A 45,025-nucleotide genomic window follows, 5' to 3' on the forward strand; every position below is an offset into this window, starting at 1 on the left:
ACCCGAAAGGGTTCCAGAGTTCGAATCTCTGCGCTTCCGCCAACCAATTTAAGGGGATGCCGAAAGGCGTCCCCTTTCCTTTTGGGGCTGTTGGAATATTGTTCAACTTTACCCTCCGAAATTTCAGTCGTGTCCCGTCAGAAGTGGTGCATCCAGTGAGGGATTTACCTTCACTTATCGAGCATAAATCAGCACCTGACTTTCCATTTTGTGACCTGAAAAAGTTGTTTGTCGCGACTCGACCCCTCATAGTCAGAGATGCTTTTCGCTTTGATGTCATGGAAGTTACAACCAAAGACTACCCCGGCTTTTTTCTCGGCGGCTCGTTCCACCCGTTGTTGAGCGTTTTCGCCGTGACCTTTCCGCCTTTGCTGGTGGGCACGACAAAATATCCATTGGTACCAAACATGTTGCATGCTAACTGAATCGCAGCAGCGACGAAGAAGATCGCCGCACCGTAACGACTGCTGACGTTGTGAAAGAGCTGGCTGCTGTTAACTGGAACTGGTCGCTAAAACAGGCGAACGAATGGATGGAGGCCTGCCTGACGACGTTTAAAGACATATCGACCGAGGAGGGTGAAAGCCGTACCCTGGTGATGTACAACCTGAACGGAGGAGCCGATTATGGGCTTCCTGTCTCCCGCCACCGATTTTATCGAGCGCCGCGTAACTCTCGATGGGATATGCGCTATTGGTATGAACAGCCGCATCGTTGAGACTTCTACCGGCTACGCGGTGATCGATATCAGTTTAATGCCTAGCATCGGTGTCACGATTCTATTCTCACTGTACGGCAATACACAGTTCGGCTTCATCACTAAAAGCGCGATCATTACAGACGATGGCGAGGCGCTAGAAGGGACTTCTCTGGATAATGTGCAAGTAGTTGGTGTCGTAACCCATACCATTCACAGCATGGATAGCATCACGAATCAACGGCCAGTCATTTAATGCCCCCATAAACTACTCTGCCTATGAAGAGCAACTTAAGTCCTGAAACATGACTTCAATTACGGATGGGTTTTCGTTACTCATAGTTACAAATAGAAAAACCCCAGACCGTGGGATCTGGGGTTCTCTCAGAGTGCACGTGCATTTCACGTGTATATTTTTGTCTTTTCTCGGTCTGCATACTGTCTGGTCAGTGTCCGTAAGTGACTGTATTTATTGCCTCTGTCCGGTTGCAGTCCTATCAAAAGTGGTGGAGCTGGCGGGAGTTGAACCCGCGTCCGAAATTCCTACATCCTCGGTACTACATGCTTAGTCCAGTCTTTACATTCGCCTGGCAGCTGCGGACGGACACGCCACTACCAGACTAGCCTGATTAGTTTTAACGCTTCAACCCCAGGCAGGGTATCCACGCGATCTCTTTTAGGTTTGACCTCTCTTGATCCCCGTCCTAAGAGCGGAGGCTAGGGAGAGAGGGCTCTAAGCAGGTTATTAAGCTGCTAAAGCGTAGTTTTCGTCGTTTGCGACTATTTTTTTGCGGCTTTTTACGAGGCCAACCGCCCCTCGGCATGCACCTTGGGTTTCGCGAATCCCGTCGAATCCAGAATCAGCCCCAAAAGTGTAACGCTAAGTATAACAGAGTTTACCCATGCGTGACCAGTCCATATCGCTTCGCATGGGGATTGCTGCTTTTTTGCGCTTTTCGTTGGGTGGCGCTGAAGTTGCATAAAAACGAGAGAGTCCTCACAAAATGATGAACTGGCTAAATATAACACTCGCCAAATACCCCTCTGCCTTCCAGGTAAATAAAAGCGCATTCAAAATAGGATATATTTTTACGCTTCTTTAAAAATGCGTTTATTAATTCATTTTTGATGATTTCCATTGGCATTAATAACGGTTGTGGCCTTCTTTGAAATTCCCTTTATTTAGCAATAAATTAATTGAGCTAGACCATCTTTTTTAGTTCTGCAAGCCCTCTTTTTTTTATGATTTTTTTGCCAAACCGCACCGCGTTGCTTATACATTTTGTTAAGGTTTTGTACATATAAACCGCTTCGCTTTTCACTAAATCATTGTTTTTATGGTTTTTTACAAGTATTTCAACTCGTTTCGAGTAAATACACCTCCCCGCTGCCGCCCTGTCTGGTAAGGGGTAACCCATAAGTGTCCATTAATGAACACTTATGCAGGGCTGTGTGCTTCCCCAGTCAGAGGAAATGAAGAATGGCCGTTCAAAATAGTCTTTCGCCAACCGTCGATATTCTTAATCAGGATACGGGAAATGTGATTACCCATTATTCACAGAATGCTGACCGGGTGGTCAATTTATCCCAGACCAGCATTGTGCGAATAAATGCTTCTCCCGAAACGGTTAATTCTTACGAACGGCAGGGGAATGACCTGATTGTCCATATGAAAGACGGGACAACGGTTCGCTACCAGAATTTTTTCCATCTTGATGCGGAAGGCCAGCACAGCGAACTCATCTTTGAAGATGACAAGGGCGTGCATCATGCGCTGTTTCCGTTCGCCTCTGAACCCGGCCCGGCGGTCGCCGAGGCGATCACCCCGACGCTGGCTGACACTTCGCTCGGCGCGCTTACCGGCGCAGAAGGGCTGACCACGCTCCAGGCGCTGGGCGGTATCGCGGCGATCGGCGCTATCTCGGGCGTGGCGATTGCGGCCAGCAACAGCAGCGACGGTGGCGGCAACAACGACAACAATAACGGCGGCGGCGATAACGGCGGCGGCGATAACGGCGGTGGGGACAATGGCGGCGGTGATAACGGCGGCGGCGAAACTCCGGACCCGGCGGAAATCGCGCTCGATCCGCTTACCGATGACAACATATTAAACAGCAGCGAAGTGTTGCAAAATCAGGTGCTAAGCGGCGTGGTGGATGCCGCCAATGCGGGCCGCACCATCACGGTTACGCTCAACGGCAACACCTACACCGGCGTTATCGGCGCCGATGGCAGCTGGAGCGTGACGCTGCCCGCGAGCGCGCTGCAAACCCTGCCGCAGGGGCTCAATACCATCACCGTGACGCTGATTGACGTCAACGGCAACACGGTGAACCAGACGGTGGATATCAACGTCGATACCGTGGCGCCCGGCTTACAGCTGATCCCGTTTACGGATGGCGTGCTGGGCGGCGAACAGGCTGCCACGACGCAAATTCTGCGCGGCTCTACCGGCGTAGCGGAAGAAGGGCAAACCGTTACCGTCACGCTGAATGGCAAAACCTATACCGCGACGGTCGGTGCGGACGGCAACTGGCAGGCCGCCATTCCGTCTGCGGATCTCCTGGCGTTGCAGAACGGGCAGGAGTATGTGCTCAATGTGAGCATCACCGATCTCGCGGGCAACACCACCACCAGTGAAACGCGCTTTACGGTCAACTTTGACCGGCCGGTGCTGGCGGTGAATGATTTCACGGGGGATAACGTACTCGACGGCTCAGAACTCGCGGTCGATCAAATCCTGAGCGGCACCACGCAGAATATCGCTTCTGGCACCGTCGTTACGGTAACGCTCAATGGCCAGAACTATTTCGCCACCGTCGGCGGCGACGGCACCTGGCAGGTGACTATCCCGAGCGGCGATCTCCAGGCGCTCGCCAACGGCACCGCGACGCTCACCGTTAGCGTGCCTGACGGCGCCGGCGCGCCGCTGACCGTTACCGATACCCTGACCGTCGATCGCACGGTTCCGTCGGTTTCAATCGCCATTCTCTCGACCGATGACTACCTCAACGCGGCGGAAGCCACCCAGCCGCTGGAAATTCGCGGCGTTACTACCGTGACCGGGCCGGGCGCGCAGGTAACGGTGACGTTTAACGATAAAACCTACACCGCCGTGCTGGACAGCGCAGGCAACTGGAGCGTGCTCATTCCGGCGGCGGATCTGGCGACGCTGCCGGATGGCCCGCGCACCGTGACGGCGACCGTCACGTCCGGGCAGACCACCGCCACGGCGGATCGCGTGATAAACGTCGAGATTAACGATCTGCCTGATCCCACCATCGTCACGCCGTTCGGCGACGGCGTGCTGAGCGCGGCGGATCTGCAGCAGAACCAGACGCTCACCGGCAACACGGGCGTCAGCGGCAGCGGCCAGACGGTCACCGTACAGCTCGGCAGCCAGACGTTTACCACCACGGCAGGGGCTGACGGCGGCTGGAGCGTAACCATTCCTGCCTCGCAGCTGCAAACGCTGCCGCCTGGGCAGACGCCCATCGTGGTTACGGTCACAGACGGTGCAGGCAACAGCGCCAGCACCAGTTCAAGTGTGACTGTCGACAGCACGCCGCCCGCGCTCTCGCTCTATGCGCTGACCGACGACGGCAAGCTGAATGCCCAGGAGCTGGCCACCGATCAGGTGCTCTCTGGCAACAGCTCTGAAGCGGGGCAGACCGTCACCGTTACTCTCAACGGCCAGACATACACCACCACCACCGGCAGCGACGGCAACTGGCAAATCACGCTGCCTGCCGCCGATCTTGGTAATCTTGCGCCTGGCGCCAATGCGATTGTGGTCACCACCACCGACGCGGCGGGCAACACCGCGCAAGTCACTGATTCGCTGAACGTAAAAACCACCCAACCGTCCGTTACCGTCACGCCGTTCACGGGCGATAACGCGCTCGATGCGGCGGAGATCAAAACCGCGCAGCCGTTGCAGGGCAGCGTGACCAATGCCGAACCGGGCAGCGTGGTGACGGTGGCTATCGGCGCGTGGAGCACCACGGCGACGGTGGATGCGGCGGGCAACTGGCGCGTGGATGTGCCTGCGGTGGTGCTCCAGGGGCTGGCTAATGGCGATAACGCCATTCAGGTGAGCGTCACCGATACCTGGAACCAGACGACGACGATACAGGCGCCCATCACGGTGGATACCGCGGCGTCCGGCGTCGCCATCAGTATTATTTCCGATGATGATTTTATTAACCGTGCCGAGGCGGATTCGCCGTTAACCATTCGCGGCACCAGCGCCGGGCTCCCGGCCAATACCGACATCACCGTCACGCTCAACGGCATCAACTACACCGCGACGGTCGACGCCAGCGGCAACTGGCAGACCACCGTACCGGCGGCCGATTTGCAGGGGCTGGCGGACGGCACCTATGAAGTCACCGCCACCGCGCAGCAGGGCGGCGTCAGCGACAGCCATACGCTGACCGTTATTATCAACAACCTCCCGGATACCACCATCGATCCGCTGTTTACTGACGGCACTTTAAGCCAGGCGGAAGCGGGCGTGGATCAGGTTCTGACCGGTAAAACGGGCGTTACCGGCGCAGGCCAGGCGGTGACGGTCACCCTTAACGGTCAGGCGTATCAGGGCACGGTGGACGCGAACGGCAACTGGTCAGTGACGCTGCCTTCCGGCGCGCTGGATGCCCTCACCGGTAATGATTCGCCGGTGCCGCTGCAAATCGTCGTGCGCGATGCGGCGGGCAACAGCCAGACCACCACCACCGATTTTACCGTCGATGTTGAAGCGCCGACGCTGACGATTAATCCTTTCGCGCAGGATGACGCGCTGAACATCACCGAAGCAAGCCAGGCGCAGGCGTTCTCCGGGGTCGCGACAGGCGCGGCGCAGGGCGACGCTATCGCCGTCACGCTGAACGGGAAAACCTATACCACGACGGTGACCGGCGCGAACGGCGAATGGTCAGTAAATATTCCGGCGGCGGATCTCCAGGCGCTGCCGAACGGCCAGGCGCAGTTTAACGTGACGGTGACGGATGCCGCAGGCAACACCTCAACCGCCACGCGCCCGATTACCGTCGCGGTCGATCCGGCGCGCGCGCCGCTGCTGACCATCGATCCGGTCGGAGGCGACGGCGTGATTGACGCAGGCGAGCGCGCGAGCGGCGTGACGCTGAGCGGCACCGCCACCAACGTTACTGCAGGCCAAACCGTCACTATCACGCTTGGCAATGACACCTTCACCGGCGTGGTGGATTCCGCTGGCCGCTGGGAGGTAAATCTGCCAGCCGACGCCTTAACGGGCCTGGCCAACGGCACTTACACCATCACGGCAGCGGTGAGCGATGCGGCGGGCAACAGCGTCAGTCTCGATCGCGGTTTTAGCGTCGACACCGATATCAGCGCGCTGACGGTCGCGCCAGTGACCGGCGATAACCGCGTCTCGCTTGACGATATCGCAGGCGGTCTGGTGCTGAGCGGCAGCAGCGTGAACTTCGCGCCGCAAACCACGCTCACGATTACGCTTAACGGCAAGCAATACACCGCTACCACCGGCGCCGACGGCAGCTGGAGCGTCACCGTACCGCGCGCCGACGCGCTGGATATCAGCGACGGCAAAGCGACGCTGACTGTCTCTGGGGCTGATGAAAACGGCGCGGTCGTCTCCGGCAACCAGAGCTTTACCATCATCACCACCGACCTGCCGGAAGTGACGCTGAATACGCCGTTTACCGACGGCATCATCAGCGCCGCTGAAGTGAGCGCAGGCGGCGCGCTGAGCGGCTCTACCGGCGTGAGCGGCGCAGGACAAACCGTCACCGTGCAGTTTAACGGCGAGACCTATAACGCCGTCGTGGACAGCAGCGGCAACTGGGCCGTCACGCTGCCGCCTGCGGCGCTGCAAGGGCTGACAGACGGCGAGACGCCGCTGGTCGTTACCGCGACCGACGCTGCGGGCAACCAGAACACGTCGCAAAGCACTATCACGGTCGATCTCTCCGCGCCGGTGCTGACCGTGAACGACATCACCGCCGATAACATCGTCAATGCCACGGAAGCGGCGCAGCCGCTCACCATCAGCGGCAGCGCGACGCCATACGATCCGCAAAACCCGCAAACCGTGCAGGTACAGATAGGCGGGCAGAGCTACAGCGCGCTGGTGCAGAGCGACGGCACCTGGAGCGTGACGCTGCCTGCGGGCGCGCTCACCACGCTGCCGGATGGCCCGGTCAGCGTTATCGCGACCGTCAGCGACGCGGCGGGCAATACGTCGAGCGAAAGAGTCTCGCTGACGCTGGATGCCTCGCCGGTGAATGCGCCGCTGGTGGCGGTCAACACCGTAGCGAGCGATAACTTTATCAACGCCACAGAGGCGCAGTCGCCGCTGCAAATTACCGGCACCACCACCCGCGTGGAGGCGGGACAGACCGTGAGCGTCACCCTGAACGGGCAGACGTACACGGGCGAGGTGCAGCCGAACGGCACCTGGAGCGTGACGGTACCCAACGCGGCGCTGGCGCAGGTCGCCGACGGTCAGCAGATTATCGGCGTGACGGTGACGGACGCCTCAGGCAACCAGGCGTTTGTCCAGTATCCGGTCACTTTTGCGGCTCAGCCGGGCTCGCAGCCGCAGCTGACGCTAAACGCCATTGCGGGCGATGACATCATCAACAGCCAGGAGAGCGGCCAGGATCTGACCATCACCGGCACCTCGCTGAATCTCGCGCCGGGCACGATAGTCAGCGTGGTGTTCAATAACGTCACCTATACCGGCACCACCGGGGCTAACGGCCAGTGGAGCGTGACGGTGCCAGCCTCGGCGCTCTCCGCTCTGCCGGATGACGCCTATACCGTCACGGCCACCGCCCGCGACGCGGCGCAAAACACCGCCACCGACAGCAGTTCTGTGTCTGTCGATACCACCGTGCCCGCGAACGGCCTCAACCCTGGCAGCTTCCTGGACGACGGCATTCTGAACGTCAGCGAATCGCTGACCGAGCAGACGCTTGGCGGCACCACAACGGCGGGCTCGACGGTTGAACTGGTTATCGGCGGGCAGACCCTCTCTACGGTGGCGGGCAATGACGGCACCTGGAGTATCACCATTCCGGCGGCGCAGTTGCAGGCGCTGGATAACGGGCCGCAGCAACTGACGCTCAACGTCACCGCGCCGAACGGCAATACCAGCACGCTGCCGCTGCCGGTCACGGTCGGTAACGACACCGTACCGACTGTCGCCATCGGCACCGTCTTCACCGACGGGCTGATTAACCTGGCCGAAATTCAGAGCGGCGGGGTGATTAGCGGGACTTCGACCGGCCTTGCGCAAGGCACGCCGATTGTGGTCACTATTGGCGATGTCAGGCTGGACGGCACCATTGGCGCGGGCGGCGCATGGCAGATTAACGTCGGCGCGGATGCGCTGGATGCGCTGCAAAACGGCCAGTACGCGCTGAACGTCACCGCGCAGGATCAGTATGGCAACCCGGCGACGGCGGGCGTGGCGGTGGATGTGCTGCGTACCCTGCCGACCGCGGCCGTACCGGACCCGCTCTTTGGCGACAGCAGCATCAATCAGAGTGAAGCCGCGCTCGGCCAGCAGCTCACCGGTAACACCGGGCTGACTGGCGCGGGCCAGACGGTGCAGATCACTATCGACGGCGGCCAGCCGATTACCGGCACCGTAGATAACAACGGCAACTGGACCGTGGCGCTGACGCCTGCGCAGATAGACGCGCTGGCGGAGGGCGATCACACCCTTTCTGTCACCGTGTCTGACCGCGCGGGCAACAGCGTGACCAGCCCGGATACCGCCTTTACCGTTTATGCCGATCCGCTCCCGACGCCGGTTGTGACAGTACCGTTTACGGATGGCGTTCTGAATGTCGCCGAAGCGGACGCGGGCGGCACGCTCAGCGGCACCACGGGTCTGCCGGCGGGGCGCGTCGATACCGTGATGGTGAGCCTCAATAACGGCACGATGGTGCAAGCCACGGTGGATGCCGACGGCAACTGGTCGCTGCCGCTCACGCCTGCGCAGTTGCAAGCGCTGCCGGATGGCACCATCCCTGTCACCGTGGTCGTCACCGATACGGCGGGCAACACCAATACCGGCACCTCCAGCTTTGAAGCGCGCATTAACGCCGTGCCGGACGCCACCATCAATACGCCGTTCATCGACGGCGCGCTCAATAACGCCGAGGCGGGCGTGGCCCAGACGATTACCGGCAGCACCGGCGTCAGCGGCGCGGGCCAGACGGTGGAGATTGTGCTGAACGGTAATACGTACACCGGCACGGTGCTTGAGAATGGCGACTGGTCGGTGACGCTCCCGTCCACGGCGTTTTCGGGCCTGACGTCGGGCAGTACGCAAAACTTCACGGTGAACGTCAGCGACGCCTACGACAACGTTGACAGCCAGCCGGGCTCGTTCCAGGTTCAGACGCAACTGCCGACGCCTGTGGCGACCACGCTGTTTGGCGACAACGACATTCTGAACATCAGCGAAGCCAACGGAGCGCTGACGCTTGCCGGCACGACGGGCATTACGGGCAATAACCAGTATGTGACGGTAACTATCGACGTTAACGGCACCACCTATGTGGCGAATGTTGATAACGCAGGCAACTGGACGCTGCCGCTCCCGGCGGGCGCGCTCTCCGGGCTGACGCCGGGCGAACACACGCTAACCATTGTGGCGCAGGATAACTTCGGTAATAGCCAGGATATTGACGTGACATTCCAGGCCGCGCTGACGCCGCCGCAGGTGGCGCTCACCCAGCCGCTGTTTGGCGATGGCTACGTCAATATCACCGAGGCGGGGGCCGCCAGCGCCATTAGCGGCACGCTGACCAGCGATCTCCCGGCGGGCAGCCAGATAACCGTTACCCTTGGCAATCAGACCTTCGGGCCTGACCGTGTGACCGTGACCGGCAACACCTGGACGCTGAATCTCACGGCTGCTGACTGGGCAAGCGTACCCAACGGCCTCCAGTCAGTGAATGTGAGCCTGGTGGATGGCGCGGGCAATACCGCCGCCACCAGCGCGCCGCTCTATGTGTCGCTTGCCGCGCCGACGCTCGCCATCGACGCGCCGTTTGGCGGCGACGGCCTGAGCGGGGCGGAGAGCCAGCAGACCCAGACCATCACGGGTACGGTGACCAACGTCGAGCCGGGGCAGACCATCACGGTCACGCTCGCAGGCCAGACCTTCACTACCACGGTACAGAACGGCAATACCTGGTCGCTTCAGCTCTCACCGGCGCAGCTGGCGACGCTTACGAACGGCACCGAGCAGATCACCGCTACGGTGACTGATAAAGCAGGCAACGTCGCGACCGCGCCTGCGGTGAATGTAGAGATCGACACCACGCCGCCCGCCGTCGCTGTCGCCATCAACCCGGTGGCGGGCGATAACATCATTAACGCGGGCGAGCTTGGCGATGCGGTGACCATTTCCGGCACCACGCTTGGCGGCGTGACGGAAGTGACCGTGCAGATTAATGGCGCGACCGTCGGCACGGCGACCGTTCAGCCGGACGGCAGCTGGTCGCTGGATGTGCCCGCCACGCAGTTCCCGGATCAGGGCAACTACACCATTGTTGCGACGACCGACGGCGCCACACCTGCCGCCACCAACGTAACGGTGACGCTGGATACCGTACCGCCGGATGTCACTATCAGCGCTGTTGCGGGCGATAATATTATCGATGCCACCGAAGCCAGTCAGCCGCTGGTGCTGAGCGGCACCGCCAGCACCTCTGAAGCGGGGCGTCAGGTTACCGTCACGTTCAACGGGCAAACTTACTATGCCGTGGTGGGTAACGATGGCGCGTGGAACGTCACCGTGCCGCAAAGCGCGCTCAACGGGCTGTCTGACGGGAGTTACCCGGTCACCGCGACGCTGACCGATGCGGCGGGCAACACCGACACCGCCACCCGTAACGTCACGCTGGATACCACCGGGCCGCTGCTGACCGTAGACGCCGCAGGCGTGCCTGCGGTGCTTAACACGGTGAATGCGGCGGGGGGCCTGCTGTTGCAGGGCACCGGCGAGCCGGGCCAGACCGTCACGCTGCGTCTCGGCCCGTTGACCGAAACCGCCACTGTGGATGAGAACGGCAACTGGAAATACACCTTCCCGCAGCTGGATCTCAATACGCTGACCGACGGCGCGCAGGTCATCAACATCTCCTCCACCGACGCGCAGGGCAATACGTCCACCAATAACGTCGCGCTGAACGTGGCGCTGAATCAGGGCCTCGGCATCCTGGTGAACGATCTGTTCGGCGGCGACGGCATCCTGAACGTGGCGGAATCGCTGGTGACGCAGACGCTGACCGGTCAGCTGAGCGGCGACTACCGCGGCGCGACGGTGACTGCAACGCTCGTCGGCACCGATGTAAACATTCCGCTGAACGCGCTGGTGGCTGGCGACGGACGCATTTCGGTCGATTTCCCGCCAAGCCTCTGGCAGGGCATTGTCGATAACACCCTTCAGGTGCAGCTCAACGTCACCGATGCCTTTGGCAACGTGCGTAACGAAATTATCGACATCAACCTCGCGCTGACCGATGTCCCGGTGGTAAGCCAGGTGCTGGTCGGCACCGATAACCTGATTAACTTTGCCGAGAGCACCGTTAACCAGACCATCAGCGGCGTCGTCAGCAATGCGGAAAATGTCTCGTCGATTATTGTTAACTTCGCGGGCCAGCGCCTGACGGCGGTGGTGGATGAGGCCGGGCGCTGGACGGCGACGCTGCCGTCCACGCTGCTCGGCGCGCTGCCGGATGGTCAGGCCGCGCTGCAGGTGGTGGTGACCGATAATGCGGGTAACGTCAATACTACCGGCGCGACCTTTAACGTCGCGATTAATAACCTGCCGACCATTAATATCGGCTCGCTGTTCGGCGACGGCACGCTGAGCATTCCTGAACTGTTGCAGGGCGTGCTGAGCGGCACCACGACGGGCCTCGCCGGGCAGACAATCACCATTCAGATCGGCAACACGCCAGCGTTTACGGCGACGGTCGGCCCGAACGGCGTCTGGAGCGTCAACCTGCCGGAAGCCGTACAAACCGCGCTGACAGGGTTAGCGACCGGAAACCAGACGGTGACCGTGACCGCGTCTGACGCCAGTGGCAATACCGCCTCCGCGACGGGCTCGCTGACGCTGGATCTGGTGGCGCCTGCGCTTACCTCGCTCTCGGTCTTCGGCGACGGGCTGCTGAATGCCACTGAGGCGCTGGTCAGCCAGACCATTTCGGGCGTGGTGACTAACGCGACGGCGGGCTCCAGCGTCAGCGTGGCGCTCGGTTCACGCACCTTTACCGGCACGGTAGGCACCGGCGGGCGCTTTACTATTCAGCTTAACCCGACCGATCTCGCCTCGCTGGCGGAAGGCTCACTGACGCCGCGCGTCACTATCACGACGCCGGACGGCAATACCACAACGGTTAACGGCGCGCCGGTGGTGGTGGGCATTACCTCGCTGCCGACGGTCGCCATTAATACGCTTTTCGGCGGCGACGGCTGGCTGAACGCGACGGAAGCGAACGCCGGGCAGCTCATTACCGGCACCAGCAATCTCGCGAGCGGTACGGTCACGCTTAACGTGGGCGGCAGCACCTTTACGGGGGCCATTAATAACGGCGCCTGGTCGGTGAACGTCCCGGCCGCGACGCTGAAAGGCCTTCAGGACGGCACGCTGACGGTCAGCGCCAGCGTTACCGACCCGGTGGGCAACGTGGCGACCGGATCGCAGGTGGTGAGCGCGATTGTCCAGGCGCTGCCGCAGGTGGCGGTCAATCCTGTCTTTGGCGATAGCAACCTGAGCCTGAGCGATTTGCTCAGCCCGCAGCTTATCAGCGGGACCGCCACCAATCTGGCGGCGGGCAGCGCGCTGACGGTTAAACTGGGCGCGCTGACGTTTAACACTACGGTGCGCGCCGACGGCACCTGGCAAGTCTCGGTGCCGACTACCTCTCTTCAGGGGCTGACCGACGGCCCGCTCAGCGTTACCGTGACGGCCCGCGATGCGGCAGGCAACACCGCCAGCGCCAGCGGCGGGCTGACGGTGAACATCGGCGCGCTGCCGACGCTCGCCATCACCTCGCTGTTTGGCGATAACGGCCTTAACGCCACCGATATCCTGAGCGCCCAGACCATTACCGGGACCAGCACCAACGCCGTGGGCTCGCAGGTCACGGTGTCGCTCGGCGGTAAAAACTACGTCACGACCGTCGGTAGCGACGGCACCTGGCAGTTGTCGGTGCCGAAAACCGATCTCAGTGGGCTGCTCGACGGCTCGCTGACGGTCAACGCCAGCGTCACCAACCCGGCGGGCAACAGCACCAGCACCAGCGGTCTGCTGAATGTGGTCACTCACTCGCTGCCGACCGTGTCGCTCACCTCGCTGTTCGGCAACGACGGTTACCTCAACGTCAGCGAAGCGGGCAGCGGCCAGACCATCAGCGGGAAAATCAGCGGCGCGGCGGATGGCGCGACGGTGAAAGTGACGCTCGGCACTAACACCTATAACGCCACTGTCGCGAGCGACGGCACCTGGACGCTGCCGGTCACCAGCACCATCTTGCAGGGGCTGAACAGCGGCGCGCTGAAAGTGGGCGTGTCGGTGACGGACAAAGTGGGCAACGTCAACAGCACCAGCAGCGACGTAACGGTGAAACTCACGACCCCGACGCTGACGTTTACGCCGCTGGCAAGCCTTAACCCGCTCACGCTGCTCTCGACCGGGCTGACGCTGCGCGGCGGCTCCGCCAACCTGGCGCCGGGCTCGGTGGTGCATCTCTCGCTGCTGAACGGAACGGTCAACACCACGGCGCTGACCGACAGCAACGGCAACTGGTCCGCGAACCTCGGTCTGGGGCTGAATATTCTGCAACTGCTGTCGCTCTCCAGCGTCCTGAATATTTACGCTACCGATGTGGCGGGCAACACCGGCTACCTTAACGTGGGTCTCGGCGGACAGATTATCTCCACCACGCCGCCAGCCACGTTCGCCGCCGCGAGTGTCGAGCATGAAGCCGCGCTGTTCGCCCTTGCCGATGAGAGCAGCCAGACCGCGACGCAGACCGACAGTCAGCAAACCGCCGCGACGGCGAAAATCGCCGCTGTCGCCGCGATCACAGAAACGAATAATGAGGACAGCACTACCCCGGCGGACGACAGCGCCAGCGTGACGGGTGGCTATACTATTGGCGGGATCAGCATCGATCTCGCCGACGGCACCAGCTATAGCGGCGAATCGGTGCAGGGCAGCAGCGGCAGCGACACGATTCACCTCGCCACGCTCGGCTTTGCGTCGCTCGACGGCGGCGCGGGGACCGACACGCTGGTTATCGATGGCGTCAATATCAAACTCGACCTGACCGCGCTGAGCGGACAGATCCAGCACATCGAGATCTTCGACCTCGGTAAGTCCGGCACCAACAGCCTGACGCTGGATCTGCACCAGGCGCTGACCTTAACCGACAAGCCGGAAGACGATCTGCTCGTCAAAGGCGTGAACGGGGATCAGGTCAATCTGGTGAAAGGCGGCAGCGATATCTGGGAAGTGAGCGGACAGCGGGAAGTGGACGGCCTGCAGTTCGACGTCTGGCATAACAGTTCGCAAAGCAACACTCTGGGAGATGTTCTGATCCAGCACGGACTGCACGTCAATATGGTCTAACGCCACGGTGCCTCAGGGATGAGGCGCCTGCGTCATTTTAACAATATCACCGGCCGCGCAGACGGCGTCATCAAGGTGGAACAGGATGCACAACAACACAATGCGCTACAGGCGGCTGGCATTGCTGCTGACCACGGTCTTTTTAAGTTTTCCCGCCGTTTCACAAGAGGAGATAGCCTGGCAGACGGCCCCAAGCGAGCAGATCCAGGCGCAGCTCACCATAAAAGAAGCCATTCTTCGCGCCTTTGCGCGTAACCCCAAAATCGCACAGGCCGCGGCGCAAATCCGCGTCGGCAAGGCCAATCTGGAAGAGGCGCAGAGCGCCTGGTTTCCGCAAGTCTCCTTACAGGGCAATGTCGGGCGCAACCATCGCACCGACTCCTCAGGCTCCCTCAACAGTAACGCCGCAGGCGGCGTGAACCTCAAACAGCTGATCTACGATTTCGGCAAGACCGGCGGCAGTATCGACGAGCAGGAGAATCTCTCCGAAGCCTACCGCTTTCAGCTTTACGACACCCTGAATCAGGTCGGGATGCAGACGCTCCAGGCGTATTTACAGGTGCGTCGTTACCAGAGCCTCGCGGCGGCGGCCGAGCGAAATCTGGCATCGCTGCGTTCGGTACAGAACATGGCGGATTTACGCTCAGAAGCCGGGCTCAGCACCCAGTCTGACGTGTTGCAGGCGCAAAGCCGCATCGCCGGAATGAACGCCACGTTTGAGCAATATCGCGCCCAGGCCCGTTCGGCCCAGGCGGCGTTAAGCGTGCTTACCGGCGTGGTGGCCGACACGCTGCCGGATCTGCCGGAGGATTTGCTGCGCCAGCCGATCACGCTCAAATCGCTGCCTTATGAACAGACCAACGCGGTGCGCGCCGCGCAGGCCAAACAGCTGGCCGCCGAACAGCGCATCCGTCAGGCGCAGGCCCAGCACTGGCCGACGGTGTCGGTGCAGGCTGGGCGCACGCGCTACCAGAACGATAATGCCAACTACTGGGATGATCAGGTTCAGCTGGTGGTGGACGCGCCGGTTTATCAGGGCGGCGCCGTGAGCGCCCGCGTGGAGGCGGCAGAAGGCGATCGCGCCAGCGCCCGCGCGGATGTCGAGGCGAGCAAGCTTGATATTAACCAGAAAGCCGCCACCGCCTGGGCCGATCTGACCGGCGCGCAGCAGCGCCAGCAGGCGGGTGAACAGCAAATAGCCAGCGCCGGGCACGCCCGCGAGGTGTACCGCGATGAATACCGGCTCAGCAAACGCAGCCTTAACGATCTTCTGAGCATCGAACAGGACGTTTTCCAGGCCGACACGCTCGCCATTACCGCCCGCTATGACGCGTGGGATGCGGCAGTGCGCTACGCCGCCGCGGTGGATAACCTGCTCGATATGCTCGGCATTGAACGCGCCCGCATGACCGGCGATACCCTGCCGTCGCTGTAAGCGCGGCACTTTAAGGAGTAGCGATGTCCCAGATCCCCGATACCGAAAGCTGGATCCGCGCCATGACGCGCGCGGCCGGGCGCTTCGGACTGCCCGCCGACGCGCCGGCGGTGCGCCAGCAGATGCGCTGGTTTGAAAATTTGCCGCTGGAGCCGCGACTCGACCGGCTCGCGGCGCTGATGGGCTTACAGGTGCGCCTGACGCCCATTACCAATATGCGCTGGAACAGCCAGACGCTGCCGGTCATCGTGCAGCTGGAAGAGGGCGGGTTGATGCTGCTGGAAGCCATCGACGCCGACGGCGTGGTGACTTACTGGCTGAGCGAGGGCGGCGATCTGGTGCGCGAAGAGCCGCTGGATGAGTTACTGAAGCGCGTCAAACCGGACGTGGCGCTGCTCGGTATCGCCGCGCGCGGGCGCGACGCGCGCATCGATGATTTCACCCGCCCGTACGAACAACACTGGTTCTGGCGCCACTTCCGGCACGCCGGACGTAAGCTTGCGGAGATTTCGCTGGCGTCGGTGCTCGGCAACGTGCTGGCGCTGGCAGGCATCCTGTTCTCGATGCAGGTCTATGACCGCGTGATCCCGGCGGAGTCGTTCCCGACGCTGTGGGTGCTGTTCTTCGGTGTGCTGCTGGCGGCGCTGTTTGAGTTTTTCATTCGCCTTGCTCGCACGCACGTTTCCGACATCATGGGCAAGCATATCGATCTCAATGTGTCGTCGCTGTTTTATGCCCGCGCGATGGCGATTAAAAATGACGAACGGCCGAAATCCACCGGATCGTTTATCTCGCAGCTGCGTGAAATCGATCAGGTGCGCGAGCTGCTGACCTCCACGACCGTCGGCGCGGCGATGGATATTCCGTTCGTGCTGCTCTTTCTGGGGATCATGGCGCTGGTGGGCGGACAACTGGTGGCGATCCCGCTTATCGCGATCCCGCTGATTGTGATCCCAGGGCTTTTGATCCAGTGGCCGATGGCGAAGCTCGCCAAAGAGGGGATGCGCGAGAGCGCTATCCGCAACGCCGTGCTGGTGGAGTCGATCGAGGGCGTTGAAGATATTAAAGCGCTGCAGGCGGAGCCCTATTTTCAGCGTCAGTGGGAACACACGCACAGCGTCGGCGCGAGCATCGGCATGAAGCAGCGCGTCTGGGGCGCGCGCTTAAGCGGCTGGGCCTCGACGGTGCAGCAAATTACCTACGCCGGCATGCTGGTGTTCGGCAGTTATCTGGTGCTCGACGGGCAAATTACCACCGGGACGCTGGTGGCGTGTAGTTTACTTTCTTCACGCACGCTGGCGCCGCTGATGCAACTGACGATGGTCTTTTCCCGCTGGCAGCACGCCAAAACCGCCATGAGCGGGCTGAATGAACTGCTGAAAAAGCCGCTCGATAAAGAAGCGGGCAGCAAGATGGCGCACTGCCCGGTGCTGGCGGGCCATTATCAGCTTCAGGATGTGCAGTACAGCTACGACAAAGAGAAGGGCGATCAGGCGCTGCTGGTGCCGTCGCTTGAGATTAAGCCTGGCGAGCGTGTGGCGATCCTCGGCAAAGTGGGCGCCGGGAAATCCACCCTGCTGAAACTGCTTTCCGGTCAGGCGCAGGCGAGCAAGGGCAAAGTGATTATCGACGGCGTGGATCTGGCGCATATCGATCCGATGGATGTGCGCCGCCAGGTGGGGTTTTTATCGCAGGAGTCGCGGCTCTTTTTCGGTACGCTGCGCCAGAACCTGATGCTCGGGCACCCCAACGCCACGGATGCCGAGCTGTTGCAGGCGCTGCGTATCAGCGGCGCGCTCTCGATGGTGCAGCATGACGCCGCAAGCCTCGACCGGCTGATTAACGAAGGCGGGCGCGGGCTTTCCGGCGGGCAGCGCCAGATGGTGCTGTTGAGCCGTCTGCTGGTGCGTAACCCGCAGATTGTACTGCTGGATGAGCCGACCGCCTCGATGGATGAACAGCTGGAAAGCTATGTTATTCGCCAGCTTCATCAATGGCTGACCGGCCGCACGCTGGTGCTGGTGACGCATCGCCCGGCGCTGCTGTCGCTGGTTGACCGGGTGGTGGTGATGGAGAATGGCAAAGTGGTGGCGGACGGCCCGCGCGACGCCATTTTGCAGACGGCGCAGCGCAACAGCAACGTCGCCTCGGTGGCGTAAGGAGCATTGATGAGCCAATTAACCATGCAGGAAGAGCTGGCGCGTCAGGGGCGTTTTTATTCGTCGGTTATCTGGCTGACGCTGGCGGCGCTGGTGCTGTTTTTCGTCTGGGCGTGGTTTGCGACGCTCGATGAAGTGACGGTCGGCACCGGCAAAATTACGCCGTCGAGCCGCGCACAGGTGATAGAGAGCCTGGACGGCGGGATTGTCAACGCACTGATGGTACATGAAGGCGATGTGGTGGAGCGCGGGCAGATGCTGGCGCGGCTCGATCCGACGCGGTTTCAGTCGAACTATGGCGAGGCGGCGGCGAGAGCGCGCGCGCTGCGCGCCTCCAGCGAGCGGCTGCGCTCGGAGCTGACCGGCGAACCGCTTCAGTTTAGCGAGGAGTCGTTGCGTGAACCGGCGCTGGTGGCCCGCGAACGTCAGCTCTATGAATCGCGCCGCCGCAACCTTGACGAGACGCTGGAGAACCTGCAAAAAACTTACAACCTGGTGATGGCGGAGCTGCGCATGACCCAGCCGCTGGTGGCGAAAGGCGCCGCCAGTGAAGTGGAGGTCATTCGTTTGCAGCGCCAGGCTGCGGAGCTGAAAGGCAAAATGGACGACGCGCGTAACCAGTTTGCGGTGCGCGCGCGTGAGGAGCAGGTGAAGAATAACGCCGATCTCGACGCTCAGTTGCAGGTGATGGCGGGCAAGGCGGATCAGCTCGATCGCGCCACGCTGTTTTCGCCGGTGCGCGGGGTGGTGAAAGATATCCAGGTGACGACGGTGGGCGGCGTGCTCCAGCCCGGCGGCAAGCTGATGGAGATAGTCCCGCTGGAAGATCAGTTGCTGGTGGAAACGCGCATTAATCCGCGCGATATCGCCTATATCCGGCCTGGGTTACCGGCGACGGTGAAGATCACGGCCTACGATTCGTCTATTTACGGCGATCTGAAAGGCGAGGTGGAGATGGTCTCGCCCGATACGCTCCAGGATGAAGTGAAGCGCGATCAGTTTTATTACCGGGTTTATGTGCGCACGCAGAGCGCGGAGCTGAAGAACCGCAACGGCAAGCGCTTCCCGATCCTGCCGGGGATGGTCGCGAACGTGGAGATTAAAACCGGACAAAAAACGGTGCTCGATTATTTGATTAAGCCGCTCAACAAGGTGAAAGAGGCGTTAAGGGAGCGGTAGATTTGTGGCGTGATAGTGAGGTGGCGGATGTTATTGATATTGAGTTGGCGGGTGCGCTGCGCTTACCCGCCCTACGCAGGGATATCCATAAGTTTGTAAGGTGGGTAAGCGCAGCGCACCCACCGGAGATAACAAGTGGCGATGCAGCCATGTAGGGTGGGTAAGCGCAGCGCACCCACCAAACGAGATAAATGGCGATGCAGTCATGTAGGGTGGGTAAGCGCAGCGCACCCACCCGAGATAACAAGTGGTGATGCAGCCATGTAGGGTGGGTAAGCAAAGCGCACCCACCGCGCTGTACCGGCACGTCTCGCGCTCACAATGACCATAAAAAAACCGGCTGTCGCCGGTTTTTTTGTCGGTACGCTTAGCGCCCTGCGTTTTTCATAATGCGTGCTTTATCAAGCTGCCATTCGCGCTCTTTCAGGTCGGAACGCTTATCGTGCTGCTTCTTACCTTTCGCCACGCCGATTTTGACTTTGCACCAGGCGTTTTTCCAGTACAGCGATAACGCCACCACGGTATAACCTTCGCGGTTCATGCGGCCATACAGACTATCCAGCTCGCGCTGATTCAGCAGCAGCTTACGGGTGCGCGTCGGGTCGCAGACTACATGGGTGGACGCCACGTTCAGCGGCTGGAAGTTTGCCCCGAACAGATACGCCTCGCCATCTTTCAGGATCACGTAGCTGTCGCCGATGTTGGCTTTGCCCGCGCGCAGGGATTTTACTTCCCAGCCCTGGAGCGCCAGGCCTGCTTCAAACTCTTCTTCGATGAAGTACTCATGGCGGGCGCGCTTGTTGAGCGCAATAGTGGCTGAGCCAGGTTTGTGTGCTTTTTTCTTGGTCATAGTGCCGCTCAGTATAGGTAATCCGGTCGTAAAACGCACCCCTTTCCCGGGGTGGAAAAGGGTTATCTTAGCATGTCTGCCGGCGAGTTTTTGTTTAATGGATGATAAATGTTATTATTTCTAAGTCGTATGACTCACAGGAAATACTATGCCCCAGATTAGTCGTACTGCCCTGGTGCCTTACAGCGCTGAGCAGATGTATAAGTTAGTGAACGATGTGAAATCCTACCCTGAGTTTCTGCCAGGCTGCGTAGGAAGCCGCGTGCTGGAATCGTCTCCGGGCCAGATGACGGCGGCGGTCGAAGTGTCGAAAGCCGGCATCAGCAAGACGTTCACCACCCGCAATACGCTGATCAGCAATCAGAGCATTTTGATGCATCTGGTCGATGGCCCCTTCAAGAAACTGATGGGCGGCTGGAAATTTACGCCGCTGACCGAAGACGCCTGCCAGATTGAATTCAATCTCGATTTTGAATTCACCAACAAGCTCATCGAACTCGCGTTTGGCCGGGTGTTTAAAGAGCTCGCCTCCAGCATGGTGCAGGCGTTCTCGCAACGCGCCAAAGAGGTTTACAGTGCCGGGTGAGATTCAGGTGGAAGTGGCGTATGCCCTGCCCGAAAAACAGTACCTGCGGAAGGTAAAACTGCCTGAAGGCGCATCGGTGGAAGAGGCGATTATCGCCTCCGGCCTGCTGGAGCTGCGTAAAGATATCGATCTGAAGAAGAATAAGGTCGGGATTTACAGCCGTCCGGTGAAGCTTGCCGATAGGCTTAATGACGGCGACCGGGTGGAAATTTACCGGCCCCTGATAGCCGACCCGAAAGAGCTACGCCGCCAGCGCGCCGAACGCGCGGCGAAAAAGTAAGCCGCGGTACGCATTACTCTCGGTGGGCGTCAAGCTCATGCCATAAAACGCCCAATAAAAAAGGTGCCTGAGGCACCTTTTTTCGTTTGAGCATCATGCGCGATTAACGCTTCGCGTCGAGCTTCGGTTTGTTATCCATATTGGTCAGCACGCCGTTGCTGTTGAAGGTCAGGGTCAGCGTTTGCTGAGTGACATCCTCATGGCCCGGCTGCTGACGGAAAACGTAGAACCACGTATTGCTGCCGAACGGGTCCGTCATCATCGGCGTACCCAGCGCGTAAGCAACCTGCTGTTGCGTCATGCCGATACGGATTTTAGCAATGTCGGTAGGCGTCAGGTAGTTACCCTGGTTAATGTCGGGGCGGTAAACCACTCGCTCCAGAGTAGAACAGCCTGCGGTCAACATCAGAAGGACCGCTGCGGCAGCAGTCAGCGTTTTACAGCGCATAGTGATTAGATTCCTTTTCGGGCCCGAGCAACACGCGGCTCATACATAATTAGCCGATGATAATAAACCTTCAGTCAGTTTAAAACCTTAAGGCGCTTCACTATGACCGTAGCGGAGGAAAAAAGTTAGCCCAAAAAGCGATTAAAGCACGCCGCGCGCTTCTGTTGCTGCTTTTCTGAGCGAAAGGACGGGGCGCAGAGCCCCGCCCTGGCGAGAATTATGCCGCCAGCAGCTCTTTGGCGTTCGCCAGCGTATTGCGCGTCACCTCGCTGCCGCCCAGCAGACGGGCCAGCTCCTGCAGGCGCGCTTTTTTATCCAGCGGCTGCATATGGGTTTCGGTCATCGCGCCATCAGTCTCTTTGCTGACGAAGAAATGATGGTGGCCGCAACCCGCGACTTGCGGCAGGTGGGTCACACACATCACCTGCGTCGATTCGCCGAGCTGGCGCAGCAGTTTACCGACCACCGCTGCCGTCGGACCGCTGATGCCCACATCCACTTCATCGAAAATCAGCGCCGGGGTTTCCATCTTACGCGCGGTAATCACCTGAATCGCCAGCGCGATACGGGATAGCTCGCCGCCGGAGGCGACTTTCGCGAGCGGCTGCAGCGGCTGGCCTGGGTTCGTGGACACGCGGAAATCGATGCGATCGGCGCCTTCCGCCGTCAGGTGGTGCTCCTCAAACAGGACGTCAATCGTGAACTGACCGTGCGGCATTGACAGCGAATGCATACTGTCGGTAATCAGCTGCGTCAGCTCGCGGGCATAGACCACGCGGCTCTCATGCAACGCGTGAGCCACCGCCAGCGCCTGCTTGTGGTGTTTGTTGACCGCCAGGGTCAACGTTTCCAGGCAATCGGCCTGGTCGTCCAGAAGCTGCTGCTCTTCGAGCAGCTTCTGGTGGAACGCGGGCAGCTCTTCCGGGGCGATATGGTGCTTGCGCGCAAGCGTGATTTGACGGGAGATGCGCTGCTCCAGCTCATACAGACGGTTCGGGTCGAGATCCAGACGTTCGCAGTAGTGACGCAGTTCGTCGCTGGCTTCACTCAGCTGGATGGCGGCCTCTTCAAGCATATTCAGCACGCCGGAGAGTTTGTCATCCATGCCGACCAGGTCGGTCACCAGATTGCGTGCGCTGTAGAGCTGGCTTTGCAGGTTGGCATCTTCCGCGTCGGCCAGCAGGTTTAACGCCTGCTGACTGGTAGAAAGCAGCTGCCCGCTGTTGGCTAAGCGTTTGTACTCTTCATCGATTTGCTCGAACTCGCCCGCTTGCGGGTTGAATTCGTTAAGCTCTTTTAACTGGTAGTGCAGCAGCTCGGCGCGGGCGGCGCGCTCCTGGCTCTGCTGCTGATGCAGGGCGAGATCGCGACAGCTTTGATGCCACTGCCGGTAGCTTTGCGCCATCTGCGCCATCAGCTCGCCTTCGCCCGCATAGCCATCCAGCAGGCGTTTCTGATGCTCAGGCTTGAGCAGGAGCTGGTGAGCGTGCTGACCGTGAATCTGAATCAGTAACTGGCCGAGTTCGCGCAATTGCGAGAGCGGCACGGCGGTGCCGTTGATAAAGCCGCGCGAGCGGCCATCGCTGCTGATAACGCGGCGCAGCAGGCACTCGCTGCCGTCTTCAAGCTGGTTTTCTTCCAGCCAGCGCAGCGCGGCGGGCGTATCCTTCAGCGCGAAGCGGGCGCAGAGATCCGCGCGGCTGGCGCCGGCACGCACCATATCGCCTTCCGCACGACCGCCCAGGCACAAGCCCAGCGCATCGATCGCGATGGATTTACCGGCGCCGGTTTCACCCGTGATGGCGGTCATCCCGGCGTTAAAGTCGATTTCCAGTTCACGAACAATAGCGAAATTACTGATGGTTAATTGTGCCAGCATAGCCGCCTTCCTGTATAAACTCACAGAGCTGTAATTGCATACAGTATAAACTGGTTTTATATACAGTAAAGTGGCTAATACGGGTTTCAGAATAATTTTTTTGACCAGCCTAGCTTTGAACTTAACGTGTTGAAATAGCTGTAGTCCTTCGGGTGGATCAGGTTCAGCGGATAGTCGCAGCGGCGGATAAACACATCTTCCCCTTCCTGAATCGGCAGCGCTATCTGGCTGTCGCAGCTGATTTCCAGATCGCTGCGCATGTTGGAAAACCGCAGGCGGATGGTGCTGCTGCTGTTGATAACCAGCGGACGCGCCGAGAGCGTATGCGGGAACATCGGCACCAGCGTGATAGCATCGAGCGACGGCGTCAGGATAGGGCCGCCTGCAGAGAGTGAATAGGCGGTTGAGCCGGTAGGCGTTGAGATTATCAGGCCGTCAGAGCGCTGGGAAAAGGCGAATTTTTCGTCTATATAAACTTCAAATTCAATCATGTGCGCCACTTTGCCTGGGTGCAGAACCACTTCATTGATGGCGGTGCTGATGCGCTTCTGGCAGTTTTTCTGGCAGACCTGGGCCTCCAGCAAAAAGCGTTGCTCGCGAATGTAGTGGCCTTCAAGCACGTCCGCCAGTTGCTGCTGGGCGTTGTCCGGGTCGAGATCGGTGAGGAACCCGAGGTTGCCGCGGTTGATGCCGATGACGCTGATGTCGTAGCGCGCCAGGACGCGGGCGGCGCCCAGCATATTGCCGTCCCCGCCGACCACGACCGCCAGGTCCGCCTGCTGGCCGATTTCCGCCAGCGTCCCGGTGCGGGCGTCGCTGAGTTTGAGCTCCTCGGCTATCTGCTGCTCGATAATGACGTCGTAGCCGCGCTCTAAGAGCCAGCGCCAGAGCATTTCATGCGTCGTCAGCGCGGTAGGGTGGCGTGGATGTCCGACAATACCGATGCAGTTGAAATGGTTATTCATTTTCCTGGTCGTCCTTATAGGCGTGGAAAGGGGGACAATCTGTCTGCTTCCCTTGAAACCCGCAAACTGATCCCCATAATAATCCAGGTTAGCGATACGAATGCATAAACGCGGAGAATTTCATGAGTAGTAAAGAACAGAAAACGCCTGACGGGCAAGCCCCGGAAGAGATCGTCACGGAGCAGCATGAAGAGGTTGAGGCTGTAGAATCTGCCGAATCTGCTGAGCAGGTGGATCCGCGCGATGAAGAGATTGCCCGGTTGCAGTCCGAACTGACGCAGTCCCAGACCCGCGAGCGCGACAATGTGCTGCGCATGAAAGCGGAGATGGAAAACCTGCGCCGTCGTACCGAGCAGGATATCGAGAAAGCGCATAAATTCGCGCTCGAGAAATTCATCAACGAGCTGCTGCCGGTTATCGACAGCCTCGATCGCGCGCTTGAAGTGGCGAACAAAGAAAATCAGGATATGGCCGCCATGGTGGAAGGGATCGAACTGACCCTGAAATCCATGCTGGACGTGGTGCGCAAGTTCGGCGTGGAAGTGATTGCCGATACTAACGTGCCGCTGGATCCGAACGTGCATCAGGCTATCGCCATGGTGGAATCGGAAGACGTTGCGCCGAACCACGTACTGGCAGTGATGCAGAAAGGCTATACCCTGAACGGCCGTACCATTCGCGCCGCGATGGTGACCGTCGCGAAAGCGAAGGCGTAAGCCGCGCATTAATAAAAAGGCCAGTCATCGACTGGCCTTTTTTAATGGGGAAGCGTTAGCTGCCTTCCACGCTTTCGCGCAGCGGTTTTACCGGCGTTATCCGCACCTGTTTGATCATGTTTTCCTGCACATCCAGAATATCGATATCGTACTGGTTCAGACGCAGACGAATGCCGGCAGAGGGGATCTCCTCCAGCGCTTCGAGGATCATGCCGTTGACGGTGCGGGCTTCTTCTTCCGGCAGACGCCAGTTGAACGCTTTGTTCAGCTCCCGCACGTTAGCGCTGCCTTCGATGATGACCGAGCCGTCGTTTTGCGGCGTCACCTCTTCGGCAAGCGTCGGCGACATCGAGGTGGTGAAGTCCCCGACAATCTCTTCAAGAATATCTTCTACCGTCACCAGCCCCTGAATATCGCCGTATTCATTGACCACCAGGCCCACTTTCTTTTTATTGCGCTGGAATTTCACCAGCTGGACGCTGAGCGGCGTACCTTCCGGCACGTAATAGATCTCATCGGCGGCGCGCAGCATCACCTCTTTGGTGAACTCTTTTTTCTCATTCATCTGCCGCCAGGCTTCGCGGATGCGCAGCATACCGATGGCGTCGTCGAGGGATTCGCGATAGAGCACGATGCGCCCGTGCGGCGAGTGGGTAAGCTGGCGAACGATGGATTTCCAGTCATCGTTGATATCAATGCCGACGATATCGTTACGCGGCACCATGATGTCGCTGACGCTCACTTTTTCCAGATCCAGCACCGAAAGCAGCATGTCCTGATTGCGGCGGGAAATCTTCGAGTGCGATTCATGCACGAGCGTGCGTAGCTCATCTTTGCTAAGCGCGGCGCTCACCACGTTATCCGCTTTGATGCCGACCATGCGCATCAGCACGCGCGTAATCATATTCAGCAGCCAGACCAGCGGCATCATGATGATTTGCAGCGGGCCGAGTAAAAAACTGCTCGGGAACGCCACTTTTTCCGGGTAGAGCGCCGCGACGGTTTTCGGCAGGACTTCAGCGAAAACCAGCACCACGAAGGTCAGCACGCCGGTGGCGATAGCCACACCCGCGTCGCCATACAGGCGCATGCCAACGATAGTGGCGAGCGAGGAGGCAAGAATATTGACCAGGTTATTGCCGATTAACACCAGGCTTATCAGTCGGTCGGGCTTGCGCAGCAGGCGCTCCACCCGTTTTGCCGCGCGATTGCCCTGCTTCGACAGGTGCCGCAGTCGGTAGCGGTTGAGGGTCATCATCCCGGTTTCGGAACCGGAGAAGTAGGCGGAGACCACCACCATCACGATAAGCGTTACGATGAGCGTGGTGGTTGAGATATGTTCCAAACGTGTGTCCTTAGATGTTTAGCCCGCGAATTGCTGGATAACCCGGCTGCCGAAGTAAGCCAGCGTCAGCAAAGCGGCGCCTGCGACGTTAAACCACACCACGCGGCGACCGCGCCAGCCTTCATGATAGTGTCCCCAGAGCAGGATGATATAGACAAACCATGCGACGATGGACAGCACCGCTTTGTCGATATTCTCCATGCTGAACATGTTCTGAAGATAGAACAGACCGGTGCAGAGCGTCAGCGTCAGCAGGACGACGCCGACCTGGGTGATATGGAACATCTTGCGCTCAATGCCCATCAGCGGCGGCATATCGGCGCTGAACACCAGCTTTTTGTTTTTCAGCAGATAGTCTATCCAGGCCAGTTGCAGCGCATAGAGCGCGGCGATGATCAGCGTCGCGTACGAGAAAAGCGACAGGCCGATGTGCACCATCATGCCGGGCGTGGTTTCCAGATGCGTAATGTATTCATTCGGCACGAAGGTCGCGAACGCCAGGTTGATCAGGGCGAACGCGTAAACAATCGGCAACAGCAGCCAGCCGCGGTTTTTCGAGGCGACAATCGTCATCACGGTGCAGATCATTAGGCTGACCAGAGAACCGACGTTGAGCAGACTGAGATTCTGGCCGCTGCTGTCGTCCGGGAAGAGTCGGCCTTCCAGCGCCACGGCGTGGCAGACGAGCGCAATCACCGCCGAAAGTATCGCAAGACGACGCCACGCGCTGTTCTTGCGAAGCAGGCCGGGAATGATAAGCGCCAGGCTTACCGAGTAGGCGACAAGCGCCAGCAGTGAAAAAACAGGCATATAGGATGTCGGATTAGCCAGAAGAGAAAGAGAAGTAGTATAGCGTTACGCGCCGCCTGCTCCAACCGTTGCATCACAACCAGGGCGGCTTCATGTTATACTGCGCCTCATTCTTACTCGGTGTCGCTGCGGCGGCCTAAAGTTACCCTTGGGCAAGAGATCATGTTTGATAATTTAACTGACCGTTTGTCGCGCACGCTACGCAATATCAGCGGCCGTGGGCGCCTGACTGAAGACAACATTAAAGAGACGCTGCGCGAAGTGCGCATGGCGCTGCTGGAGGCGGACGTCGCGCTGCCGGTAGTGCGTGACTTCATCAACCGCGTAAAAGAGAAAGCGGTAGGGCATGAAGTTAACAAAAGCCTGACGCCAGGCCAGGAGTTCGTGAAGATTGTTCGTAACGAGCTGGTGGCGGCGATGGGCGAAGAGAACCAGAGCCTGAACCTGGCCGCGCAGCCGCCCGCCGTGGTGCTGATGGCGGGCCTGCAGGGCGCCGGTAAAACGACCAGCGTCGGTAAGCTTGGTAAATTCCTGCGCGAAAAGCACAAGAAAAAGGTGCTGGTGGTCTCTGCGGACGTGTATCGCCCGGCGGCGATCAAACAGCTCGAAACGCTGGCGCAGCAGGTGGGCGTGGATTTCTTCCCGTCCGACGTGGCGCAAAAGCCGGTCGACATCGTTAACGCGGCGCTGAAAGAAGCGAAGCTGAAATTCTACGACGTGCTGCTGGTGGATACCGCCGGTCGTCTGCACGTCGACGAAGCGATGATGGACGAAATCAAGCAGGTCCACGCCTCTATCAAACCAGTGGAAACGCTGTTTGTGGTCGATGCGATGACCGGCCAGGATGCCGCCAATACCGCGAAAGCCTTTAACGAAGCGCTGCCGCTGACCGGCGTGGTGCTGACCAAAGTCGACGGCGACGCCCGCGGCGGCGCGGCGCTCTCGATTCGTCACATCACCGGCAAACCGATTAAATTCCTCGGCGTCGGCGAAAAAACCGAAGCGCTGGAGCCATTCCACCCGGATCGTATCGCATCGCGTATCCTCGGCATGGGCGACGTGCTGTCGCTTATCGAAGATATCGAAAGCAAAGTCGATCGCGCCCAGGCGGAGAAACTCGCCACCAAACTGAAAAAAGGCGACGGCTTCGACTTAAACGATTTCCTTGAGCAGCTCAAGCAGATGAAAAACATGGGCGGCATGGCGAGCCTGATGGGCAAGCTGCCGGGCATGGGGCAACTGCCTGACAACGTGAAATCGCAGATGGACGACAAAGTCCTGGTGCGCATGGAAGCCATCATCAACTCAATGACGCTGAAAGAGCGCGCGAAGCCGGAGATTATCAAAGGCTCCCGCAAGCGCCGTATCGCGACAGGCTGCGGGATGCAGGTGCAGGACGTTAACCGTCTTCTGAAACAGTTCGACGACATGCAGCGCATGATGAAGAAGATGAAGAAGGGCGGGATGGCGAAGATGATGCGGGGCATGAAAGGGATGATGCCGCCTGGCTTCCCTGGCCGTTAAACAGAGAAAAATCAGGCTATCTTATTTGCCATTTTCGCCCCGGGGTGTGCTCGGAATGCTCACGTACTGCGTGTACGCTCCGCTTCCTGTGCGCACGCCGTGACGAAACTGGCTGCAACGATATACGCCTGATTGTCCTCTGTTGCTATATGCAGATTGCTTTTTCCTCAGAAATCAGTAAAATTTTCGGGCTTTTAATATGACGCCGGGCTCCGTTCCTCGATGGGGCCCGGTGTTTTATTCACACAAGAGGATGTTATGGTAACTATTCGTTTAGCTCGTCACGGCGCTAAAAAGCGTCCGTTCTACCAGGTTGTCGTTACTGATAGCCGTAATGCACGCAACGGTCGCTTCATTGAGCGCGTTGGTTTCTTCAACCCGATCGCTAACGAGAAAGAAGAAGGCGTACGCCTGGATCTGGATCGTATCGAACACTGGGTTGGCCAGGGCGCTACCGTTTCCGATCGCGTTTCCGCGCTGATCAAAGCAGCAAAAAAAGCAGCTTAATCTGTCACGGTGGTCATGATGAGCAAGCAAGACGCCGCTAAAGCCCCTGTTAACCCGATTGTTCTTGGGAAAATGGGTTCTTGTTACGGCATTCGTGGTTGGCTCAGAGTGTTTTCCTCCACCGAAGACGCCGAAAGCATTTTTGACTATCAGCCCTGGTTTATCCAGCAGGCGGGTCAGTGGCAGCAAGTACAGCTGGAAAGCTGGAAGCACCACAATCAGGACATCATCATCAAGCTGAAAGGCGTTGACGATCGTGATGCCGCGAATCTACTGACCAATTGCGAAATTGTCGTGGATTCCTCGCAGTTGCCGGACCTCGAAGAAGGCGACTATTACTGGAAAGACCTTATCGGTTGCCAGGTAGTCACGACTGAAGGGTACACCCTCGGTAAAGTCATCGACATGATGGAAACCGGGTCGAACGACGTTCTCGTCGTGAAGGCAAACCTGAAAGATGCGTTCGGTATCAAGGAGCGGTTACTTCCGTTCCTCGATGGGCAGGTTATCAAGAAAGTCGATCTCGCTACTCAAACCATTGAAGTAGATTGGGATCCTGGTTTTTAAACCTCCGGACAAACGGTAATAAACGGCGCTATGTGGATTGGCATAATCAGCCTGTTTCCTGAGATGTTCCGCGCGATTACCGATTACGGGGTAACTGGCCGGGCAGTAAAAAATGGCCTGCTGAGCATCGATAGCTGGAGTCCTCGCGACTTCACGCACGACCGGCACCGTACCGTGGACGACAGGCCCTACGGCGGCGGACCGGGGATGCTAATGATGGTGCAACCCTTACGGGACGCCATTCACGCAGCGAAAGCCGCGGCAGGCGAGGGCGCAAAGGTGATTTACCTTTCACCTCAGGGACGCAAGCTTGATCAAGCGGGCGTCAGTGAGCTGGCGACGAACGAGAAATTAATTCTGGTTTGTGGCCGCTACGAAGGGATAGATGAGCGCGTAATTCAGGCCGAAATTGACGAAGAATGGTCAATCGGCGATTACGTTCTCAGCGGCGGCGAGCTACCCGCCATGACGCTGATTGATTCGGTCGCCAGGTTTATTCCGGGCGTACTCGGTCACGAAGCGTCGGCAACGGAAGATTCCTTTGCCGACGGGTTGCTGGATTGCCCGCACTATACCCGGCCTGAAGTGTTAGAAGGGATGGAAGTACCGCCAGTTTTACTGTCGGGGAACCATGCCCAAATCAGACGCTGGCGCCTGAAGCAGTCGCTGGGCCGTACCTGGCTTAGAAGACCTGAACTTCTGGAAAACCTGGCTCTGACTGAAGAGCAAGCAAAGTTGCTGGCGGAGTTCAAAACAGAACACGCGCAACAGCAACATAGACATGATGGGACTGGCGACGCGTAAGCCGCTACCCGAAACATCAGTTTACCCAGGATAAGAGATTAAATTATGAGCAACATTATTAAGCAAATTGAACAAGAGCAGATGAAGCAGGACGTACCTTCCTTCCGTCCGGGTGATACCGTGGAAGTGAAAGTATGGGTTGTTGAAGGTTCCAAAAAACGTCTGCAGGCATTCGAGGGCGTGGTTATCGCTATCCGTAACCGCGGTCTGCACTCTGCATTCACTGTTCGCAAAATCTCCAACGGCGAAGGCGTTGAGCGTGTCTTCCAGACTCACTCTCCGGTAGTTGACAGCATTGCTGTTAAACGTCGTGGTGCTGTACGTAAAGCTAAACTGTACTACCTGCGTGAGCGCACTGGTAAGTCTGCTCGTATCAAAGAGCGTCTTAACTAAGATTCGCTTTCGCGACATCCGATATAAAAAGGGCTGGCCTGCGGGCTGGCCCTTTTTTTATCTCCGGCCTTTTTAGCGCAGTGTAAAGGCGGACGGTTTTCCTTCCTTTGCGTTAACCTTTCACATTCAAATCATTTACAATAAGCCTCCCTTTCTGGAGGTGCTGTGGGCAGCAACATCTTTTATCAGTCAGTGTTTCGTTATCGCGCGGCCTTGCTTGCGCTGTTCGCGATCCTGCTGATTGTGGTGGCGCCCCTTATCTCCATCAGCCTGCAAAAAGACCCAATGAGCGCAATGCCCGGCATGCATCATGAGATGCCGATGGCTGACATGCCCGATACGCACCCTGGAATGCATCACAAGATGTCTGCCCCTCAGCCAGTCTCCATGCCTGTCGATCATGGCGAAGCGTGCGGCTACTGCGTTCTGCTGGCCCATGTGCCAGGCCTGTTGCTGGCGCTGGCGCTGCTCGTCTCCTTTATTCTGCAACGCGTCCGGTTGCCGGTTCCCCGTCCGGTGGCCAGACACTGGCGTTTTTACCCGCGGCTCTGGCCCGATACTCGCGCGCCGCCGCGCCTGTCTGCTTTTTCCTGCTAAAAACTTCTGCGCCCAGGCGCAGCGACAACACCTGCTTTTAAAGAAGGAAAAGTATGACTTCCTGCACTCCGCGCGCGGCATGGGTAAACCTGCTGCGACGCCTTCATTTCTATACTGGCCTGTTTATCGGGCCGTTTATCTTCATCGCGGCGCTGACGGGAACGCTCTATGTCGCGACCCCGCAGCTCGAAAACTGGCTCTATCGCGATGCGCTGTCGGGAGCGACGTCAGGCTCGCCTCAGCCGCTGGCGCAGCAAATCGCGGTAGCGGAGCAAAAAACCGGCGGCGAGTTGCGCCTCTCGGCGGTGCGTCCAGCGTTAACGCCGGGCGAAACCACGCGGGTGATGTTTGCTGACCCGTCGCTTGGCGAATCGGAATCACGCGCGATATTTATCGATCCGGTGACGCTTGCGGTAAAAGGCGATTTAACCGTCTATGGCACCAGCGGCATTCTGCCCCTGCGCCAGTGGATTGACTACGCGCACCGCTCGCTGCTGCTTGGCAATGTCGGGCGCGTCTACAGTGAACTGGCGGCCTCATGGATGTGGGTGTCGGCGCTCGGCGGTATCGCGCTCTGGTGCTTTACCCGACCGAAACGGCGTATGAAAAACGCGTTTCAGACAACGCGTCGCCTGCACACCGGCCTCGGCTGGGTACTGCTCGCCGGTATGCTGCTCTTTTCCGCAACCGGGCTCACCTGGTCGCAGTGGGCGGGCGCGAACGTCGATAAAATGCGCGCCGCGTTTGACTGGCTGACGCCGCAGGTCAACACGCAACTGCATGGCGGGGCGCAGGCGCACGATCCGCATGCGGAGCACCATATGCATCACGGCGCGATGAACATGCCAGCGCTGCATATCGATGCGCGCCAGTATGATCAGGTGTTGCAGGCGGCGAGAAACACCGGCATTGACGCACGCAGGCTGGAAATTCGTCCACCGCGTGAAGACGGGCGCGCCTGGACAGTCACGGAAATCGACCGCGCCTGGCCCACCCAGGTGGACGCGGCGGCGGTAGACGGCGCCACGCTTCAGGTTATCGATACCACGCGTTTTGCGGATTACCCACTGATGGCGAAGCTGACGCGCTGGGGCGTCGATTTCCATATGGGCATCCTGTTCGGCCTGCCGAACCAGCTGTTGCTTATCGCCTTCGGCATCGCCCTGTGCGTCGCGATTGCGCTCGGCTACCGGCTCTGGTGGTTGCGTCGCCCGCAGGGGCCGCTGGTTAGCCCGGCAGCGACGCTGAGCCAGGGCTGGCTGAATCTGCCGGTTATCTGGCGCGTGATCACGATAGCCATAGCCGCGCTGCTGGGGCTGGCGCTGCCGGTAATGGGCGTCAGCCTCGCTATACTGGTCGTTATGGATCACTGGCGCTGGCGGCAGGGGCGTCGTAAACCGCTTGCGCAGGATGCGGTATAAGCATGAGGCGGGGAAACCCGCCTTTCTTTTTTGTAAAGTTATGGTTACACATGAATGCGCTTCAAGCGGCATTTATTTTCTTTTTGTAAAGTTATCGGTACGTATTATGGATTGAAATCTTTACCACCTGTGATATTGTTTACTCCTCCTCGCTGAGGAAAAACTATCGCAACGAGCAAACTTACAGGATCGCCATCATGCAAAAAGACGCGCTGAATAACGTTCACATCGCCGATGAACAAGTGTTAATCACTCCCGAACAACTCAAAGCCCAGTTCCCGCTGACCGTTGAACAGGAGGCGCAGATCGCGCGCTCTCGTCAGACCATTTCCGATATTATCGCCGGTCGCGATCCGCGTCTGCTGGTGGTGTGTGGACCTTGCTCGATCCACGATCCTGAAGCCGCGATGGAATATGCTCGTCGATTTAAAACCCTGTCCGAACAGGTCAGCGATAGTCTTTACCTTGTCATGCGCGTCTATTTTGAAAAACCCCGCACCACGGTCGGCTGGAAAGGGCTGATTAACGATCCGCATATGGATGGCTCGTTTGATGTGGAAGCGGGGCTGAAAATCGCGCGCCGCCTGCTGGTAGATTTGGTCAGCCTTGGGCTGCCGCTCGCAACCGAAGCGCTCGATCCAAACAGCCCGCAATACTTAGGCGATCTCTTTAGCTGGTCCGCGATTGGCGCGCGTACCACGGAATCCCAGACGCACCGCGAAATGGCGTCCGGCCTCTCAATGCCGGTCGGCTTTAAAAACGGCACCGACGGGAGTCTCGCAACCGCCATTAACGCAATGCGCGCCGCTGCCATGCCGCACCGTTTTGTCGGCATCAACCAGGCAGGCCAGGTCTGCCTGCTGCAAACCCAGGGCAACCCGGATGGCCACGTGATCCTGCGCGGCGGCAAAGCGCCAAACTACAGCCCGGCGGATGTCGCGCAGTGTGAAAAAGAGATGGAGCAGGCGGGTCTGCGTCCGGCGCTGATGATCGACTGCAGCCACGGCAACTCGAATAAAGATTACCGCCGCCAGCCGGGCGTCGCGGAATCCGCGGTGGCGCAGATTAAAGACGGCAACCGTTCCATTATCGGTCTGATGATTGAAAGCCATATTCATGAAGGCAATCAGTCCTCCGAACAGCCGCGCAGCGCCATGAAGTACGGCGTTTCGGTCACTGATGCTTGCATTAGCTGGGAAACCACCGAGGCGCTGCTGCGCGAGCTTCATCAGAGTCTGCAAGGGGCGCTGGCGGCGCGCCTGGCGTAAGGGGTTAACGATGGTGGCTGAACTGACCGCGTTGCGCGATCAAATTGATGAAGTGGACAAGGCGCTGCTGGGGCTGCTGGCGCGCCGTCTGGAACTGGTAGCGGAAGTCGGTGAAGTGAAAAGCCGTTACGGCCTGCCGATTTATGTGCCGGAGCGCGAGGCCTCTATGCTGGCGTCGCGCCGTCAGGAGGCCGAAACGCTCGGCGTGCCGCCGGATCTTATCGAAGACGTGTTACGGCGCGTGATGCGTGAATCCTATTCCAGTGAAAACGATAAAGGATTTAAAACGCTTAACCCGGCGCTGCGCCCGGTGGTGATTGTCGGCGGCGGCGGCCAGATGGGCCAGCTGTTTGAAAAAATGCTCACGCTTTCCGGCTACCAGGTGCGAATTCTTGAACAGCAGGACTGGCCGCAGGCGCAGACGCTGTGCGCGGACGCCGGGATGGTGATTGTCAGCGTGCCGGTGCATCTCACTGAGGCGATTATCCGCAAGCTGCCCGCGTTGCCTGACGATTGCGTGCTGGTGGATTTAACCTCGGTGAAAAACGTGCCGCTCCAGGCGATGCTGGAAGTGCACGCCGGCCCGGTGCTGGGTCTGCACCCGATGTTCGGGCCGGACAGCGGCAGCCTCGCCAAACAGGTGGTGGTCTACTGCGACGGACGCATGCCGGAGGCGTACCAGTGGTTCCTTGAGCAAATCCAGGTGTGGGGCGCGCGGCTGCACCGCATCAGCGCGGTCGAGCACGATCAAAACATGGCGTTTATCCAGGCGCTGCGCCATTTCGCGACGTTCGCCTACGGCCTGCATCTGGCGGAAGAGAACGTACAGCTTGAGCAGTTGCTGGCGCTCTCCTCGCCGATTTACCGGCTGGAGCTGGCGATGGTGGGACGCCTCTTTGCGCAGGATCCGCAGCTCTACGCGGACATTATTATGTCGTCGCCGGGCAACCTGGCGCTGATTAAGCGTTACTACCAGCGTTTTGGCGAGGCGATAGGCCTGCTGGAGCAGGGCGATAAGCGCGCGTTTATCGACAGTTTCCGTAAAGTTGAACACTGGTTCGGCGATTATGCGAAGCGATTCCAGCAGGAGAGCCGCGCGCTGCTGCGCCAGGCGAACGACAGCCGCCAGTAACGCAAAATCCGCTTATACTCAAAAGCCAGCAGGCCAGTTCCGCTGGCTTTTTTATGGCGAAAAAGGATGAACGAAATGGCGCAACCGCAGCTGTTGTTTGATTACACCGGCCATCTGCCGGAATGCCCGACCTGGGACGCGCAGGAGCAGGCGCTCTACTGGGCCGATATCCTGGAGCAGGAGATCCATCGCTATCAGCCGCAAAGCGGCGAACACCGGGTCTGGCAGTTCCCGGAAGAGGTGGGCTGCTTCGCGTTGCGTGAGAAGGGCGGTTTTATCGTCGCGCTGCGCAGCGGCATCTGGCTTGCCGACGAGCGCGGCATTCTCGGGCAGAAGGTTTGCGATAACCCTAATAACCCGGCGCTGGCGCGCTTTAACGACGGCGGCACCGACCACGATGGACGCTTTTACGCGGGCACCTTCTGGGCGCCTGGCGATTACAAAGGCGCGCTGCTGGTGAGGGTGGACAATGACCTGAGCGCGCATGTTATCCAGAGTGATATTCACGGCGCCAATGGGCTTGCCTTCAGTCCGGATAAACACTGGATGTACACTTCGGATACGCCGAAAGGCGTCATTTATCGCACGCCGCTTGACGAGCTCGGCGAGCCGGGCAAACGCGAAATTTTCAAAACCTTTGGCGAAGGCGAAGGTATCCCGGACGGGGCGGCGCTGGATGTGGAAGGCTGCTACTGGACGGCCATGTATGACGGTCACCGCATCGCGCGGTTTTCGCCAGACGGCGAGCAGCTTGAAGAGTACCGCCTGCCGGTGCGCTGCCCGACGATGGTCTGTTTTGGCGGCCCGGAGATGAAAACGATTTATATCACCAGCACGCGCGAAAACATGGATCTGGAGGAGCTGGCGAAGTTTCCGCTCTCCGGCGCGCTCTTTACGCTGGAGGTCAGCGTCGCGGGGCTGCCAAAGCCGCGATTCAAAGGATGAAAAAAGCGGCCGGGTTTCCGGCCGCCTCTGGTTACGCCGGGTCGACCGGCACCACATTTTCGCTCGGGTAGCAGCCCAGCACTTTCATCGACCGGGTGATCTCCGCAAGCTCTTTCAGCGCCTGCTGCATCGCGGCGTCATGGAGGTTCGCCTGAACATCCAGATAGAACATCTCTTCCCACGGGTTGCCGTTAATCGGACGCGACTCCAGCTTCGTCATAATCAGATTGTGATTACGCAAAACCAGTAACGCTTCGACCAGCGCGCCAGCCTGCTGGCCGGTGGCGATTAACAGCGTGGTTTTCGCCGGCACCTGATCGGACACATTGATAGCCTTACGGGCCAGCACCACAAAGCGGGTGATGTTCTGCGTCTGGTTGGCGAGGTTGCGCTCCAGCACCTGCAAACCGTACAGTGCGCCGCCCGCTTCGCTGCCGAGCGCGGCGACATACGGGGAGCTGGCGTGCGCGACTTTCTCCATCGCGGCGGCAGTGCTTTCGCAGTATTCGATTTTCCAGTTCGGGTAGCGTTTGAGGAACTGGCTGCACTGCTGGAACGGCTGCGGATGGCTGTAGACGGTTTCGATTTTCTCAAGCGTGGTGGAGGTGGAGACCAGCACGCAGTGATCGATAGGCAGCGTCAGCTCGCCGACAATCGACAGGCTGGTGTGTTGCAGCAGATCGTAGACGTCGTTAATCGCGCCGGAGCTGGTGTTCTCGATTGGCACCACGGCATAATCGGCCTGGCCGGTCTCGACCTGATTGAAAATGTCGTGGAATTTCGCGCAGCCGCTTTCAATGAATTGATCGAAATGGCGGGCCGCGTACTGGCGGGCGGCCAGGTGCGAATAAGAGCCTTTCGGGCCGAGAAACGCGATACGGGCGGAGTGCGGATTGGTCTGGTTAAGATGCTGCTGGAGCAGCGCTTGCTGGGTAAGAACGGAGTCTTCAATGATCAGCTGAAAAAGCCGGGTGATGTAGTGCGCGTCGAGATGGTGAGTTTTGCCAAGGCTAATCAGCCGCTCCAGTAAATCCCGCTCGCGATCGATATCCCTGACAGGACGATGGGTGGCGAGTTTCGCTTTGCCCACTTCAACGGCCAGCGTCCGGCGTTGCGCCAGCAGGGCGAGTAATTGTTCATCCAGCGCGCTTATCTTATCGCGCAGGGCCAGCAACGGGTTTTCCGCAGTCATAACGCCACCTTGTGTATAGCCATAAAAAAGGCCCCCCGGAGTGGGAGGCCTGTTAGTTCGTCTTCGCTTGCTTTCTGTACGACGACACGCCTCCCGTTCAGGGGAAGGTAAAAAAGAAAGCGAAGAAAAACGCGTGTTGCTTCATGAGAGATTCCTTAATAAGCATACCGGTAAAGTACCCGTACCCTTTTTGTTCTGTCAATAAAAAACGCGCCCGAAGGCGCGTGATAAAAGATGACGCTGAAGTTTTTACTCTTCTTCTTCTTCGATTTCGGCGAGGTTAGCGTCTTTAACGGAGCCAGTGGTGCGGCGGGCTTCGCCTTTATGCTGCACCTTGTTCAGTTGCCTTTCCAGCTTGTTAATGAGTTCGTTAATGGCCGTGTACATATCTTCATGTTTGGCGCTGGCGACCAGGTGCCCGTTAGGCGTATTGATGGTGGCGTCAGCGACGAACCCCTGGGGTTCTTTAGATAAAATGATATGCGGATTGATCAGATGAGTTTGCCATTTTTCAAGTTTGGCGAGACGGTCGGCGACGTGCTGGCGGATAGCGGGGGTGATTTCCATCTGTTTGCTGGTAATGTTCATTGTCATAAATGTTACCTCTTGTCTTTCCCGTCTTGGTAACTTCAGCATAACCGCCCCAGCGTCAATTTGCGTGATTCAGATCACTTAATTTTGTCACTTTTTGTCAATAAAACGTTTTTGTGAGTCAGGACAGGAAGAGGGCGGATTTCCCTTGTCGGCCTCGTGAAAAGCGGTCATAGTTGATGAGTTAACCTCATTGCCCTTCCTGTTTAAAGCTTCATCAATCCTGCGTTTGCGAACATTTTTCCGTCACTTCATGCCTGTACCTTTTTTAAGAGCTCCTCGAAAACGGCGGCTTCGGCAATAATGCGTTATTACCGCCTGCCTGAATGTGCAGGTCTTTACATAAAAAGGATTGTTATGAAAGCCACTTCCCGGCTGGCGGCGCTTCGCCGTCTTACGTTCTGTGTAACGCTCGCCTGTAGCGCAGCGCCTGCCGCCGCCGCGTCATTTGACTGCGATAAAGCGGGCACGCCCGTTGAGCGCGCCATCTGCCAGCAACCGCCGCTCGGCGAGCTCGACAGCAAAATTAATGATAGTTACCTGCGCGCGACGGGAAGCATGACTGCGCAGGATGCTGCGGCGTTACGCACGGAACAGCGCGCGTGGCTTAAAACGCGCAACGCCTGCGCGGGTAGCGCGAGCGAGCTTAACGCGTGCCTGACAGCCTCCATGACCCCGCGCGCGCAAGCGCTCAACGCGATTGCACAGCGCGCGACGCAGAATTTCGATGCGGCGGTGAGCCTTATCCCGACAGCCCCGGCCACGGCGGCTGATAAGCTGCGCCAGTATCAGACGCCGATCGCCTCCGCGTGGCTGGTTTATCTCAACCATTTCGTGCCTGCCAGCGGCGTGACGGCGCAGGAGGCCAGTAAGCGTCACCAGATGGCCATGGACGGTCTGAAGGACGATGATTTCGCTTACTCCATAATAAAAGATATCGACAGCGACCCAAAAGAGAGTAAAGACCGGGCGGTATTGACGCTGCTGCGTATGCATATCGAAAGGCTCGACTACGGAAACGATGACGATCGTCCGTACGTACACTGTTTTATTTTCCCGGCGCAGGGCCAGGCCGCCTATGAAGCGTTCGGGGCACTGTATGGCTCGTCACGCGATGGCGCCGCGCCGATTTGTGCGCCGCAGGCCGCGATTTTCAGCTCGCCTGCCTGGAAGGCGCTCAACGATGCGTTTAGCGATGTGCTGAGCAAAGTTAGTGAAGACGCCGGAACCATTCAGTTTTCCAGCTATGCGGACTGGCGGATCTTTGAACTACACGTGTCTGTTAAGCCTGAGGATTACCTCAAACCTGCGGAGGCGGGTAAAAAGCCGCGTGAGTCTGAAAACGAGATCCGCGAGTGGAAGGATGACGCCGCCTGGCCGAAAGCGCAGCGTGAAAAAGCGCTGGCGGCGCTTGAGCCCGCGCGCAAGGCGACCACGGAATGGCTTCAGAAAGATCGTGGCTGGACGGCGGAAAATGCCCGTAACGGCGCTGATAACATCGTGCGCGAGTGGCTGGATGACCGGGTGATCTTTATCGACGGCTCGGGCTGGACCGGAGAGTAACGGCATAAAAAAAGCCAGCCCGGTGGGCTGGCTTTTTACGCTGAAGCGAGGATCAGGCGCCGGTGTTGTTCGCGGCGATAATTTTCGCCACTTTATCCGCCTGCGCATTGAGCTGCAGCTCGCGATAGGCGTTTTCCATCAGGCCCAGACCTTCATGGGTCGCCTGGGTATCCGGATAATCACGCAGCATACCGTCCACACGATTCACAACCGCAACCCACGCGCCGCGTTTGGTGTAGTATTGCGCAACGGAAAGCTCATATTTCGACAGACGATCTTTCAGATAGACCAGACGCTTGGTGGCGTCGGTTGAATACTGGCTCTGCGGATAGCCGCGCACCAGTTTCGAGAAGTCGCGGAACGCGTCGCGCGCATGCTGCGGATCGCGGTCGCTGCGATCGACGCCGAAGAAGCCCTGCAGCGCGCTATCATCCAGCGCCATATTGGTCAGGCCGCGCATGTAGATCACGTAGTCGATATTCGGGTGGGTCGGGTTAAGGCGAATGAAGCGGTCAATAGCGGCCTGGGCCAGCGGCAGATCGGCATTTTTATAATAGGCGTAGATCAGATCCAGCTGTACCTGCTGAGAATAAGGGCCAAACGGATAACGGTTATCTAACGCTTCCAGTTGCGTTATTGCCGCTTTCCAGTTACCGTCCTGCAGCTTTTGCTGCGCAGTCGCGTAGATCTCTGAAGGCGGATTATCGGGCACCTCTTCCTTAGAACCGGAGCAGCCCGCCAAAGCCAGGCTCAACGTGGCGGCTGCCACCAGATATTTCATGCGCGTCATGACGTTTTGACTTTCCTCAGATGTTATGCGGGAGTTTCACTGTTCCAGCTCCCGATTAAGACCAGCTACAATAGCACACTATATTAAACGGCAAAGCCGTAAAACCCAACGTTAACGAAGAAGCTGTATATGGCACAACGAGTACAACTCACCGCAACGGTGTCCGAGTCACAACTCGGTCAACGCTTAGATCAGGCTTTGGCCGAATTGTTCCCGGATTATTCACGTTCACGCATAAAAGAATGGATCCTCGACCAGCGCGTGCTGGTAAACGGCCAGATGTGCGATACGCCGAAAGAGAAAGTGTTGGGTGGAGAGCGTGTCGCCATCAATGCTGAAATAGAAGAAGAAGCGCGCTTCGAGCCGCAGGATATCCCGCTCGATATCGTCTATGAAGATGACGATATCCTGGTTATCAATAAGCCGCGCGATCTGGTGGTTCACCCGGGTGCCGGCAACCCGGACGGCACCGTGCTGAACGCGCTGCTGCACTATTATCCGCCTATCGTCGATGTTCCGCGCGCGGGCATTGTGCATCGTCTGGATAAAGACACGACCGGCCTGATGGTGGTCGCGAAAACCGTTCCGGCGCAGACGCGTCTCGTCGAAGCGCTGCAGCTTCGCGAAATCACCCGCGAATATGAGGCGGTGGCGATCGGTCATATGACGGCGGGCGGTACGGTCAGCGAGCCTATCAGCCGCCACCCGACCAAACGCACGCACATGTCGGTGCACCCGATGGGCAAACCGGCGGTGACGCATTACCGCATCATGGAGCATTTTCGGATTCACACCCGTTTGCGCCTGCGCCTCGAAACCGGCCGTACGCACCAGATCCGCGTACATATGGCGCATATCACGCATCCGCTGGTAGGCGATCAGCTTTATGGCGGCCGTCCGCGTCCGCCAAAAGGCGCGAGCGAGGCGTTTATTCAGGCGCTGCGTAAGTTTGACCGCCAGGCGCTCCATGCGACGATGCTGCGTCTCTATCATCCTGTTAGCGGCATTCTGATGGAGTGGCATGCGCCAATTCCGCAGGATATGGTCGATCTTATCGACGCGCTGCGTGCCGATTTCGAAGCTCATAAAGACGGCGTGGACTGGTTATGAAACTGATTACTCCGCAGTGGCCGCTGCCTTCGGGCGTCGCGGCCTGTAGCTCTACCCGCCACGGCGGCGTCAGCCTGCCGCCTTATGACGCGTTAAACCTGGGCGCGCACTGCGGGGATAATCCTCAACATGTCGAAGAAAACCGTCGACGTTTTTATCAGGCGGCAAATTTCCCTTCCGCGCCCGTCTGGCTTGAACAGGTCCATGGCAAAGAGGTGCTTCATCTTGATGGCGGGCCGTATGCCTCTAAGCGCGCGGATGCCTCTTATACCCGCGAGCGGGGTACGGTGTGTGCGGTGATGACCGCCGACTGCCTGCCGGTGCTGTTTTGCGAGGCGTCCGGCACCGAGGTGGCGGCGGCGCATGCGGGCTGGCGCGGACTGTGCGAAGGCGTGCTTGAAGAGACCGTCGCCTGTTTTCGCGCGCCGCCTGCCACTATTCAGGCCTGGCTTGGTCCGGCGATTGGCCCGCAGGCTTTTGAAGTCGGCCCCGAAGTGCGCGAGGCCTTTATCGCCAAAGACCCCGCCGCCACGGCCGCTTTTCGCCCGCACGGCGAGAAATACTTCGCCGATATCTACCTGCTGGCGCGCCAGCGTCTGGCAAAAATGGGCGTGACCGCCGTTTATGGTGGAGAGCGCTGCACGCTGAGCGAAAGCCACGATTTCTTCTCGTATCGCCGCGACAGAACGACAGGTCGTCTGGCAAGTTTCATTTGGCTGATATAACCTAGTGAATCAAGACGATCCGGTACGGATAACTAACGCTCAACATATTTCAGGCCATTAACCTTGAATAATTGAGGGATGACCTCATTTAATCTCCAGTAGCAATTTTGACCTGTTATGGGAGGAGTTATGCGTCTGGATCGTCTTACCAATAAATTCCAGCTTGCTCTCGCCGATGCCCAGTCTCTCGCACTGGGGCACGACAACCAGTTTATCGAACCCCTTCACCTCATGAGCGCCCTGTTAAACCAGGAAGGCGGTTCCGTTCGCCCATTGCTGACATCCGCTGGCGTGAATGCCGGGAAGTTACGTACCGATATCGAACAGGCGCTGAGCCGCTTGCCGCAGGTGGAAGGCACCGGCGGCGACGTTCAACCGTCTCAGGATCTGGTACGGGCGCTTAATCTCTGCGACAAGCTGGCGCAGAAACGGGGCGACAACTTTATTTCCTCAGAGCTGTTTGTTCTGGCGGCGCTGGAGTCGCGCGGTACGCTTGCGGATTTACTCAAAGCTGCGGGCGCCACGACAGCGAACGTCACACAAGCGATTGAAAATATGCGCGGAGGCGAAAGCGTGAACGATCAAGGTGCCGAAGATCAGCGGCAGGCACTGAAAAAATATACCGTCGATCTGACTGAGCGTGCCGAACAGGGCAAGCTGGATCCGGTCATTGGCCGCGATGAAGAAATCCGTCGTACGATTCAGGTTCTGCAACGTCGTACCAAAAACAACCCGGTGCTCATTGGTGAGCCTGGCGTAGGTAAAACCGCCATCGTCGAAGGGCTGGCGCAGCGTATTGTTAACGGCGAAGTGCCGGAAGGCCTGAAAGGGCGTCGGGTGCTGGCGCTGGATATGGGCGCGCTGGTGGCCGGTGCGAAATACCGCGGCGAATTCGAAGAACGTCTGAAAGGCGTGCTGAATGATCTCTCGAAACAGGAAGGCAACGTCATCCTGTTTATCGATGAGCTGCATACCATGGTCGGCGCGGGTAAAGCCGATGGCGCGATGGATGCGGGCAATATGCTTAAACCGGCGCTGGCGCGTGGTGAGCTGCATTGCGTGGGCGCCACGACGCTTGACGAATATCGGCAGTACATCGAAAAAGACGCCGCGCTGGAGCGTCGTTTCCAGAAAGTGTTCGTGGCCCAGCCGTCGGTGGAAGATACCATCGCGATTCTGCGCGGCCTGAAAGAGCGCTATGAACTGCATCACCATGTGCAGATAACTGACCCGGCGATTGTCGCGGCGGCGACGCTTTCGCACCGTTATATTGCCGACCGTCAGCTGCCGGACAAAGCCATCGACCTTATCGATGAGGCTGCTTCCAGCATTCGTATGCAGATTGACTCGAAACCGGAAGAACTCGACCGGCTCGACCGCCGTATCATCCAGCTCAAGCTGGAGCAGCAGGCGCTGATGAAAGAGTCTGACGAGGCCAGTAAAAAACGCCTCGATATGCTGAACGATGAGCTGTCGGACAAAGAGCGCCAGTATTCTGAACTGGAAGAAGAGTGGAAAGCGGAAAAAGCGTCACTGTCTGGTACGCAGACCATTAAAGCAGAGCTTGAGCAGGCGAAAATCGCCATCGAACAGGCGCGCCGCGTGGGTGACCTGGCACGGATGTCCGAACTGCAGTACGGCAAAATCCCTGAGCTTGAGAAACAGCTCGCCGCCGCCACGCAGTCGGAAGGCAAAACGATGCGACTGCTGCGTAATAAAGTCACCGACGCGGAAATCGCCGAGGTGCTGGCGCGCTGGACCGGTATTCCGGTCTCCCGCATGCTGGAAAGCGAGCGCGACAAGCTTCTGCGTATGGAAGAGGATCTGCATCAGCGTGTCATTGGCCAGGATGAGGCGGTCGAAGCGGTTTCTAATGCGATTCGCCGCAGCCGCGCCGGGCTTTCCGACCCGAACCGGCCGATTGGTTCGTTCCTGTTCCTCGGGCCGACCGGCGTTGGTAAAACGGAGCTCTGCAAAGCGCTGGCTAACTTTATGTTCGACAGCGACGACGCGATGGTGCGTATCGACATGTCCGAGTTTATGGAAAAACACTCGGTGTCTCGTCTGGTGGGCGCGCCTCCGGGATATGTCGGTTATGAAGAGGGCGGTTATCTGACTGAAGCGGTTCGTCGTCGTCCTTACTCCGTTATCCTGCTGGATGAAGTGGAAAAAGCGCATCCGGACGTTTTCAACATTCTGTTGCAGGTGCTGGACGATGGACGTCTGACGGATGGCCAAGGCCGAACGGTCGATTTCCGCAATACCGTAGTGATCATGACGTCCAACCTCGGTTCCGATCTGATTCAGGAGCGTTTTGGTGCGCTGGACTACGCGAGCATGAAAGAGCTGGTGATGGGCGTGGTCGGACAGAGCTTCCGTCCGGAATTCATCAACCGTATTGATGAAGTCGTCGTGTTCCATCCATTAGGGCAGCAGCATATTGCTTCTATCGCGCAAATTCAGTTGCAGCGGCTTTATCAGCGCCTCGAAGATCGCGGTTATGCAATGCACATCTCGGATGACGCGTTGCAACTGCTTGGCGAGAACGGCTACGACCCGGTTTATGGCGCGCGTCCGCTGAAACGCGCCATTCAGCAGCAGATTGAAAACCCTCTGGCGCAGCAAATCCTTTCCGGAGAGCTGGTGCCCGGTAAAACTATCGAGCTGATAGTGCGTGACGACCATATCGTCGCTGTGCAGTAACTCGCAAAATATGAAAAACGGGCCCTTCGGGGCTCGTTTTTGTTTATAAACCAGGCGATGATGGTCGTTCTTCAGGCATGTTGCCTGGAAAGTGAACGTTCAGAAAGTTTTTTTAAATTTCCTCTTGTCAGCGGAGAAGAACTCCCTATAATGCGCCTCCACTGACACGGCACAACGG

32 protein-coding genes, 1 other RNA gene, 2 pseudogenes and 1 other annotated feature are annotated in these 45,025 nt (G+C 58.7%); of the genes and pseudogenes, 23 read left to right on the forward strand and 12 right to left on the reverse strand.

The window, feature by feature from the left end:
• Window positions 1-174: 174 nt before the first annotated feature.
• A pseudogene (locus tag AACV31_RS08250) lies at window positions 175-430 on the reverse strand (integrase); the annotation flags it as partial.
• On the opposite strand from AACV31_RS08250, the pseudogene AACV31_RS08255 reads away from it, so the two are divergent.
• Both AACV31_RS08255 and AACV31_RS08260 read left to right on the forward strand, forming a co-directional pair.
• Window positions 422-619 (forward strand): annotated as a pseudogene (locus AACV31_RS08255) (hypothetical protein); the annotation flags it as partial. The pseudogenes AACV31_RS08250 and AACV31_RS08255 sit on opposite strands and share 9 nt — an antisense overlap.
• Window positions 620-626: 7 nt before the next feature.
• Window positions 627-953 (forward strand): hypothetical protein, encoded by a 327-nt coding sequence (locus AACV31_RS08260; RefSeq protein ID WP_165157003.1) that lies wholly within the window; start codon window positions 627-629, stop codon window positions 951-953.
• Window positions 954-1,201: 248 nt separating this feature from the next.
• Here the strand turns inward: AACV31_RS08260 and ssrA are convergent.
• Window positions 1,202-1,565, reverse strand: a transfer-messenger RNA (tmRNA) gene (ssrA, locus tag AACV31_RS08265).
• Between the two features lie 612 nt (window positions 1,566-2,177).
• On the opposite strand from ssrA, the gene AACV31_RS08270 reads away from it, so the two are divergent.
• The 4 genes from AACV31_RS08270 (at window position 2,178) to AACV31_RS08285 (ending at window position 19,136) form a co-directional block, all read left to right on the forward strand.
• Window positions 2,178-14,363: an Ig-like domain-containing protein gene (locus tag AACV31_RS08270; protein WP_165157005.1), complete on the forward strand. Its 12,186-nt coding sequence runs from the start codon at window positions 2,178-2,180 to the stop codon at window positions 14,361-14,363.
• Window positions 14,364-14,448: 85 nt separating this feature from the next.
• Complete coding sequence (locus AACV31_RS08275) at window positions 14,449-15,798, forward strand: TolC family outer membrane protein (protein WP_165157007.1); 1,350 nt, start codon at window positions 14,449-14,451, stop codon at window positions 15,796-15,798.
• A gap of 23 nt (window positions 15,799-15,821) precedes the next feature.
• Entirely contained in the window at window positions 15,822-17,957 is a 2,136-nt protein-coding gene (locus tag AACV31_RS08280) for a type I secretion system permease/ATPase (protein ID WP_165157009.1), read from the forward strand.
• Between the two features lie 9 nt (window positions 17,958-17,966).
• A complete protein-coding gene (locus tag AACV31_RS08285; RefSeq protein WP_007763448.1) occupies window positions 17,967-19,136 on the forward strand; it encodes an HlyD family efflux transporter periplasmic adaptor subunit in 1,170 nt (389 codons plus the stop codon).
• A 367-nt stretch (window positions 19,137-19,503) separates the two neighbouring features.
• Here the strand turns inward: AACV31_RS08285 and smpB are convergent, their stop codons facing one another.
• Window positions 19,504-19,986 carry an SsrA-binding protein SmpB gene (gene smpB / locus AACV31_RS08290; RefSeq protein ID WP_007700985.1) on the reverse strand — a complete coding sequence of 161 codons (483 nt, stop codon included), beginning with the start codon at window positions 19,984-19,986 and terminating at the stop codon, window positions 19,504-19,506.
• 148 nt (window positions 19,987-20,134) lie between these two features.
• On the opposite strand from smpB, the gene AACV31_RS08295 reads away from it, so the two are divergent.
• Window positions 20,135-20,572 (forward strand): type II toxin-antitoxin system RatA family toxin, encoded by a 438-nt coding sequence (locus tag AACV31_RS08295; protein ID WP_007763442.1) that lies wholly within the window; start codon window positions 20,135-20,137, stop codon window positions 20,570-20,572.
• Window positions 20,562-20,852: an RnfH family protein gene (locus AACV31_RS08300; RefSeq protein WP_007763440.1), complete on the forward strand. Its 291-nt coding sequence runs from the start codon at window positions 20,562-20,564 to the stop codon at window positions 20,850-20,852. Before AACV31_RS08295 ends, AACV31_RS08300 begins: the two co-directional genes overlap by 11 nt.
• Before the next feature lie 103 nt (window positions 20,853-20,955).
• Here AACV31_RS08300 and bamE read toward each other — a convergent pair whose 3' ends face one another.
• From bamE to nadK, 3 genes are all read right to left on the reverse strand, one after another.
• Window positions 20,956-21,300 (reverse strand): outer membrane protein assembly factor BamE, encoded by a 345-nt coding sequence (gene bamE, locus AACV31_RS08305; RefSeq protein ID WP_007763433.1) that lies wholly within the window; start codon window positions 21,298-21,300, stop codon window positions 20,956-20,958.
• Between the two features lie 217 nt (window positions 21,301-21,517).
• Entirely contained in the window at window positions 21,518-23,179 is a 1,662-nt protein-coding gene (gene recN, locus AACV31_RS08310; protein WP_075197622.1) for a DNA repair protein RecN, read from the reverse strand.
• 86 nt (window positions 23,180-23,265) lie between these two features.
• Complete coding sequence (gene nadK / locus AACV31_RS08315; protein WP_007763426.1) at window positions 23,266-24,144, reverse strand: NAD(+) kinase; 879 nt, start codon at window positions 24,142-24,144, stop codon at window positions 23,266-23,268.
• Between the two features lie 122 nt (window positions 24,145-24,266).
• Here nadK and grpE point away from each other — a divergent pair, with 122 nt between their 5' ends.
• On the forward strand, window positions 24,267-24,860 hold the full coding sequence (gene grpE / locus AACV31_RS08320; RefSeq protein ID WP_041923845.1) for a nucleotide exchange factor GrpE: 594 nt from the start codon (window positions 24,267-24,269) through the stop codon (window positions 24,858-24,860).
• A gap of 55 nt (window positions 24,861-24,915) precedes the next feature.
• Here grpE and AACV31_RS08325 read toward each other — a convergent pair whose 3' ends face one another.
• The gene (locus AACV31_RS08325) at window positions 24,916-26,205 is read right to left on the reverse strand and encodes an HlyC/CorC family transporter (RefSeq protein ID WP_007763419.1); all 1,290 of its coding nucleotides are present in this window, start codon (window positions 26,203-26,205) and stop codon (window positions 24,916-24,918) included.
• 18 nt (window positions 26,206-26,223) lie between these two features.
• Window positions 26,224-27,015: a cytochrome C assembly family protein gene (locus tag AACV31_RS08330; RefSeq protein WP_007763416.1), complete on the reverse strand. Its 792-nt coding sequence runs from the start codon at window positions 27,013-27,015 to the stop codon at window positions 26,224-26,226.
• A gap of 162 nt (window positions 27,016-27,177) precedes the next feature.
• Between AACV31_RS08330 and ffh the strand changes: the two genes are divergently transcribed.
• The 10 genes from ffh to AACV31_RS08380 all read left to right on the forward strand — a co-directional run bounded on the left by ffh (window position 27,178) and on the right by AACV31_RS08380 (window position 36,173).
• Entirely contained in the window at window positions 27,178-28,539 is a 1,362-nt protein-coding gene (gene ffh / locus AACV31_RS08335) for a signal recognition particle protein (protein WP_007763406.1), read from the forward strand.
• Window positions 28,540-28,797: 258 nt separating this feature from the next.
• Window positions 28,798-29,046, forward strand: a complete 249-nt coding sequence (rpsP, locus tag AACV31_RS08340) for a 30S ribosomal protein S16 (RefSeq protein ID WP_007763399.1) — start codon at window positions 28,798-28,800, stop codon at window positions 29,044-29,046.
• An 18-nt stretch (window positions 29,047-29,064) separates the two neighbouring features.
• Window positions 29,065-29,613: a ribosome maturation factor RimM gene (rimM, locus tag AACV31_RS08345; RefSeq protein ID WP_032805623.1), complete on the forward strand. Its 549-nt coding sequence runs from the start codon at window positions 29,065-29,067 to the stop codon at window positions 29,611-29,613.
• A gap of 30 nt (window positions 29,614-29,643) precedes the next feature.
• On the forward strand, window positions 29,644-30,417 hold the full coding sequence (trmD, locus tag AACV31_RS08350; protein ID WP_165157011.1) for a tRNA (guanosine(37)-N1)-methyltransferase TrmD: 774 nt from the start codon (window positions 29,644-29,646) through the stop codon (window positions 30,415-30,417).
• A 45-nt stretch (window positions 30,418-30,462) separates the two neighbouring features.
• On the forward strand, window positions 30,463-30,810 hold the full coding sequence (gene rplS, locus AACV31_RS08355) for a 50S ribosomal protein L19 (RefSeq protein WP_006178051.1): 348 nt from the start codon (window positions 30,463-30,465) through the stop codon (window positions 30,808-30,810).
• A 165-nt stretch (window positions 30,811-30,975) separates the two neighbouring features.
• A complete protein-coding gene (locus AACV31_RS08360; RefSeq protein ID WP_165157013.1) occupies window positions 30,976-31,407 on the forward strand; it encodes a DUF2946 domain-containing protein in 432 nt (143 codons plus the stop codon).
• Window positions 31,408-31,460: 53 nt separating this feature from the next.
• Window positions 31,461-32,828: a PepSY-associated TM helix domain-containing protein gene (locus AACV31_RS08365; RefSeq protein WP_165157015.1), complete on the forward strand. Its 1,368-nt coding sequence runs from the start codon at window positions 31,461-31,463 to the stop codon at window positions 32,826-32,828.
• A 197-nt stretch (window positions 32,829-33,025) separates the two neighbouring features.
• The gene (gene aroF, locus AACV31_RS08370) at window positions 33,026-34,096 is read left to right on the forward strand and encodes a 3-deoxy-7-phosphoheptulonate synthase AroF (RefSeq protein WP_041923843.1); all 1,071 of its coding nucleotides are present in this window, start codon (window positions 33,026-33,028) and stop codon (window positions 34,094-34,096) included.
• 10 nt (window positions 34,097-34,106) lie between these two features.
• Window positions 34,107-35,228: a bifunctional chorismate mutase/prephenate dehydrogenase gene (gene tyrA / locus AACV31_RS08375; RefSeq protein ID WP_015742165.1), complete on the forward strand. Its 1,122-nt coding sequence runs from the start codon at window positions 34,107-34,109 to the stop codon at window positions 35,226-35,228.
• Window positions 35,229-35,303: 75 nt separating this feature from the next.
• On the forward strand, window positions 35,304-36,173 hold the full coding sequence (locus AACV31_RS08380) for an SMP-30/gluconolactonase/LRE family protein (protein WP_445227744.1): 870 nt from the start codon (window positions 35,304-35,306) through the stop codon (window positions 36,171-36,173).
• A gap of 31 nt (window positions 36,174-36,204) precedes the next feature.
• Here AACV31_RS08380 and pheA read toward each other — a convergent pair whose 3' ends face one another.
• From pheA to raiA, 3 genes are all read right to left on the reverse strand, one after another.
• A complete protein-coding gene (gene pheA, locus AACV31_RS08385; protein ID WP_075197629.1) occupies window positions 36,205-37,365 on the reverse strand; it encodes a bifunctional chorismate mutase/prephenate dehydratase in 1,161 nt (386 codons plus the stop codon).
• Between the two features lie 21 nt (window positions 37,366-37,386).
• Window positions 37,387-37,511 (reverse strand) — a sequence feature (Phe leader region).
• Window positions 37,463-37,510 carry a pheA operon leader peptide PheL gene (gene pheL, locus AACV31_RS08390; protein WP_192961017.1) on the reverse strand — a complete coding sequence of 16 codons (48 nt, stop codon included), beginning with the start codon at window positions 37,508-37,510 and terminating at the stop codon, window positions 37,463-37,465. It overlaps the preceding feature by 48 nt.
• Window positions 37,512-37,614: 103 nt before the next feature.
• The gene (gene raiA / locus AACV31_RS08395) at window positions 37,615-37,959 is read right to left on the reverse strand and encodes a ribosome-associated translation inhibitor RaiA (RefSeq protein WP_007700931.1); all 345 of its coding nucleotides are present in this window, start codon (window positions 37,957-37,959) and stop codon (window positions 37,615-37,617) included.
• Window positions 37,960-38,313: 354 nt separating this feature from the next.
• Here raiA and AACV31_RS08400 point away from each other — a divergent pair, with 354 nt between their 5' ends.
• On the forward strand, window positions 38,314-39,519 hold the full coding sequence (locus AACV31_RS08400; protein WP_165157019.1) for a lysozyme inhibitor LprI family protein: 1,206 nt from the start codon (window positions 38,314-38,316) through the stop codon (window positions 39,517-39,519).
• 52 nt (window positions 39,520-39,571) lie between these two features.
• Here the strand turns inward: AACV31_RS08400 and bamD are convergent, their stop codons facing one another.
• On the reverse strand, window positions 39,572-40,309 hold the full coding sequence (bamD, locus tag AACV31_RS08405; RefSeq protein WP_007763376.1) for an outer membrane protein assembly factor BamD: 738 nt from the start codon (window positions 40,307-40,309) through the stop codon (window positions 39,572-39,574).
• A 129-nt stretch (window positions 40,310-40,438) separates the two neighbouring features.
• On the opposite strand from bamD, the gene rluD reads away from it, so the two are divergent.
• The 3 genes from rluD to clpB all read left to right on the forward strand — a co-directional run bounded on the left by rluD (window position 40,439) and on the right by clpB (window position 44,847).
• Window positions 40,439-41,419, forward strand: a complete 981-nt coding sequence (gene rluD, locus AACV31_RS08410) for a 23S rRNA pseudouridine(1911/1915/1917) synthase RluD (protein WP_032806713.1) — start codon at window positions 40,439-40,441, stop codon at window positions 41,417-41,419.
• Window positions 41,416-42,144 (forward strand): purine nucleoside phosphorylase YfiH, encoded by a 729-nt coding sequence (gene yfiH / locus AACV31_RS08415; RefSeq protein WP_165157021.1) that lies wholly within the window; start codon window positions 41,416-41,418, stop codon window positions 42,142-42,144. The genes rluD and yfiH overlap by 4 nt, the downstream gene beginning before the upstream one ends.
• 129 nt (window positions 42,145-42,273) lie before the next feature.
• Window positions 42,274-44,847 carry an ATP-dependent chaperone ClpB gene (gene clpB, locus AACV31_RS08420; RefSeq protein WP_015742157.1) on the forward strand — a complete coding sequence of 858 codons (2,574 nt, stop codon included), beginning with the start codon at window positions 42,274-42,276 and terminating at the stop codon, window positions 44,845-44,847.
• The last annotated feature ends 178 nt before the right edge of the window (window positions 44,848-45,025 follow it).

The sequence above is a fragment of the Cronobacter sp. EKM101R genome (assembly GCF_963888145.1).
In the GTDB taxonomy this organism is placed as follows: Bacteria; Pseudomonadota; Gammaproteobacteria; order Enterobacterales; family Enterobacteriaceae; genus Cronobacter; species Cronobacter turicensis.

Excerpts from the sequence above, each read along its gene's own strand:
- AACV31_RS08260 (WP_165157003.1), top strand. The coding sequence starts at position 627 with ATGGGCTTCCTGTCTCCCGCCACCGATTTTATCGAGCGCCGCGTAACT.
- AACV31_RS08270 (WP_165157005.1), top strand. The coding sequence starts at position 2,178 with ATGGCCGTTCAAAATAGTCTTTCGCCAACCGTCGATATTCTTAATCAG.
- AACV31_RS08275 (WP_165157007.1), top strand. The coding sequence starts at position 14,449 with ATGCACAACAACACAATGCGCTACAGGCGGCTGGCATTGCTGCTGACC.
- AACV31_RS08280 (WP_165157009.1), top strand. The coding sequence starts at position 15,822 with ATGTCCCAGATCCCCGATACCGAAAGCTGGATCCGCGCCATGACGCGC.
- AACV31_RS08285 (WP_007763448.1), top strand. The coding sequence starts at position 17,967 with ATGAGCCAATTAACCATGCAGGAAGAGCTGGCGCGTCAGGGGCGTTTT.
- smpB (WP_007700985.1), bottom strand. The coding sequence starts at position 19,986 with ATGACCAAGAAAAAAGCACACAAACCTGGCTCAGCCACTATTGCGCTC.
- AACV31_RS08295 (WP_007763442.1), top strand. The coding sequence starts at position 20,135 with ATGCCCCAGATTAGTCGTACTGCCCTGGTGCCTTACAGCGCTGAGCAG.
- bamE (WP_007763433.1), bottom strand. The coding sequence starts at position 21,300 with ATGCGCTGTAAAACGCTGACTGCTGCCGCAGCGGTCCTTCTGATGTTG.
- recN (WP_075197622.1), bottom strand. The coding sequence starts at position 23,179 with ATGCTGGCACAATTAACCATCAGTAATTTCGCTATTGTTCGTGAACTG.
- nadK (WP_007763426.1), bottom strand. The coding sequence starts at position 24,144 with ATGAATAACCATTTCAACTGCATCGGTATTGTCGGACATCCACGCCAC.
- grpE (WP_041923845.1), top strand. The coding sequence starts at position 24,267 with ATGAGTAGTAAAGAACAGAAAACGCCTGACGGGCAAGCCCCGGAAGAG.
- AACV31_RS08330 (WP_007763416.1), bottom strand. The coding sequence starts at position 27,015 with ATGCCTGTTTTTTCACTGCTGGCGCTTGTCGCCTACTCGGTAAGCCTG.
- ffh (WP_007763406.1), top strand. The coding sequence starts at position 27,178 with ATGTTTGATAATTTAACTGACCGTTTGTCGCGCACGCTACGCAATATC.
- rpsP (WP_007763399.1), top strand. The coding sequence starts at position 28,798 with ATGGTAACTATTCGTTTAGCTCGTCACGGCGCTAAAAAGCGTCCGTTC.
- rimM (WP_032805623.1), top strand. The coding sequence starts at position 29,065 with ATGAGCAAGCAAGACGCCGCTAAAGCCCCTGTTAACCCGATTGTTCTT.
- trmD (WP_165157011.1), top strand. The coding sequence starts at position 29,644 with ATGTGGATTGGCATAATCAGCCTGTTTCCTGAGATGTTCCGCGCGATT.
- rplS (WP_006178051.1), top strand. The coding sequence starts at position 30,463 with ATGAGCAACATTATTAAGCAAATTGAACAAGAGCAGATGAAGCAGGAC.
- AACV31_RS08365 (WP_165157015.1), top strand. The coding sequence starts at position 31,461 with ATGACTTCCTGCACTCCGCGCGCGGCATGGGTAAACCTGCTGCGACGC.
- aroF (WP_041923843.1), top strand. The coding sequence starts at position 33,026 with ATGCAAAAAGACGCGCTGAATAACGTTCACATCGCCGATGAACAAGTG.
- tyrA (WP_015742165.1), top strand. The coding sequence starts at position 34,107 with ATGGTGGCTGAACTGACCGCGTTGCGCGATCAAATTGATGAAGTGGAC.
- AACV31_RS08380 (WP_445227744.1), top strand. The coding sequence starts at position 35,304 with ATGGCGCAACCGCAGCTGTTGTTTGATTACACCGGCCATCTGCCGGAA.
- pheA (WP_075197629.1), bottom strand. The coding sequence starts at position 37,365 with ATGACTGCGGAAAACCCGTTGCTGGCCCTGCGCGATAAGATAAGCGCG.
- raiA (WP_007700931.1), bottom strand. The coding sequence starts at position 37,959 with ATGACAATGAACATTACCAGCAAACAGATGGAAATCACCCCCGCTATC.
- AACV31_RS08400 (WP_165157019.1), top strand. The coding sequence starts at position 38,314 with ATGAAAGCCACTTCCCGGCTGGCGGCGCTTCGCCGTCTTACGTTCTGT.
- bamD (WP_007763376.1), bottom strand. The coding sequence starts at position 40,309 with ATGACGCGCATGAAATATCTGGTGGCAGCCGCCACGTTGAGCCTGGCT.
- rluD (WP_032806713.1), top strand. The coding sequence starts at position 40,439 with ATGGCACAACGAGTACAACTCACCGCAACGGTGTCCGAGTCACAACTC.
- yfiH (WP_165157021.1), top strand. The coding sequence starts at position 41,416 with ATGAAACTGATTACTCCGCAGTGGCCGCTGCCTTCGGGCGTCGCGGCC.
- clpB (WP_015742157.1), top strand. The coding sequence starts at position 42,274 with ATGCGTCTGGATCGTCTTACCAATAAATTCCAGCTTGCTCTCGCCGAT.